Consider the following 57,671-nt stretch of genomic DNA (forward strand, 5'->3'; position numbering starts at 1 on the left):
GACAGTCATTGGAATGTCGCCATGGCCGGTAATGAAAATGATCGGAATATGTATGTTCAACCTCGCGAGCTCGGTCTGGAAGTCAAGACCGCTCAAGCCTGGCAGCCGGACATCAAGAACCAGACAGCTAATAACGTCCGGAATTGTGCTCTGCAGCATTTCGCGGGCCGATCCGAATGCAATGACGTCTAACCCTACCGATTGAAAAAGGTTCGTAAGCGAGCGACGCATTGAGATGTCATCCTCGACGACGAAGACGGTCGCCTTTGTCGAGGCCTCGGCATTGCTGCCTTCATCTGGCGCGCCAAATCGTGCAGTCACGAGACGGCCTCCTTATGCAGCGGTAAGGCAAACTGGAACGTGGCACCCGGTCCATTTTTGTGGACCATCGACAGTCGTCCTCCATGAGCTTCAACGATCGACCGGCAGATTGAAAGACCCATTCCAAGGCCAGTCGATTTGGTGGTGAAGAAAGGATCCAAGACGCGGTCCGCGTCGTTCTCGGCGATGCCCACGCCGCAATCCGTCACGGCAAGATGGATGTGCCCCACATCGTCCTTTGATGATTGAATCAGCAGTTCGCGTGTCCGGTCGGTAACTGCCTCCATGGCTTCGATTCCGTTCATCACGAGATTGATGATCACCTGTTGTAGCTGAATCCGATCGCCGAGGATCCTAGGTAGCCCTGCCGTCAACTCGGTTCGTAACGTCACTCGGTGGCTCACCAGCTCTCGTGTTACCAGCGCAATGACGTCCTTAACGACCTCGTTGATATCGAGCGGCACCATCTCAATCTCGCCCTTCTTCGCGAGCGCGCGAATACGACGGATCACCTCGCTTGCCCGGATTGCGTCTTCGATGATCCACTCCACCGAAGAGCGGGCGGCGGAAAGATTAGGCGCTTCCCGGCCCATCCAACCGAGGCACGCATCGGCGTTGCTGATAATAGCGGCGAGTGGCTGGTTTATTTCGTGGGCGATGGAGGTTGTCAGCTCTCCTAATGTCGTTACACGCGTCACATGCGCAAGCTCCGACTGTGCCCTTCGTAGTTCTTGTTCGGCTTGATCGGCGCGAATGGTAGCGGTGATGTCAGTGCTGACGCCACGGTAGCCGAGAAAATTGCCCTTTCCATCGAAAAAAGGCTTGCCACTCGTGCGGACGTAGATCGGAGAACCTGTCCGATTCACGGTGCGGTAGACGAGATCCCGAAACGGAAGATGGGCCTCCAATGTCGCCCGATGCTGCCGCCACTTCTCGGGTTCCTCTTCGACGTCGAACGCAATGTCCCAGCGAAGCAGGCCGATCAATCCTGTCGCCAAAATTCCCGCAGCGCTGGTGTGCTCGGATAAGCGAGTGACCTGATGATCCGGCCCGGTCTCCCAGAGCCAGTCGGAAGCCGTTTCGGCGTAGTCGCGAAAGCGCTGTTCGCTTTCGCGCAGCGCGGCAAGCGTGTTTTCCAGGCGTTCCCTAGCTGCGTGTTGCTCGGTCACATCCATATGTGTTCCGATCAGCTCGCTGACGTTGCCATCGCTGCCGACCACCACGTGCGCAACGGAGTGTATGCGTCTTATCCCGCCATCCGGTAGAAGGATACGAAAATCATATTCGAACCGCCGCTCCTTGTGTTCAATCGCCTGGCGCTGCACCTCCTGTAGCCGCGGCAAGTCGTCCGGATGGATGCGCGATCGAATGGTCTCGATCGACACCGGCTCTTGTGGGCGAAAGCCGAACAGACGATCGACCTCGGCGGACCGATATATGAAATCTAGACGGTAGACGTCCCAGGACCAGCTCCCCGTGTGACTGAGATGCTGGGCCTCGGCCAGATAGGCCTCGCTGCGGCGCAGCTGCTGTTCTGCTCGCCTCGCCGCCGTGATATCCGTAGCTGCTCCAACAAACTCGATGTCACCAGAGGCTGTTCTCGTCGCCCGTGCCTGGGCATGGATGTGCTTTACCGAGCCGTCCGGCAGCAGAAGCCGGTATTCGTGCTCGAAATCGCTCGGGTCTCGCATCGCGCGATCGATAATTTCTTTAACCGAAGCCCTATCATCTGGATGAGTGCGCTCAACGACGAGCTGCGGCCCCGGCGGCACTGTGTCAGGATCCAATTGGAAAATGCGAAATGTTTCCTTTGACCAGAAGGCCTCGCCCGTAGTGGGGTTCCAGCTGAAGCTGCCTGTGTGACTCAACTCCTGCGCCTGGGCTAAATGTGCTTCGCTCCGCTGCAGGGCGAGTTCGGTCCGCCTTCGCTCCGTGATATCTTCGCAGGCGATGAGGACAATGGGCTGCTCATCGCCCCAGAGCATGGCTTTGGCGTTTTCACGTACCCACAACACCGAGCCGTCCTTCCTGACTTTCCGGACGTCCCACGTGCGCGTTTGTCCGACATCCTCAAGGCACGTCCGAACGCATTCGCGAACGAAAGCGCGATCCTCCTCGAGAAATACGTCCAGCACTGATCGAGCGATCAGTTCAGCACGAGCATAGCCGAGTTGTGTCGCGCCGAGTGAATTGACGTTGAGGATAGTGCCGGCTTCATCGACCATGAAGTACATGGCGGGATTGTGCTCGAAGATGGCGCGCCACCGCTTTTCGCGATCCTCCAAATCGGCCGCACTCCGCTGAAGCTTGGCCGCAACGACACGCGCAGCCTCTCTTTCCTGGCGGAGCTTTCCGATCAGGTGCGCTCCCAGAATCGAGGCAATAAAGAATGCAACAACCACCGGCAGATCTTGGGGGTCATCGATACGCAGGCTGAACGCCGGCGGCGCAAAGTAGTAAGCGAGAGCAGCGATGGCTATGATGCAAAGCGCGGACGACGCAATGAAGCTGCCCATCAACGAAAACAGCAATACCACTAACAAATACGCGAACGCCGTCGCGGCGAAATGGGCGTGAAGGTACAAGCAAGCTAGTGTTACCACGGCCAGCGCTATGCTGCCGAACGTAAACTGAGGGGCTGAACGTTCTAAGCTGCTGATCGAGCTACGCATTCTGATACCGTCCGGCCTCTTTTCTCCGGCGGGGGAGCTATACCATTTTAGGCAAAAATAGGGCAATACTCAACACCAGGACCCGCTGGTGAGCGGTTCCGCTCGATTGCTTGTGGTGAACTGAGCACGCGCAGAGAAAAATTGCATCACAGACGTACGTATAGTTGTCCTAAACCTTTCAATATGGCGCGGTGAAAGCCTGCAATCGATGCTCAGGTGCCTGCTTTCCTCCGTTGCCGATAACTCCGGGCAGGCGCTCGAGGCTGCAGCCGAGGATAACCAGCCGCAGGAGGACAGCGGCTGCAGTTCAGTCAAGACGTTGAGCCGGAACAATCAGGGGCGCCTCGCCGAACCGGAAAGAACAAAGATAAGCTGCCGAACCACTCATCGCCGGTACGATCGGTCATGGGGGAGAAAGCGCAATGGTCATGTGCCGAGATACGAAGGCGAAGTTACGCGACTGCTTTGTATGTCCTGGGGCCTTCACGCCTCGGTGCGGAGGACTTGCCTCCGGGGCGCTGGCCGGAATCGAGCGCGCGTGCAGCGACGCCGAACCGACATTAGCCGTCTGCGACCCGCGACAGCTCTGTCAAGGTGCCATCTAATACGTGCTGATCACACACCATCTGATCTAATGCGACAACGCGGACCTCAACAAGGGATGATGAGTTGCGTCACAGGATCGCTACCACGTCGTTGGTCGGACGAGGCAAGCGCAGTGACCGCACACATGCGATTGTGCGGGGAGCAACAACTAGTTTGTCAGGCCGACCCGTTCTGTCGCAGTCCTGATATCTGGCGCGGCAGATGTCGCAGAACCGTTCAGATGGCCGGAAGCTTGACGGTGAAAGACGCGCTTGAAAATGACTGGTAAAAAGCCACGACTCTTTTGCTCGACGGGCATCTTTTCAGGGCGGCTGGCCCGGGGCGAGGTGGGCAAGGGCTGCGCACTGGCGATCGCGCGTGAAAGTTCCGGCTCGTCAAGTCGGCTGTCTCGATTCAAACTACGAGAAATGTCGATGGGCTTGCATTCAACGCGTCTTTGAATGGCGGCGGTCAGGATCCGGGACCTATCTCATCGTGTGTCGATAGTGGTGGAAACGTTGGGCTGGTTGAGCCGAGCTTGCAGCGTCGTGTGCTCGAGCTCGTCCTCCCACCAGGATACGAACACGGCGGCGATGCCATTGCCGGTGATGTTAGTAAGGGCGCGCACCTCGCTCATGAACTTGTCGATCGAAAATACGATTGCCATGCCCGGCACCAGCGCTGGGCTGACCACCGACAACGTCGCAGCGAGCGTGATGAAGCCCGCGCCGGTGACGCCGCTTGCTCCCTTGGACGTTAGCATTGCCACGAGCAGGATCGTGAGCTGCTGGCCAAAGGTGAGATCGACCCCGAGTGCCTGGGCAATGAACAATGTCGCAAGTGTCATATAGATATTGGTGCCGTCGAGGTTGAAGGAGTAGCCAGTTGGCACCACCAGGCCGACCACGGACTTGGAGCAGCCCAGCCGTTCGAGCTTCTCCATTAATTGCGGCAGCGCGCTTTCAGAGGACGATGTGCCGAGCACGATTAAAATTTCGTCCTTGATATAGAGAATGAACTTGAAGATTGAAAAGCCGACGAGGCGCGCGATCAAACCGAGCACCACCACGACAAATAACGCCGCCGTCGCGTAAAACAGCGCGATCAGACCGATCAAATTGCCGAGTGCTGCCGGCCCGAACTTGCCTATAGTGAAGGCCATGGCCGCGAAGGCGCCGATCGGAGCCGCTTTCATGATGATAGCGATCACGCCGAACACCGCGTGCGCGACGTCGTCAATCATGCCTCGCAGTCGCTCCCCACGGGTTCCTAACGCCATCAGTGCAAAGCCGAATAGAATCGCGAACAGGAGAACCTGCAGAACATCGCCGCGGGCGAAGGCGCCGACTACGGTATCCGGAATGATGTTGAGAAAGAAATCGACGGTCTTCGAGGCTTCCGCCTGCTTGACGTAATTGGCGACCGCCGCAGCATCCGGCTTGACCGCAAGGCCATGACCGATTTGGACCAGATTGCCCATAAGCAGGCCCAACACCAAGGCAAAACTGGAGACGATCTCGAAATAGACCAGCGCCTTGACGCCGACGCGCCCGACTTTCTTCGCATCCTGAATATGCGCAATACCAGATGTGACGGTGCAGAAAATAATCGGCGCGATCACCATCTTGATGAGCTTGATAAACCCGTCACCGAGCGCCTTGACCCAGTCGTTGGTCGCGACAGACGGCCATAGGCAACCGACCATGGCGCCAATCAAGATCGCGATCAGCACCTGCACGTAGAGAATCTTATACCAAGCTTGCGACGCGCGTGCGGGCGCCGCAGTTGCCATGGTGGTCATGACGCTTCCTTCCCGAATATACTCGAATGCGAACCGCCGCGTCATTGAGGGACGACAGCGTCATACGAGCCTCATCATTTTAGCCGTGTCCGATTGAAGACGGTTCCGAGAGCCGGCGCGTCGTTCCAAAGGCAGGCGTTTAGTTGCGTTATCCCTTCTCGTTAAGCAAGATATGCACCAGTTGCCCAAAGTGCGCCCGATTAAGCAGTCTCGGACAAACCGTCTGATTCCGGGCGGTATCGGTTTCGGTGCTCGGCCCCAGTTCGCAAGGTCGAAACAAAAAGTCGCAGCGAGACGCGCAACTTGATCGGCTGAGCGCATTAGCGGAGTCCCGTCTCGAGATGGAAGCCCGAGCGTGATCGATATGCGCCAACTGCTGATGGATGCAACAGTAGATGACATCGGTAAAATTGATAATTTGGATCGTACTCATCCACGAGATGGAAGCCTTTTAGGAGCTCGATTGCGTGGCAATATCTTGAATCGATGCACTGCCTTGTCGCTAACGGCAAAGCTCGTCGTGCCCGGGGCATTTGTCTCCAGCCTGTGCTAACGATGCGCATTAGGCAGGTTGGTCGAGATTCGGCCTTCGCTCTCGGCCCGCGCCTTTTGCCGCGTCGCAGAAGCTGCGTCACGATGATTACTCAGCTAGATCGTTCGCGTTGCTGCCAAAGGGCAGGCCTCCTACGATCCGTTTCATTGCCGGCCCAACGAGTACGGTGTTTGAGCTACCGAGAAACTACCTAGGCATCTCTGGCCGCATGAAATTCTGCCGTTCGGTTGCGCGACCGTGCCTGTCTGCTCGGCAACAGAGGTGCCAGAAATCTGACATAGCGTTAGTTCCGCGCCACAGCGACGTCGACGTCTATGCGAATGTCTCCCATTTTGCGCATAGCGCGCCGCCGTTCGCAAGCGGCACAGGAATTGCTGATTTTAAACGAGAAGGTGCCGCCGTCAGATGGATGGAAGCGGCCCTGTCACAGGAGTTGCCGATGAGACTTGCGACGCTGCTCTTGCTCGTGGAAACGACGCGCGTGAATGTGGCGGCCGCCATGAAGTGCGACGCGACTAAAAGGCGATCGGCGCCACATAGCTGGGCGAGCCGCACGTGCAGGCGATCACTGAACCCGTAAAACGACCTGCTTTCACCTTTGGGCTGACGCACATGGATGTCTTTTCGGCAGAGATTGCGCAATCTGTTGCGCTCACGATTGAGCTAGCCAGCGTAACGACCGTGATTCTCCTCGTGATTAGCGTGCCCCTCGCTTGGTGGCTAGCGCGCTCAAAGACTCTTTTGAGTGAGGCGGTGACGACGATGATCGCCCTGCCGCTGGTGCTGCCGCCGACGGCTCTGGGCTTTTGCTTACTCGTGTTGCTCGGCCCAGACGGACCGGGTGGCGTTCTCGCCTCTTTGTGGGGCGAGCGTACGCTCGCTTTTACTTTCGCGGGAATCGTGATCGGATCGGTCCTCTCGGCGCTGCCGTTGGTGGTGCAGCCGATCCGTAACGCCTTTGTTGGCATAGGAGATCGCCAGTTGGAAGCTACGGGGCACGTTTCGTCGCTGTACGCCTTTATTACCGTCAGGGGGCCGCTGGCGCGATTGGAGTTTGTTAAAGCCGCTGTGGTTGGCTTTTCTCATACGATCGGCACATTCGGCGTCGTGATGATGATCGGCGGCAACATTCCTGGGCGCACCAAGGTTTTGTCAGCCTACGTCGTAGAGTACGTCCAAGCATCGCGCTGGCGCGAGGCGAGTGTAGTTGCCGGCGGTATGGTGGTGTTCGCCTTTGCGGCAATTTTCACCTTAGCCCTCATCGACAGACACTGTGCCAGGAGAGGCACCGAACCGTCTTAGGTTAGCCGGCTGGACATATCCGATCGCGACCGAGCGGCAGTATTGCAAGCCGGTTCCATCAATCCTTGCGAGGCTACAATGAACAAGCTTGTTATGGCCGCGGGGCTGTTGGACTCGGCTTCAATTCAGTGCACTCCGCGCCTCTGCCCGGAGCGACCGCCCATGATGTCGGCGTTTCTCCGGAGCGCCTCGCCAAGCTCGACGAGTTCTCCGCTCACGAAATCGCGAGTAAACGCGTGCCGGGTGCGGTGGTTGCAGTCGTCAGCGACGACAAGCTGATTCATGACGAAGGCGCACAGGCAACTCGATCTTGCAAAAGAAAAGTCGATGCGGCTTCACGGGATGTGGTGATCCAGGAGCTCGAGCGGAGACAGAAATTGTTGATGGGTGAGCTTGTTCATCGCATCAAAAAAACTTCGCGGTCGTAATCGGGATGACGCGGCAAACGTAAGATCTGCTAATCAACTCAACTGCCCCGCGAGCTTCCATCCGAATGGTAGTGGAGGGCCTCCTCGCACCGTACCATTCGAACACCGAGCGATTAAGGTTGTCTGGTCCAGCAGTGGAGCTGGAGTCCAAGCAGGCTCTGTCCCTTCTGATGACGATCCACGAGCTCGCGACGAACGCGGTGAAGCATGGGGTCCTTTCCTGGGATGACGGCTATATCCTATCTTGGGCTTTCGACGGGAAGGAGTTCTGCTTCTCTTGGCGGGAAAGCGGCGGCCCAATCGTCACCGAGCCGACCAGGAGGGGTTCGGCATGATCGAGATACTTCTTGCGCACGACTTCGGAGGCGTTACCAAGTTGGCCTACGAAACATCTGGCCTCGAGTGGGGCGATGTGCTCTTCCGAGAGATGCTCCGACCAACGGCATGCTGACTGCGGAGGGTAGCCTTGACGTTGACCTTGGCGGTCCCATCCGGACCACATCGGCTGGAACCGACGAAACCCCGAACTCACGTCGAGCGCAATGTGAGACTTTGCCCAATTCTGGTAGTTTGACGCGGCACGAGGCGGCATTCTAATTCTCTCCATCGCAAATGGGGGGAGTCCTGCAATGACCGGCGGAAGCATAGGCTCGCAACCCGCGCCGGCGAGTGACGGGCCAAGAAAGCCTATGAGCCCGTCGGAGCGGCTCGACGCGATTGACGTGCTGCGGGGCGTGGCCCTGTTCGGCGTGCTCGCCATGAACATCGTGACCATATTTCGGATCTCCATCTTTGCGCTGTTCTTACCGAACGCGGAGCCGGCGGGGCCGCTCGACGGGGCCGTGGCGGCTGTGCTGACGGTTGTGGTCGAGTTGAAGGCGTTTTCGCTGTTCTCGCTGTTGTTCGGCGTCGGCCTTGCGATCCAATTCGAACGGCTTGCCGGCAATGCGCGGCGCATGATCTTGCTCGTGCGCAGGCTGCTTGTGTTGCTGGTTATTGGCCTGGTGCATCTCTATTTCATCTGGAACGGGGACATTCTCGTCGAATACGCGTTGGCGGGCTTCGTGGTCCTGCCCTTCCTCGGGGGCGCGCCGTGGCTCATGGCAGGTGCAGCCCTGCTGCTCCTGGGGCTCTACGTGACCATGCCGCTGTTACCGCCGATCGTGCCGCTGCCAGGTGCAGCCGAGATGGCCGCTCTTGCCACGGAGGCGACGCGTGTGTACGGCACGGGCGGATTTCTCGATGTGCTCGCGTTCCGGATCCGCGAGGTGCCGGCGATTTTTCCGCTGCACGTCATGGGCTTTCCGCGCACTGTCGCGCTGTTCCTCGTCGGCGCCCTCGCGTGGCGCAGCGGAGTTTTGCGTCGGGCCTCGGCGAACCGGCGCCTGCTGCTCGTCGTCGCAACCTTTGGCATTCTTCTCGGCGGCGGATTGAGTCTCGCGGCAGCACGACAAGAGCTCTTCGATTGGCCGTCGCTCGGTCGCGCGCGCTTTCCGGTGGAAGAGCTGGGGGTGGTCGTGTTGGCGCTGGGTTATGCCGCCGCAGTCATCGCCGCTGTGAACCTCCCGGGCGGGCGGAGAATACTAGGCTGGGCCGCGCCGCTTGGCCGCATGGCGTTCACCAACTATCTCGCGCAATCTGTGATCTGCGGCTGGATCTTCTACGGCTATGGTCTAGGCCAATTTGGTCGCCTCGGCGTGGCCGCGACACTGGCGATCGGTATTTTCGTGTATGTCGCGCAGGCGGTGTTCAGCGCTTGGTGGCTGCGCCGCTATCGGTTCGGTCCTGTCGAGTGGCTCTGGCGCTCGTGCATGTATGGGGTACCGCAGCCGATGCGAGCAACGGTCAATTTAGCCATCATGCGCGCAACCAAAGCGGTTTGATGCGGGGTCCCGAACCAAGCGAGTACTGCTGGTTTTGGCCCTTTGGCGACCTTGGGAGATGTCCGCTTTTCCGCCGGTTGGGGGGAACGGACATCAGGCGCCCAGTCGCTCAAGAGTACACGGCCTAGGCAGACACTGTTTACTACCCATCGACGTCGACTGAAAGTCGGCGCCGTCACCTGCTGTCTGCGTCAGCCGCTCGCGCCAGTGCTGCAACAACGAGATCGCCTCCCTATTACGAAGAAGCTCTTGCAGGCGTGTTTGGTGTCGCGACGCGCAAAGACCATCGCGCATTGCTATCGATCGGCTCGCTCGATGAACGCTCCTGTGATAGCTCTAAATGTTCAGGCTCTCTCCCCTGCAGCGTACGGCGAGCCGCTTGGGATCAAAGGCAGATAGGATCGATCACCCCTAAAAAGCGACGCCAGTGCGCGCATCGCGGGTCATATTGCGGCTTTTCTTCATCGCTCGACAGCTGCTTTGCCGGGCTGCTTGCGCAGTTGCGACTATGAGCGGGCTTTAATGCCCCATTGGTAAGGCGATCGGCAAGTCTGACGAAGACTGGAGGGCGGTCCGGTGCCTGTCAGCTACGCCAATTCTATTCAAGAATCGGCATGACGCGTGAGTGTCGCGGTCGTGCAAAAGCGAGCATGACGTAGTCGCCATGCAGTGATGAACTATATTGCTGCTCTGTAGAAGTGCTCACATGAACGTCCAAAACCGGACACCGTGTGCGTGAAGATCATTGGCGCAGCCTGTGGCTTGCTGGCTGCTTTCGACAGTCCGCAAATGCCGAAGCGGTGGCTTGGTATCTGTCACGTTGTTTCGCCTCCGTGGCTTGTTTCTTGCTGAACGTCAGTATTCGTTACGGCCGACGACAACTCACATGGAAGGCTCTATGGGTGGTCCAACGGAAACGTTCTACAGCGTGATCAGACGTCAAGGTATGACGCGTCGTAGCTTCCACAAATTCTGCAGTTTGACTGCTGCGAGCATGGGACTTAGTCCGCTCGCCGCAAGCAGTATTGCCAACGCCTTGGAGACCAAACCACGTGTGCCCGTCATCTGGCTGCACGGGCTCGAGTGTACCTGCTGCTCTGAAAGCTTTATCCGCTCGGCCCATCCCTTGATCAAGGACGCGCTGCTCTCGATGATTTCGCTCGACTATGACGATACGATCATGGCGGCGGCAGGACACCAGGCCGAAGCCATCCTGGAGGAAACTCGTGCCAAGTACAAGGGCAGGTATGTGCTCGCCGTCGAAGGCAATCCACCGCTGAATGAGGGTGGCATGTTCTGCATTGACGGCGGCAAGCCGTTCGTTGAAAAGCTCAGGTCCATGGCGGAAGAGGCCATGGCGATCATTGCTTGGGGCACGTGTGCGTCGTGGGGATGCGTGCAAGCGGCCAAGCCCAATCCGACTGGCGCGGCGCCGATCGATAAGGTGATCACCAACAAGCCAATCATCAAGGTGCCAGGGTGCCCGCCTATCGCAGAGGTCATGAGTGGCCTCGTGACTTTCATCACCACGTTCGGAAAGCTTCCGGAGCTCGATCGCCGAGGGTGTCCAAGTATGTTCTATTCCGAGCGCATTCACGACAAGTGCTATCGCCGTTCCCATTTCGACGCTGGCCAATTCGTCGAAGAGTGGGACGATAAGAACGCGCGGAAGGGCTATTGCCTGTACAAGATGGGCTGCAAGGGGCCAACCACCTACAATGCCTGTTCGGCCATTCGGTGGAACGGCGGCGTCTCATTTCCGATTCAGTCTGGGCACGGCTGCTTCGGCTGCTCCGAAGACGGCTTCTGGGATAAAGGGTCTTTTTACGACCGTCTCACAACGATCAAGCAGTTCGGCATCGAGGAGAACGCCGACCAGATCGGCATGGCCGCTGCCGGCGTAGTTGGGCTAACGGTCGCTGCCCATGCGGCGGTCACCGCCGTGAAGCGGTTGACCCACAAGTCGGATCGCGCAGCCCCAAAAGCAAACTAAGTTGAGGAGGGGGCGACGTTGGCCGTCCAGACACCGAATGGATTCAATCTCGATCGTTCAGGCAGGCGAATCGTCATTGACCCGCTGACGCGGATCGAAGGCCACCTGCGTGTCGAAGCCAATCTCGATTCGGACAATGTGATCCGCAATGCGGTCTCAAGCGGGACGATGTGGCGTGGCATCGAAGTCATCCTGCGCGGACGCGATCCGCGCGACGCCTGGGCGTTCACCGAGCGGATTTGCGGGGTCTGCACCGGCACCCATGCGCTCACCTCCGTGCGCGCGGTTGAAAATGCACTAGGAATTGCGATTCCGGAGAATGCCAATTCGATCCGCAACATCATGCAGCTGTGCCTGCTCGTGCATGATCACCTCGTACATTTCTATCACCTGCACGCGCTGGATTGGGTCGACGTGGTCTCCGCGCTCAAGGCCGATCCCAAGTCGACCTCGGCGCTCGCGCAGTCTATTTCGCCCTGGCCGCTGTCGTCCCCTGGCTACTTTAGGGATTTGCAGATCCGGCTCACCAAATTCTTCGGATCAGGGCAGCTCGGTCCGTTCAAGAATGGCTATTGGGGGCATCCGGCCTACAAGCTGCCACCGGAAGCGAACCTGATGGCTGTAGCGCATTATCTGGAAGCGCTGGACTTCCAGAAGGAGATCGTCAAGATCCAAGCTATCTATGGTGGCAAGAACCCGCATCCGAACTGGCTGGTCGGCGGCGTGCCCTGCCCGATCAACATCGGCGAAACTGGTGCGGTGGGTGCGATCAATATGGAGCGACTGAACATCGTCTCCTCGATCATCGACCGTTCGATCGAGTTTGTCGAGCAGGTCTACCTGCCCGACATTGCCGCGATCTGCTCCTTCTATAAGGACTGGCTCCATGGCGGCGGACTTTCGAGCAAGAGCGTGATGTCCTATGGCGACATTCCCGAAAACGCAAATGACTATTCCGCCAAAAGTTTCAAGCTGCCGCGCGGGGTCATTCTTGGTGGCAATCTGAATGAGATACTGCCGATCGACCATGGAGATCCCGAGCAGATCCAGGAATTCGTCGCGCATTCATGGTATAAATACCCCAGCGATTGCTGTGGACTGCATCCCTGGGACGGTATCACCGAGCCGCATTTTGAACTTGGGCCAAAACTCAGAGGCAGCAAGACAGATATCAAGGAACTCGACGAAGGCGGCAAGTATTCTTGGATCAAAGCGCCGCGCTGGCGCGGCCACGCCGTGGAGGTCGGGCCGTTGGCGCGATACATTATCGGTTATGCGCAAGGCAAAGCCGAGTTCAAGGAGCCGGCCGAGAGACTACTCAAGGGGCTTAATCTTCCGCTGACCGCGCTGTTCTCGACGCTTGGCCGTACTGCTGCGCGGGCGCTCGAATGCCAGTGGGCGGCGCATCAGATGCGTTATTTCCAGGATAAGCTGGTAATCCACATCAAGGCAGGCAATACGGCAACTGCCGATGTCAGCAGGTGGAAGCCGGAAAGCTGGCACAAGGAGGCCAAGGGCTACGGGTTCAGTGAGGCCCCGCGCGGTGCACTTGGGCACTGGATCAAGATCAAGGGCGCCAAGATCGACAATTATCAATGTGTTGTGCCGACGACGTGGAACGGATCTCCTCGCGATCCCAAGGGCAATGTTGGCGCTTTTGAAGCCTCCCTGATCGGCACCCCGGTGGCCGATCCGCAGCGGCCCCTGGAGATCTTGCGCACGATCCATTCCTTTGATCCGTGCTTAGCTTGCTCGACCCACGTGATGAGTCCCGACGGCCAGGAAATGGCTTCGGTCAATGTTCGCTAGCGACATGCTGGATAGAGCCCGGAAGCTCCTTGCCAGCGTCGATGCGGAACCCGCTGAACGGAGCATCGGCGCTGGCACTGCCTACGCGCCGGTGCGACTGTGGCATTGGCTTAATGCGGCGGCCATTCTTGTGCTGAGTTTAACCGGCTATGTCATTGGAACCGGTACACCCGCGATGTCGGGAGAGGCAAGCGGCAATTTCCTATTCGGCTATATCCGCTTTGCTCATTTCTCGACGGGATATGTGCTGAGTATCGGCTTTCTTTTGCGTATCTACTGGGCGTTGATCGGAAACGCGCATGCGATGCAGATCTTTTGGTTGCCGCTCTGGCGCAGGCGCTTTTGGCGCGAGGTGTACCACGAGATTCGCTGGTACGCGTTCCTTACAGTTGAGCCTGAGAGGCGGCTCGGGCACAACCGTCTTGCTCAGTCAGCAATGTTCTTCATGTTTACGCAGACGATGACGTTCATGGTCGTCACGGGCTTTGCACTTTATGGGCAAGGTGCCGGTACTGACAGCTGGCAGTACAATCTGTTTGGCTGGGTATTTTCAATTTGGCCGAACAGCCAGGACGTCCATACCGGGCATCATCTCGGCCTGTGGGTGATCGTGACTTTTGCGCTGGTCCACATCTACGCGGCGATCCGCGAAGACTCATGTAGCGCCGGAGCACCTCTTCTATGATATCGGGTTCGCGGATTTCGCGATTGACTGGGAAGCGGATGCATCCGGAAAACAAGAAAAGGATCCTGGTGCTCGGCATCGGCAATATCCTGTGGGCCGATGAGGGATTCGGCGTGCGAGTGGTCGAGGAGTTTCACCGCCGCTATGCGATCGATGACAACGTAACCGTCCTCGATGGCGGCACACAAGGGCTCTACCTCATCAGTTTTCTGGAGCAGGCCGATTGCCTGATCGTGTTCGATGCCATCGACTATGGATTTCTGCCCGGGCAGTTGAAGCTAGTGCGAGATGACGAAGTGCCAAAATTTACCTCCACCAGGAAGGTGAGCCTGCATCAGACCGGCTTTCAGGAGGTCTTGAGTGCGGTCGACCTGCTTGGCCGGCGCCCGCGAGAGCTCGCTCTCATCGGCTGTCAGCCGCTGGACCTAGAGCATTGGGGCGGTCCGCTGACCGTCCCTGTACGCGTTCAAATTGCGCCTGCGATTGAACTGGCTTGCAAACTCCTGGAGCAGTGGGACTCGCCGGCAAAGGCGCGGACCGCGCCGCTGCCTGCATCAGAACGGCTGTTAGCGAACAATATCGACCATGCAAACTATGAGATGGGGGCGCAGCCGATTTAGCGGCCCGCGACTGACCATGTGCCTTGGCTTGCCAATGACGATTGTCGAGATCGACGGCATCACGGCGCTGTGCGAGTATCGCAATGAACAGCGGCGCGTCTCGGTCGTGCTGCTCTCCGACGCCTCGGTCGGCGCCAAGGTGCTCGTTCATATCGACAGCGCGGTGCGGCTTTTAGACGAAAATGAAGCAAGGCTGATCTCGGATGCACTTGACGGGCTTGAGGCCAGCCTCAACGGCCAGGACTGCGATCGCTTCTTTGCGGACTTGATCGGTCATCAGCCGCAATTGCCGGAGCACCTGCGCTAGAAGTTCCGCTCGCCGGTTTTGCTCACAAATCGTATCCCAGTCGCACGTACCTTTGCCGCGAAATGTCAGGCGCTTCCATCCGCTGGCTCGAGTGCGAGTCGCGGCCAGACGGTGATTGGCATACGCCTTGCTAATACCCTGCTAGCAGAACCGAACATTATCAGGAAGGCGTGTGATGAAGTTGCAGCCGACGCAGCATGGTCTGGCGCGATCCGCTCCGCTCGACGTGGAGGGCGTCAGCGTCGATGCGCGCCTGGTCGCGAACCCTCCCGTGAGGGCGGCCGTAATGCCGCTGCGGGCCGCCGATCCTCCATATTTGCTCCGGATCATCCAAGTCGCACTCTTACTTCGTGAGATGGTCAAGACGCTTCGGCGGCGCAGGCAAGGTGCAGCGCCTGCGTGCGGTGTAGGTCGCGAACTGGTTGAGTGGCTCGGCCTGCGAGGCCCGCCGGCGCCGATCCTCTGCCAACGGCACGGTACACTCCTCCTGATCGGCGGGAGACCGCTCTGTTTCGTCGCGATCGATCGCATTTCCGTGCCGATGGCTCGGCCACACTCCGGCAGCGCTTATATCGGCAAGTGCATTGCCTCTCGATACGGCCAACGGAACATCGCATTATGAAAACAGCGATCCGCGTTGTATCCGACGTCGCCGACGGAGCGGCGAATGACCTTGCCACCGGCTCTGGAAGTCTCGATGTATTCTACAGCGGGTTAACGAGGGCGAGTGCGCTCGCCAAGCGCGCTTGGCGCGACGGCGACGAGCTTGCAAGGACCTATCCGAATGCCATCGCGCTATTATCAAATGCCGCCGCTGCCGTTGGCAGCCAGAAGAGCGGCGCTCGGACACAATTGTACGGACTCGCGAATCTCAGCGATCCCGAGCGCAAGCTGATAGGCGAAGTGCTCGGAGCAGGTGAGGTCGCTGGGGTGGTTGCGCTGCCAGATGGCTCTTTGGCGCAAATCCGTGAGTCCCTGCTTGCAGGAATTTGGCGCGTGCGCATCGGAAGCGAGCCGGCGCGCGAATATCTTGAGGTCGGAGCGATCCCGCAGATTGTCCGGCGCGCCGCAACTGACCTGACGTCCGCCGACCTTGCGATCGGCCCGGCGCCCGACGGCGCGATGAACGTGCAACCGGTGCTCGCCGAAATACGCGCGCGGGCCCGCGTCTGGCGCTTTGGCATGCGCGCGCATGTCATCAATCTCACCTTGCTCCCGATGAGCGTCATCGACCTGGCATTCCTGCAGCAAAGCCTGGGCACTGGTCCGGTCCAACTCATCTTCCGCGGCTACAGCACGTGCCGAGTGCAGGCGACCGGGATCAGGAACGTCTGGTCGGTGCAGTTCTTTAATTCTACGGACAATATCATCCTTGATACGCTGGAGGTCGGCGGCGTGCCGATTGTTGCGTTGGCTGCCGACGAGGATTTCCAGGACTCTGCCGCGCGCATACAGGAAATAATTGAGGCGTACTTCACATGAAGAACTTGGAGGACGTTCGCCGTCCGGTGGGATCCCGTAGACGGCGCCGGCGCAGCGACCGCCGGCATACGTCGCGCAGGATATTGGTGGGGTGCGCATGAGGTTCGCTGCCGGCAACAAAATCGACGTCACCGTATCGCTAGCTGCCGACGTAGTCGCCGCGATAGAGATCCTTCCGCGAGTCCGGCCACCGCTGGCACGGCTATTCGCTGGCAAACAAGCCTCGTCGCTGCTCAAGGTGCTGCCGCGGCTCTTCGCATTGTGTGCCGCTGCACAGCAAACTGCACTGCTGTCCGCCGTCGAGACGGCGCGCGACGAAGTGATCACTCGCACAACGAAACAGCGTCGTATTGCCCTTATCGTTATTGAGCGCATCGCGGATTTGCTACGGGGCCTGTTTGTCGGACATCTTGCGCAAGACATCGCCAGTGCGGCGGCAATCCGCTCCCTGATGCGGGAAATGACAGCGCTTCTCAGCAGCGCGCACTCACCCGGGGGCTCCGCTCAATGCGAAGCAACAGCGCGGATCCTGGCTGTGCTGAACGCGCTCGGCATATCGAATGAGGGGGGCGCGGTGAGGTCCGGTAGCCCATTGGCGCTTCGCATTGCAGCGCTCGATGAGATCGGCGTCAAGCCAATTCTGGCGGAGCACTCGTTCCTGTCCGTTGCTGACGACCTCAACATCATTAAGCGGCTGATCGTGGATGGCGCGAGGTTTTGCTATTGTCCGGATCTTGACGGCCATGTGCCCGAGACGGGTCCATTGGCGCGCCAAATGACGCGTGATCGGCTCTCGCCCAGCCCCTCCGGTGCGGCCGAGCGGCTGAGGGCCAGAATTGCTGAGAGCCTGCGGTTATGTGCCTGGCTCAAGGCCGGTGCTCAGATTGACTCGGCAGAGCTCGGGATTATCAAAAGATACAAGTTAGGGCCCGGCCGTGCGGCGGCCGCGGTCGAATGCGCCAGGGGGCGTCTCTACCACGCGGTCGAGCTCGATCCTCAAGGCCGGATATCCCGCTTCGAATTCCTTGCGCCGACGGAGTGGAACTTCCACCCGTGCGGACCGCTTGTCCGCAGCCTGCAGGGCGCGGTGCTGACGGCTGGACGACATCGGGATGCAGTCGATGCGGTGATTGCATCGCTCGATCCGTGCGTCGGGTTCACTCTCAATTTTCGCGAAGTTGGCGATGCATGAAATGGCGATTTGTCTCGGCATCATTCAAATCGTCGAGGAGGAGGTACGTCGGCGATCGTTCTCGCGGGTGCGCAGCGTCTGTCTAGAGATGGGAGCGCTGACCCATGCGGCGCCTGAAGCGCTCAGGTTCTGCTTTGCTGCCGTTGCAACGAGGACGGCCGCCGAGGGGGCGGTCCTTAATATCATCGAACTGCCAGGCGTTGCCTGGTGCATGAGCTGTTCGAAGAGCGTCGAGATTGCGCGACGCGGTGAATGCTGTCCTTGCTGCGGCAGCTATCAGTTGCAGGTAACCGCGGGCGAACAGATGCGCGTGAAAGAGTTGGAGATCGATTGATGTGTACCGTTTGCGGCTGCACCGAAGGGACGCCGTCCACCAACCGCGCCAAGGCGCATGATGTGGAGCGCCATGAGGGATACGATGTCCATATGCATGGCGATTGCGATCGCCATTGTGCCCGTCCGCATGACGGCCAAGGGCCGCAGCGTTCAAACCATGCTGGCGATAGTCATAGTTGCAATCCTCGCTCCGCCCATCACCAGGCTCATGGTGCGCAGACGCCTCTGAGCGGCGCCGGGCCGGCTGGCTTGAAGGTCGCGGGTATGAGCAGAGAGCGGGTCATTCAGATCGAGCGCGATATTCTTAGCAAGAATAATGGGATTGCGGCGCACAACCGCGCGCTCTTTCTCGCCAATGACCTGCTTGTATTTAATCTTTTATCCAGTCCCGGTGCAGGTAAAACGACGCTACTCGTCCGCGCGGCGTCTGAGCTCAAGCGCAGCCGGCCGGTTGGGGTTATCGAGGGCGACCAGCACACCTCGAACGACGCCGAACGCATTCGGGCCGCCGGCGTGCCAGCCATTCAAGTTAACACCGGCAAGGGTTGCCATCTCGACGCTGCGATGATTGGCGAGGCTTATCGCCGGTTGCCGCTGCTCACGTGTGGTATTCTCTTCATCGAGAACGTCGGTAATCTGATTTGTCCCGCAGCCTTCGATCTTGGCGAGGCCTGCAAGATCGTGCTGCTATCCATTACCGAAGGTGAAGACAAGCCGCTCAAATATCCCGATATGTTTGCAGCTTCTTCGCTCATGGTGATCAACAAGATTGATCTGGCCCCGCTGCTTGAGTTCGATTTCGGCAAAACGATCGAATACGCCAGACGAGTCAATCCAAACATCGAGGTGCTTTTAGTTTCGGCTCGTACGGGCGAGGGTCTTGGCGCGCTCTACGCCTGGATCGATAGACGCGCATGGCATCAAGGGCGCGCCGTAGAGGACATAAGGCGATGAGCGCCGCAACCACCTGCGACCGAACGCGGCTGCGCGTGCGCGTGACTGGGGCCGTGCAAGGGGTCGGCTTTCGTCCTTACGTCTATAGACTCGCCGTGCGCTACGGATTGGCGGGGTTTGTCATCAATGGCCCCAAGGGCGTTACGATCGAGGTCGAGGGCAACCGTGCGTCGGAGTTTGTAGCAACGTTGCCGCTCGAGGCACCTCCATTGGCGCGCATCGACCACATCTGCGTTCGGGAGACTACGGCGCTCGAGGCGAAAGAGTTTTCGATCGGCACGAGCGAAGCCGGCAAATTGTCAACCCAGATCGTCGCTGATGCTGCTGCCTGTCAGCAATGCCTCAGCGAGCTGTTCGATCCGGAAAGTCGGCATTACCTTTACCCCTTCATCAGTTGCTGCCATTGCGGCCCACGGTACACGATCGCCGAACGGCTTCCGTACGACCGCCGCAACACCGTGATGCGGGCTTTTAGGCTGTGCGCCGCCTGCGCGGCCGAATATGCCGATCCGGCGAGCCGCAGGTTTCATGCGGAGGCGATCGCGTGTCCGACATGCGGGCCTCGGCTCAGCCATGGGATCAGCGCCATTGCCGCGGCAATCGCGGGGGGACAAATCGTGGCGATCAAGGGGCTCGGAGGATATCAGCTTCTTTGCGACGCGCGTAACCAGGATGCCGTGCAGCGTTTGCGCAAGAGAAAGCAGCGCCTTCAGAAGCCGTTCGCGGTTATGATCGATTCCATAGAGCGCGTCAGCGACATCGCGGAGGCGAACGCGCTCGAGCTTGCGCTGCTCGAATCTGTAGCACGTCCCATCGTCCTTCTGTCTTCGTGTAACAATTTGGCGCCCGCCATAGCTCCTGGCTTATCACGCGTGGGTGTCATGCTGCCTGTAGCGCCGCTGCATCACCTCATCTTTCATGCGCTTCGCTCGGCCGGAGCATGTGGGCGGACCGGCCCGGTCATCGTCGCCACCAGTGCCAACCTTTGCGGCGAACCGCTCCTGATCGACAACGCGCAGGCGCTGCGGCGGCTCAAGGCGATCTCCGACCTTATCGTAACTCATGATCGCGATATAGTGACGCGTGCCGATGACTCCGTGGTGTCAGTGGTGGCTGGCCGGCCGCAATTCATTCGTCGTGCCCGTGGCTATGTTCCCGAACCGATCAGGCTTGCAAAGTCGGTGCCGTCCGTGCTCGCCGTCGGCGGCGCACTGAAATCGACCGTCACCATCACGCGGGACAACCAAGCGTTCGTCTCCCAGCATATTGGCGATCTGGACACGGCCGAAGGCATCCGCGCGTTCGAGGAGACGATCCGACACCTTACATCGAGCCTTGATGTAGAGCCTGTCGCCATGGCCCATGATCTGCATCCTGATATGGCTTCTACCCGGTTTGCGGAAGCCAGTGCCCGCGCGCTGGTCGCTGTCCAGCATCACCACGCACACGCTGCCGCAGTGATCGCCGAGCACGGTCATGCGGGACCTGCGCTTGCCCTTGTGCTGGATGGCCATGGCCGCGGCTCCGAGGGCGGTAACTGGGGTGGCGAGCTATTGTTGTGCGAAGGGGCGGGGTGCCGGCGCATCGGGCACTTAGCGCCCCTGCAAATGCCCGGTGGAGATCGTGCAGCCCGCGAGCCGTGGCGGATGGCCAGCGCAGTATTACACGGACTCGGTCGGGGTAACGAAATCGGGCTGCGCTTTGCGGCACAACGGCAGGCTGGATGTGTGTCGGCGTTGCTCGAACAGCCGGGCGGGGCCACCACGACCAGTGCGGGCCGGTTGTTCGACGCCGCAGCGGCGCTGCTGGGGATTGCGAGTTTGCAGAGCTATGAGAGCGAAGCGGCGATGAAGCTTGAGGCGCTGGTGCGGCGGACTGCGATTCTCGAAGCCGGCTGGACGATCGATGGTGGCGTGCTGTCGCTTCGCCCGCTGTTTGCGCGGTTGATTGCAGATGACGTTGACGCGGCGGGCGGAGCCGGCCTGTTTCATGGCACTTTCGCCGCCGCCTGCGTTGATTGGGTCGCGCGATCTGCGCGGACAACTGGCGTTAACACGGTCGTTCTGAGCGGTGGCTGCTTCCTGAACGCGGCGCTGGCGGATGAAATCCCGCGCGGTTGCAGCGCTGCCGGCCTTACCCCGCTCGTGCCACGGCGGGTGCCGCCCAATGATGGCGGTTTGAGCCTTGGCCAGGCCTGGATTGCCGCTCTGCAGATAGCTCAACAGTCGTCCGCCAGGGGAGGATCAGCCTGACTATGTGTCTTTCGGTTCCGGCAAAGATTACGAAAATTCTTCCCGACGACATGGCTATAGTGTCCATCGACGGCATCAGCCTGGAGATATCGATTGCTCTCGTCGAGGAGCTCGAGGTCGGCGATTGCGTCCTTGTCCATGTCGGCTATGCGCTGGCCAAGATCGATCCGACGGAAGCCGAGCGCTCGCTGGCGCTGCTGCAGGAGCTAGGCAGCGCAGGAGAACGCTGATCATGAAATATGCCGACGAATTTCGCAGCAAGGCCATCGCGCAGGGAATTGCGCGTGCCATTGGCGCCGAGGTTAGTTCGCAAAGAGCCTATCGATTCATGGAATTCTGCGGCGGGCACACTCATGCGATCTCCCGTTATGGCCTGGAGGATCTGCTGCCCGCGAACGTCCGCATGATCCACGGGCCCGGTTGTCCGGTTTGCGTTCTGCCCGCCAGTCGAATCGATATGGCGATCCGGCTTGTCGACCGACCAGAGGTCACTCTGTGCGTGTACGGCGACCTGATGCGCGCGCCTGGGTCGCAAGGACAGTCCCTGTTGCGAGCTAAAGCGCTCGGCGCCGACATTCGGATGGTCTACTCGACGCTCGACGCTATCCGTGTCGCCGAACAGTCACCGAGCCGCGAGGTGGTCTTCTTTGCCATCGGATTTGAGACCACGACGCCGCCGACGGCGGTGATGATCCGACTTGCCGAGAAGAAGCGGCTGAAGGGCCTCAGCGTGTTCTGCAACCACGTGCTTACGCCCTCTGCGATGCACAGCATTCTCGAGAACCCCAAAATTCGCGACACCGGCGGGGTTCCAATTGACGGCTTCATCGGGCCTGCACATGTCAGCACCATTATCGGTACGCAGCCTTACGAGCCCCTGGCAGAACAATTTGGCAAGCCTATCGTGATCGCAGGATTTGAACCGCTCGATGTGATGCAGGCGATCCTGATGCTGGTGCGGCAGGTGAACGAACATCGCTGCGAGGTGGAGAACCAATACAGTCGTGCGGTGACACGTGAAGGCAATCGGCGCGCCAAGCACGAGGTCTCGCAGATATTCGAACTGCGCGACCAGTTTGAATGGCGTGGGCTCGGACTCGTACCCAACAGCGGGCTGAAGCTGAAACGGGCTTACGCGCAATTTGACGCTGAGACGCGTTTTGCGATCCAAGACCAGCGTGTCGCAGACAATCCGGCGTGCGAGTGCTGCGCGATCCTGCGTGGCGCCAAGCGGCCGGTCGAGTGTAAGCTGTTTGGAACCGTCTGCACGCCGGAAACTCCCATAGGGTCCTGCATGGTATCATCGGAAGGCGCTTGTGCGGCGTATTGGACCTATGGCCGAGTTCGCCATGAACCGTTGAGGCGGACGTCATGAGCGCAAAGGGCTATCAGCGCAAGCTCGACCTTGAGAACGGACGGGTTGATCTTTCCCACGGATCCGGGGGCCGTGCCATGGCACAGCTGATCTCCGGCCTTTTTCACCAAGCCTTTGGTAATGAATGGCTCGCCCGCTGCAATGATCAGTCGGCGTTTGACGTTGCGGCAGGCAGAATGGTGATGACGACCGACGGCTATGTGGTCTCGCCGCTGTTCTTTCCCGGCGGCAATATCGGGTCACTGGCTGTGTACGGCACCATTAATGACGTCGCGATGTCCGGCGCGCGTCCTCTCTATCTGTCGGCCAGTTTTATCATCGAGGAGGGCTTCCCGTTTTCTGATCTGAAAGTGATCGCGGATTCGATGGGCTCGGCAGCGCGCAGTGCCGGCGTTCACATCATTACCGGAGACACCAAGGTTGTTGAGCGCGGCAAGGCGGATGGTGTGTTCATCTCTACAACCGGCATCGGGATTGTGGCCGATGGGCTCGATCTCTCCGCCGACAAGGCAAGGGTCGGGGACCGTGTGCTGGTGTCCGGTAGCCTCGGCGATCATGGGGTGGCGATCATGTCCAAACGTCAGAACCTCGCTTTTCAAACCGAGGTCGTGTCGGATTCCGCAGCGTTGCATAACCTCGTAGCGGTCATGGTTGCCGCCGGCGGTAGCGGAATTCGGGTGATGCGCGACCCCACGCGGGGTGGGCTTGCCGCGACCCTCAACGAGATTGCGCATCAATCCGAGCTCGGGTTCCGTCTGCACGAAGCATCCATTCCGGTGAAGCCGGCGGTTGCGGCTACCTGCGAACTTCTTGGACTCGATCCCATCCATGTCGCCAATGAAGGCAAGCTCGTTGCGATCGTCGCACCTGATTTGGCTGATGCCTTGCTTGCAGTCATGAAGGCGCACCCGCTCGGGTCCGACGCAGCTGATATTGGCGAAGCGGTGGCTGATAATCGGAAATTTGTGCAGATGGCGACCGGTTTCGGCGGTCGACGAATCGTCGACTGGTTGTGGGGCGAACAATTGCCTCGGATTTGTTGACACGCTGCACATCGTCCAGCTTTTGGAAACCAAGTGTGATCAATGGTCATGAGCCGTGACGCATCAACCATCACCCATTAGCTGTGGGAAACGATCCTTTATGGGCAATCTGCCCAACCGGCAGACTGCGACTTCGGTCTTTGGGCGTGCTGAATTTGGGTTGTTAGCTTTTCCACCAGCCGAGAACGCAATTCGAAACGATTCACCGCGATCGCGCATCGACGGTTGCTCAGCGAGCATGGTCACACCATCCGCTCGGCATCCGTGGGTTTGAAATCCTGCGAAGCTTGTCAAATATCGATGAATTTCTGCGCCGTTTTGACGGCTGCGTCGCAATATCGCTGCTCGCTTCCGATTAGAAGGGCGCTCCAGGCAGGGAGTTTTCAAATGAAGGTCGGAGTCCCCAAGGAAATCAAGGCGCACGAATATCGCGTGGGCCTTACCCCGGGTGCTGTCCGCGAATACGTGGCAGCGGGCCACCGCGTGATGATCGAGACCAATGCCGGCGCTGGCATTGGTGCAACCGACGACGATTATCGCATTGTTGGTGGAACGATTCTAACTTCCGCAGCTGAGGTATTCGCATCGAGCGAGATGATCGTAAAAGTTAAGGAACCTCAGCCGTCCGAGTGGTGTCAGCTGCGGGAAAATCAGATCTTGTTCACTTATCTGCATCTGGCCCCCGACCCGGATCAGGCCAAGGGCCTCCTGAAATCTGGATGCACTGCGATCGCCTACGAGACCGTAACTGATCCGCATGGCGGTCTTCCGCTGCTCGCGCCGATGAGCGAGGTCGCGGGTAGGCTTGCGATCGAAGCGGGGGGGAGCGCCCTGAAGCGGAGTGCAGGCGGACGAGGGCTGTTGATCGGTGGGGTGCCCGGTGTTCAGCCTGCCCGAATCGTGGTGATCGGAGGTGGCGTCGTTGGTGCGCACGCGGCGCGCATGGCGGTTGGTCTGGGCGCAGAGGTGACCATCATTGACCGTTCGATACTCCGGCTCCGCGAGTTGGACGAGCTATTCGAAGGACGCGCTCGCACCAGGTTTTCGACTATCGACTCTGTGGAGGAAGAGGTATTTGCGGCGGATGTGGTGATTGGTGCGGTGCTCGTTCCAGGTGCGAGCGCGCCGAAGCTGGTCCGCCGGAGCATGCTGAGCTCAATGCGTAAGAGGGCGGTGCTCGTGGACGTCGCTATCGATCAGGGCGGCTGCTTTGAGACATCGCACCCAACCACTCACGCTGATCCTACTTACGAAGTTGATGGCATCATTCATTATTGCGTGGCCAATATGCCCGGGGCCGTGCCGCTGACCTCAAGCCAGGCACTGAACAACGCGACGCTGCCGTTTGGTTTGGCTCTGGCCAACAAGGGCTTTTCCGCCGTGCTCGAAAATCCGCATTTGCGCGCAGGCCTCAACGTCCATCGGGGCCGGCTAACTTACGAAGCGGTGGCCGAAAGCCTCGGGCTGCCCTTCTCACCGATCGAACAGGCTGCGGCCTGATTCCAGAGGTCCTTATGGGGTTTCCTCCCTGACTTAGGCCACCCTTCGGGGTGGCCTTTTTTCGGCTCCATCGATCTGCTGACCCGCCCCGGCATTTATTACGAACGCGGAGCGAAGCGTCGGATCACGGACGAACGCTTGGGCTCAGTCGCCCGCACGATGCGAGACAATGTGCTTTCGCTCCATACAGCGTATATGAATGCCGGTTTGCTGGGTAATCAAAGGCAATTTGAGAACGCGTTCCGCGCGTCGCTGGGGACTCGCGATCACCGGAGCGGCTTTATCTGGCGCGATCGCCGCGACTCTCTCTGACTGGCTGTGGAGACGCTACCAGGGTCGCAGTATGCGAGGGTAGTTTATCGTGGTGCAGTCGCCGAAGCCGCCGCCGTCCCGGTGAGTGGAACCGTCAAGATGCAGCTCGGGGTCGACCTGACACGCCGGCGGAGAACTTTTTGAAGTCGCCCGGCGCATCCATCGTCGGCGCGGCACGGCGGCCTTAGGAAGGATCGGAGATCGTTCCCCTGAGGCGCGCAAACGTGGTTCACCTGGTCGCTGGCTGCCGTGAGATCGACCATGCGCAAACCACGGGATCGAGCTCAAGCTACTGTCATGCGCGTTGTAGGATTTGCGACACCGTGTCGAGGCGGTGACTTGTGTCCTCGAAAATAGCTCAGACAAAATCAAGTTAAACTGTCTGGCACAAGACTTGAAAGCAAGAAAATGTCCGCAACTTTCGCTCATGGAATCGCAGTGATGGCCTACAAGATAATCGCATCCCAGTGCACTGTCTGCGGTGCATGTGAGTTCGAATGTCCCAATGCCGCGATCAGGCTGAAAAACGATATATATGTGATCAATCCGACCCAGTGTACCCAATGTGAAGGGCACTTCGACGCGCCGCAATGCGCCGTCGTTTGCCCGGTGCCAGATACCTGCGTGCCCGCATAGGTGGAGTAGCCGATGAGAGGAGCTCCTGCGCGAAACATGATGAAGACGCTATCGACAGCCGCCGTCCGTCGGAGTCGTCTTCTGTTTTTCTCACTCGCTGGCGACGAGTTGCCGGCGACTTGCGCGGTCCGCTTGGATCGATTGCGGCGGAATCCTCGCCGGCGGGAGTTGTCGTTGCGCCAGAGGAGCGGGCAATGGTAGCCGTACAAGAGACGGTCGAGCGCGTGAAGCGCATCGACGTCGACCAGTATCGTTATGGGTTTGAGACCCTGATCGACTCCGAGAAGGCCCCCAAGGGGCTGTCGGAAGAGATCGTTAAATTCATCTCGCAGAAGAAGAACGAGCCCGCCTGGATGCTCCAGTGGCGGCTGGAGGCCTATCGGCGCTGGCTGACCATGACCGAGCCGACGTGGGCGCGTGTCGAATATCCCAAGATCGACTTCCAGGACATCTACTATTACGCGGCGCCGAAGCCGAAGAAGACGGTGACCTCGCTCGACGAGATCGATCCGGAGATCCTGAAGACCTACGAGAAGCTCGGCATCCCCTTGCGGGAAGTCGCCATGCTCGAAGGCGTCGAGCCCAAGGTGGGCGAGGAAGATCCCGCCCGCCGCAAGATCGCGGTCGACGCGGTCTTCGATTCGGTCTCGGTTGCGACCACGTTCAAGGCGGAGCTGAAGAAGGCCGGCGTGATCTTCATGCCGATCTCGGAGGCGATCCGCGAGCATCCCGAGCTGGTGCAGAAATATCTCGGCTCCGTGGTTCCGACCTCGGACAATTTCTACGCAACGCTGAACTCGGCGGTGTTCTCCGACGGCTCGTTCGTCTACGTGCCGCCGGGCGTGCGCTGCCCGATGGAGCTGTCGACCTATTTCCGCATCAACGAGCGCAACACCGGCCAGTTCGAGCGCACGCTGATCATCGCCGACAAGGGCTCCTACGTCTCCTATCTCGAGGGCTGCACTGCGCCGCAGCGCGACGAGAATCAGCTGCACGCCGCCGTGGTCGAGCTCGTCGCGCTTGATGACGCCGAGATCAAATATTCGACGGTGCAGAACTGGTATCCGGGCAATTCGGAAGGCAAGGGCGGCATCTACAACTTCGTCACCAAGCGTGGCGACTGCCGCGGTGATCGTTCCAAGATCTCCTGGACCCAGGTCGAAACCGGCTCGGCGATCACCTGGAAGTACCCGAGCTGCATCCTGCGTGGCGACAATTCGAGCGGCGAGTTCTACTCGATCGCGATCTCGAACGGCTTCCAGCAGGTCGATTCGGGCACCAAGATGATCCATCTCGGCAAGAACACGTCGAGCCGCATCATCTCCAAGGGCATCGCGGCGGGCAAGTCGCAGAACACCTATCGCGGTCTCGTCACCGCGCACCGGAAAGCGACCGGCGCGCGCAACTTCACCGCCTGCGATTCGCTGCTGATCGGCGACAAATGCGGCGCGCACACCGTGCCGTACATCGAGGCCAAGAACTCATCCGCGACATTCGAGCACGAGGCGACGACTTCGAAGATCTCCGAGGACCTGCTGTTCTACTGTGTTCAGCGCGGCCTTAGCCATGAAGAGGCGGTCGGCTTGGTCGTCAACGGCTTCGTCAAGCAAGTTCTACAAAAACTGCCGATGGAGTTCGCAGTGGAGGCCCAGAAGCTAATCTCGATCTCGCTCGACGGATCTGTCGGATAACCAAACCTCACGCGAGCCCCCTCGAATGCGGCCCGCCAGAGGACATTTCAGGGACAAGATCAGAATGGCGCTAGTCGAAATCCGAGATCTGCATGTTGGTGTCGAAGACCGCGAAATTATTCGCGGCCTCGATCTTAACGTCAATGCAGGTGAGGTGCACGCGATCATGGGGCCGAACGGCTCCGGCAAGTCGACGCTCTCGCATGTTATCGCCGGCAAGCCCGGTTATGACGTCACCGGCGGACAAGTCCTGCTTGGGGGCGAGAACCTCTTGAGGATGGAGCCAAATGAACGCGCCGCCAAGGGCGTGTTCCTGGCATTCCAGTATCCGGTCGAGATCCCCGGCGTCACCACAATGAACTTCCTCCGGGCGGCACTGAACGCCCAGCTCAAGGCGCGGGACCAACAGGAATTCTCCACCCCCGAATTCCTGAAAAGAGTTCGCGAGCTGGCCGGTTCGCTCAGCATTCGCCAGGACATGCTCAAGCGCGGCGTTAATGTCGGCTTCTCCGGCGGCGAGAAGAAGCGCAACGAAATTTTGCAGATGGCGTTGTTCGAGCCGAGTTTGTGCATCCTGGACGAGATCGATTCCGGCCTCGACATCGACGCGCTGCGTATCGTCGCCAGCGGCATCAATGCCTTGCATTCGCCGGAACGAGCGATGATCGTGATCACGCACTATCGGCGGCTTCTCGACCATATCGTGCCGGACGTTGTGCACGTGATGTCTAAAGGGCGGATCATGAAGAGCGGCGGCAAGGAACTCGCGCTGGAGCTCGAGGCTTTTGGCTACGGCCAATTCGAAGACGCGGCCTGACGGCTCTAGGGACTGCGATGAAGCAGGTTTTGCCCGAAGCCGACCCCAAACCCGGCAATGTTTTCGCTGCGGCGCGTGGACGGCTGCCTGGTGCAGGCCTTGTCCCCCAAATCCGGGCGAGCGCATTTGAGGTCTACGAACGTACCGGCCTTCCACATCGGGGCATGGAGGACTGGAAATACACAGATCTGCGCGCCCTGATCGGCGAGGTGCTGCCGCTCGCTCCGCGACCGGATGCGGAGGCGCTGGTGCGAGCAAAGGTGTCGGCCGAGCAAGTGTCTGCCGATCAGGCGGTCAAACTGGTTTTGGTGGATGGCATATTCGCGCCGGAGCTATCCGATCTCGGCAGGCTGGAAAATGAAGTGGTTGTGCGGTCGCTGCGAGAGGTTCTCGAGAATTCGGTCCCTGGCGACATGGCAGGTCTGGTGCTGTCGACGACGAGTGATTCCGCTATCTCGCTCAACGCCGCAATGGCGACAGATGGCCTGGTGATTACGGTCGCCGAGGGCAACGCAGTGAAGCGTCCAATTCAAATCGTTCACGTCGCAACCGGCGTGTCGGTGTCCACCTTTACACGTTCGTATCTACAGCTTGGTCAAGGAGCGCATGCGGCCATCGTTGAAAGTTTTGTCTCGGCTGAAGGCGCGAGCGGCTATCAAGCCAATGATGCGATAATCGCCCTGGTTGGTAACGAGGCGAGCCTTTCGTATATTCGCGTCGCAGCCGCTGCCTCTGACGCGGTGAATATCTCGTCGGCGATCGTCGCAGTCGGCGCCAGGGCTAAGCTCGACCTCTTCAACATGACCTGCAGTGGCTCCATCAGCCGCTATCAGGGATTCATCTCGCTGGCTGGCGAAGGAACCAAGGTCTCGGCGAATGGAGTTAATCTCATCAGGGGCGAGCTTCACGCCGACACAACGATGGTGGTCGACCACGCCGTGCCACATTGCACCAGTCAGGAGAAGTTCCGCGCGGTCATCGACGATCGCGGCCGCTCGGTATTTCAGGGCCGAATTGTCGTTCGTCCGGCTGCCCGGAAGACGGACGCTACCCTGACGACGCGAGCGTTGCTCCTATCCGACCAGGCCGAGGCCGACAGTAAGCCGGAGCTTGAAATCTTGGCTGACGACGTGACCTGCGGCCATGGAGCAACATCGGGTGCGCTGGACAACAGTCTCGTATTCTATCTGCGCGCTCGGGGGCTATCCGAGAAGGATGCGAAGTCGTTGCTGATTAAAGCGTTCATCGGCGAGTCGATTGAGGAGATCACTTCCGAGGATCTGCGCGATTTTGTGACAGCTCAAGCTGAACACTGGCTGCAGGCGGGGCAATGAGCGCACATCCCGCCGTGAGCAATGGCAGTTACGACGTCAACCGCCTACGTACGGACTTTCCTGCGCTCGCCATGATGGTGTACGGCAAGCCGCTTGTTTACCTCGATAACGCTGCATCCGCGCAAAAGCCCAACGCGGTGCTTGACCGTATGATGCAGGTTTACTCCAGCGAATACGCCAACGTTCATCGCGGCTTGCACTACCTCGCTAACGCGGCGACCGAGGCGTATGAGGGCGCCCGTACCAAGGTGGCGCGGTTTGTGAACGCGCGTTCAAACGAAGAGATCATCTTCACTCGGAGCGCCACGGAGGCAATCAATCTGGTCGCCCAGACCTTTGGCCGTGAACGCATTAACCCGGGTGATGAGATCGTTCTCTCGATTATGGAACACCACTCCAACATTGTGCCATGGCACCTCCTCAGGGAACGACTCGGTGCGGTGATCAAATGGACGCCAGTGGACGATGACGGAAACTTCTTGCTCGATGATTTTGAACGACTGCTGACCCCGCGCACCAACATGGTAGCAATCACACAAATGTCGAATGTGCTCGGCACGGTGTTGCCGGTGAAAGACGTGGTGAGGATCGCGCATGCTCGTGGTATCCCGGTGCTGGTCGACGGCTCGCAAGCTTGCGTCCATCTGAGCGCCGACGTCTGCGACATTGATTGCGATTTCTACGTCATGACGGGCCACAAACTCTATGGTCCGACTGGGATCGGTGTGCTTTACGGCAAGTCTGAGCATCTGGCATCGATGCCGCCGTTCAATGGCGGCGGGGAGATGATCCGCGAGGTCTCGCGTTCCGGCGTCATTTATGGTGATCCGCCGCACCGGTTCGAAGCGGGTACGCCGCCGATCGTCGAAGCCATCGGTTTAGGGGCGGCTATCGATTACATCAATTCAGTAGGCAAGGTGCAGATCCGCAGCCACGAGAGCGTACTGCTCGCTTACGCGCAGGAGAGGCTGGCGGAGATCGATTTCATACGCATGATCGGAACCCCGGCCAATAAGGGACCGATCATCTCCTTTGATATGGATGGTGCGCATGCGCATGATATTGCCACCGTCATCGACCGCGCCGGTGTAGCGGTGCGGGCGGGGACCCATTGTGCGATGCCGCTGCTCAAGCGGTTCGGCGTGCTGGCAACGTGCCGTGCGTCATTAGGACTTTACAATACACGTCAAGAGATCGATGTGCTCGTGCGTGCGCTTATCAAGGCGCGGCAGCTGTTCTCGTGATTCGGCGAGCCTACGCTGTCCAGGTTGCAAGGCAGCTCGCATTGAGGTCTGGGTAAGGTCATGCACCTCATCGCATCGCAGCAGGTAAGCACCTGTAGGTCGCAACAAGCATAGATAGCATTGGCAGGCCTTTGTCACCCAGCCGCCCTTGCGGTCGGTCTTCCTATGCGGCGCCTTCGGCGAGCGCGATCGCAGAGTACTGCGATCGCGGACGCGCTCGAGAATTGCGCGGGCAATTTTCGCGAATAGCCAGCCCTTGTTCCATTTCGAACAGAGCCAAACCAAGAGTTCTCTACCCAGAGCGGAATGTCGGGTTCGCAACAGCACCCCCCGCCAACGCACGAGGCGCGCTAAGCGATTTTGATTGCTATGTTTTTGGTGTTCACGAGGCGCTGGCATGCTGGTTGCAAAAGTCTTGCTCAAGAAGCCGCCCTCGCAACAGCTAACCTTTGAAGGACATCAGATGAGTCTCGCCACGACCCAGAGCATCGCAGAAATCAGGGCTCGCAACAAAGAGCTGATCGAGGAGGTGCTGAAGGTCTATCCGGAGAAAACCGCGAAACGGCGTGCCAAGCACCTCAACGTTCACCAAGCCGGCAAGTCAGATTGCGGGGTGAAGTCCAACATCAAATCCATACCTGGCGTGATGACGATCAGAGGCTGCGCCTATGCAGGGTCAAAGGGAGTGGTCTGGGGGCCGATCAAGGACATGGTCCATATCAGCCATGGCCCGGTAGGCTGCGGTCAATATTCGTGGGGCTCGCGACGCAATTATTACGTTGGCACGACAGGCATCGATAGCTTCGTGACCCTGCAGTTCACCTCCGATTTCCAGGAAAAGGATATCGTATTCGGTGGCGATAAAAAGCTGGTCAAAATTCTTGACGAAATCCAGGAGCTGTTTCCCCTCAACAACGGCATCACGATCCAATCGGAATGTCCGATCGGATTAATCGGTGACGATATCGAGGCCGTGTCGAGAGCGAAATCCAAGGAGTATGGCGGCAAGACCATCGTGCCGGTCCGTTGTGAGGGCTTTCGGGGCGTGTCGCAGTCACTAGGCCATCACATTGCCAACGACGCGGTGCGCGATTGGATCTTCGGCCAGCTCGACTCCGATGGCAAACCAAAGTTTGAGCCGACGCCGTACGATGTTGCCATCATCGGAGACTACAATATCGGCGGCGACGCCTGGTCATCGCGAATTCTGCTGGAGGAGATGGGCCTGAGGGTGATCGCGCAGTGGTCCGGCGACGGTTCACTGGCTGAACTCGAGGCAACGCCGAAGGCAAAACTTAACATTCTGCATTGCTACCGTTCCATGAACTACATCTCACGCCACATGGAAGAGAAGTTCGGTATCCCTTGGTGCGAGTACAACTTCTTCGGACCTTCAAAGATCGCAGAGTCGCTGCGCAAGATTGCGGGCTATTTCGACGACAAGATCAAGGAAGGCGCCGAGCGGGTGATTGAAAAGTATCAACCGCTGGTGAATGCTGTGATCGCAAAATATCGCCCGCGCCTCGAGGGCAAGACGGTGATGCTGTACGTCGGCGGGCTCCGTCCGCGTCATGTGATTGGCGCATACGAGGACCTCGGGATGGAAGTCATTGGTACCGGCTACGAGTTCGGTCACAACGACGACTATCAGCGCACAGCTCAGCACTACGTAAAGGACAGCACACTCATCTACGATGACATTAATGGCTATGAGTTCGAGCGCTTCGTCGAAAAGCTCCAGCCTGACCTCGTCGGCTCGGGCATCAAGGAAAAATACGTTTTTCAAAAGATGGGTGTGCCGTTCCGGCAGATGCATTCCTGGGACTATTCGGGCCCATATCACGGCTATGACGGCTTTGCCATCTTTGCGCGCGACATGGACATGGCCATCAACTCGCCGGTCTGGAAGAAAACGAAGGCCCCCTGGAAGGAAGCTTCGAGGGCCAAGCTCCTGGCTGCAGAATAAACCAACTCATCTCGGTCTGCGCGAAGGCCGGGGCGACACCAATCTCGATAGTGAAGGATTTCAACAATGGCGCAGAGTGCCGAACACGTGCTCGATCATCTCGAACTGTTCCGCGGTCCAGAATACCAGGAGATGCTGGCCAAGAAGAAGATATTCGAGAATCCGCGCGATCCCGCCGAGGTCGAACGCATCAAGGAATGGACGAAGACGGCCGAATATCGCGAAAAGAACTTTGCGCGGGAGGCGCTAGCGGTAAATCCGGCCAAGGCATGCCAGCCGCTTGGCGCCGTATTCGCCTCTGTTGGCTTTGAGGGCACGCTGCCCTTCGTCCACGGCTCGCAAGGCTGCGTTGCCTATTACCGCAGCCATCTGTCGCGGCACTTTAAGGAGCCTTCTTCCTGCGTCTCCTCGTCGATGACGGAAGACGCTGCCGTATTCGGCGGCCTGAACAACATGATCGACGGGCTCGCGAACAGCTACAACATGTACAAACCCAAGATGATTGCGGTCTCGACCACCTGCATGGCCGAGGTGATCGGCGATGACCTCAATGCCTTCATCAAAACGTCGAAAGAAAAGGGCTCGGTCCCGGCGGACTTCGACGTGCCATTCGCCCATACGCCGGCGTTCGTCGGCAGCCACGTCACCGGTTATGACAATGCGCTCAAGGGCATTCTGGAGCATTTTTGGGACGGTAAGGCCGGAACAGCGCCGAAGCTGGAGCGCAAGCAGAACGGGGCGATCAACATCATTGGCGGGTTCGATGGCTATACCGTCGGGAACCTTCGCGAAATCAAGCGCATCTTGGCGTTGATGGGCATCCAGCACACGATTCTCGCTGATAATTCTGAAGTCTTCGATACTCCGACAGACGGCGAATTCCGGATGTATGACGGAGGCACGACGCTGGAAGATGCGGCCAACGCGGTTCACGCCAAGGCGACAATCTCCATGCAGCAGTGGTGCACCGAAAAAACGCTGCCATTCGTGGCTGACCATGGGCAGGACATCGTATCCTTCAACTACCCGGTGGGCTTATCCGCAACGGATGACTTTATCGTGGCGCTGTCACGCATCAGCGGCAAGGAGATTCCCGAGCAGCTCGCGCGAGAACGTGGCCGCTTGGTCGACGCCATCGCTGACTCCAGCGCGCATATCCACGGCAAGAAGTTCGCGATCTATGGCGATCCGGATCTTTGCTATGGGCTGGCTGCGTTTCTGCTCGAACTCGGCGCCGAACCGACCCATGTGCTGTCCACGAACGGCAGCAAGGCATGGCACGAAAAAATGCAGATGCTGCTTGCAAGCTCGCCATTCGGGCAGGGCTGCCAAGCCTATCCGGGCCGGGACCTCTGGCACATGCGCTCACTCCTGTTCACCGAGCCAGTCGATTTTCTGATTGGCAACACCTATGGCAAGTATCTGGAGCGCGATACTGGAACGCCACTGATCCGCATCGGCTTTCCGGTTTTTGATCGGCATCACCATCACCGCTCCCCCCTATGGGGCTATCAGGGCGGCCTGAATGTGCTCGTGAAGATCCTGGACAAGGTCTTCGATGAGATGGACAAGAAGACAAACGTTCTTGGCAAAACTGACTATAGCTTCGACATCATTCGTTGATGAGCGATCGTGGCGCGTGCCATCGCCAATAGCTCGGCGATGGCACAAGCACACGACCGTTCACCATGCAAAGTTTGCGCTGAGAGGAAAAAGGGATGATATCACTAGCGGCCACGGTCCAGAATATTTTTGACGAGCCGGGCTGCGCCAAGAACGGGAGTAAGTCGGAGGCTGAACGCAAGAACGGCTGCACCAAACAACTGCAGCCGGGTAGCGCTGCCGGCGGCTGTGCGTTCGATGGCGCCAAGGTTGCGCTGCAGCCGTTCACCGATGTCGCTCACTTGGTGCATGGTTCGATCGCGTGCGAAGGCAACTCCTGGGACAATCGCGGCGCGGCGTCGTCAGGCTCGGATCTGTGGCGCACGGCCTTCACAACCGATTTGAGCGAAACCGATATTGTATTCGGAGGCGAGAAGCGGCTCTGCAAAGCGATCAAGGAGATCATCGACAAGTGCGATCCTCCCGCCATCTTCGTCTATCAAACGTGCATCCCTGCGATGATCGGCGACGACATCAACACAGTCTGTAAGGCAGCATCTCAACGGTTTGCAAAGCCAGTGATCCCGATCAATTCCCCGGGCTTCGTCGGCTCGAAGAACCTCGGTAACAAGCTCGCAGGCGAGGCGTTGCTCGACTATGTAATCGGGACGCAAGAGCCGGATTACAGTACGCCGTACGATATCAACCTGATCGGGGAATACAACGTTTCAGGAGAGCTCTGGCAAGTAAAGCCATTGCTAGACGAGCTTGGAGTACGGATTCTCTCCTGTATCTCCGGCGATGGCAAGTATCGGGAAGTCGCTTCATCTCATCGCGCGCGGGCGGCGATGTTGGTCTGCTCAAAGTCCATGATCAACGTCGCTCGCAAGATGGAGCAACGCTACGGGATCCCGTTCTTCGAGGGGTCGTTCTACGGTATTCAAGATTCAAGCGAATCGCTGCGTCAGATCGCACGCTTATTGGTTGAACGCGGCGCGCCGACAGATCTGCTCGGACGCACTGAAGCGGTGATCGCGCGCGAGGAAGCGCGAGCCTGGGCTGCAATAGAGCCGTACAAGCCTCGGTTCGAAGGCAAGAAGGCCTTGTTGATTACCGGCGGCGTCAAGTCATGGTCGGTCGTTGCGGCACTCCAGGAAGCAGGGCTTGAGTTAGTCGGAACCAGCGTCAAAAAATCAACCAGGAAAGACAAGGACCGCATCAAGGAGCTCGTGGGGCAGGATGCGTACATGATTGAGGACATGACGCCGCGCGAAATGTATAAGATGTTGAAGGACGCAAAAGCGGACATCATGCTATCGGGCGGCAAGTCGCAGTTCGTCGCGCTGAAAGCGGCGATGCCCTGGCTCGACATCAACCAGGAGCGTTGCCACGCCTATATGGGCTATGTCGGAATGGTCAAGCTGGTGGAGGAGATCGACAAATCGCTCTCCAGTCCGATGTGGGAGCAGCTTCGTCGACCGGCACCGTGGCAGGCATTAGCCAAGGCGATGGAGCAGATGCAGTCGCCGGCGGCAGCGATCGCCTGCGATCCGGCGCTCGGAGAAACCGCGCGCCGCGCGAGGAAGATCTGCGTCTGTAACACGGTCGATCTGGGCACGATTGAGGATGCAATCTACGCGCACGGCCTGAGGAGCGTCGCAGCGGTGAGAGAGCATACCAATGCGGCCGGTGGCTGCTGCCAGAGACGCATCGAAGGTATCTTAGTGTCCGAGCCATCTGCCATGCGACAGGCCGCGGAATAGGGAGGGGTCATGGCCATCGTCACGGCGCCGACGAAAGCCTGCGCTGTCAACCCGCTGAAGATGAGTCAGCCGATCGGTGGCGCATTCGCCTTCATGGGGCTGCGCGGGGCGATGCCGCTTCTGCACGGCTCCCAGGGATGCACATCCTTCGGGCTCACGCTCTTCGTCCGGCATTTCAAAGAGGCAGTACCGTTGCAGACCACGGCGATGAGCGAGGTCGCGACCGTACTCGGCGGTTATGAGAATCTCGAGCAGGCGATACTGAACATCTACAACCGTACCAAGCCAAGGATCATCGGTATCTGCTCGACCGGTGTCACCGAGACCAATGGCGACGATGTGGATGCCTACCTCAAGCTAATCCGCAAAAAGCATCCGCAACTCGCAAAGTTGCCACTGGTGTATGTCTCGACGCCTGATTTCAAGGGCGCGTTCCAGGACGGGTGGGAGAAGGCTGTGGCACGCATTGTGGAGGTGCTGGTGGAAGGGCCCAGCGCCAATGGCCTGCGGGACCCATTGAAAGTGAATGTTCTGCCAGGATGTCACCTGACGCCCGGCGACATTGATGAACTCCGCGCCATAGTGGAGGATTTCGGCTTGTGCCCGTCCTTCCTCCCTGACCTGGCGGGATCGCTCGATGGGCATATCCCCGATGAGTATACGCCAACGACCATCGGCGGCATCGGCGTCGACGAAATTGCGAGCATGGGGCGCGCCGGATGGACGATTGCAATCGGGGCGCAGATGCAGCGTGCGGCAGAGGTCATGCAGGTCAAAACCGGCGTGCCTTTTCGTGTCTTCGAGCGGCTGTGTGGTCTCTGTCCGAACGACGAATTCATGACCTTCCTGAGCGAGATCAGCGGCCGCCCCATACCCTTGAAATATCGGCGCCAGCGCGGTCAGCTCGCCGATGCAATGCTGGACGCACACTTCCATATTGGCGGTCGCAAAGTTGCTATCGGCGCTGAGCCAGATCTTCTGTTCGATCTGTCCGGCATGCTGCACGACATGGGCGCGCAGGTGACAGCGGTCGTGACGACCACTCAGTCGGAGGTGATCGAGCGGATCAAGACCAAGGAGGTACTCATTGGCGACCTCGAGGATCTGGAAGGACTTGCCAAAACACACCATTGCGACCTGCTGATCACGCATTCGCATGGCAGGCAAGCGGCGGCTCGGCTGAAATTGCCGTTCTATCGCACGGGTTTTCCGATGTTCGATCGGCTTGGTGCGGGACACCAACTATCCGTGGGCTATCGTGGTACCCGCAATCGGATCTTCGAAATCGCCAACCTCGTGATCGCGCACCGCGAGGAAAACGATCAGCCTACGCCCGATAGATGGCGGACTGCGTCCGGACTGCCACGTTGCTCGGGCGATCGCAGCTCCACCGGCGCGGCTGGGGAGGCGTTTGGATGAAGGTTGCGTTTGCCACTCAGGACCTGAGACGAGTCGATGCCCATTTTGGTTGGGCAAAGAATATCGCAATCTACGATGTCACACCTGGCGGGCACGTGTTTCTCAAAGCGATTGAGTTTGAGGGCGATCTTAAGGAAGACGGCAACGACGACAAGTTGGCGCCGAAGATCGAGGCGATCAAGGATTGCGCAATCCTTTACGTCGCCGCCATTGGTGGTGCCGGGGCTGCGCGAGTGGTGGCCAACAAGATCCATCCTATCAAGGTGGACAAACCAGAAAGCATTCTGGTGTTGCTCGAAAAACTTGAGCGAGTACTGAAGGGCACGCCACCTCCATGGCTACGCAAGGCCATGGCAAAGGACCGACGGCGTACGTTCGAGTTCGACGAATGAGATGATATGACCGCAAAAATAGAGCAACAGGGCAGCGTCGTCGACGGGCCGTTCCTTAAGGAGTTGATCAAGATTTGGCGTGCTCAGGATACCAACGGAGCCTGGGAGGCGAAGAGCGATCTCGACCTGCTCGAACCATATATCTTGGACAAGAAGAAACGGCGCGAATTGCCGATTATCGGTGATCCTGATCCTGATACGATGTGGCGGCTCAAGCTATTCTTCGATGCGGTCGCGCTCTCGATCGAGAGGGAGACCGGCGTGATGATCCAGCCGATTCTGGATCTGCATCATGAAGGCTTCGGCCGCATGGTGCTCATCTCAGGCCGGCTGATTGCCGTGAACAAGCAGCTGCGCGATGTGCATCGCTTTGGATTCGATAATTTCGTAAAGCTCGCGCAGGAGGGCGACAAATATGTCAGCGATGGAATCGACCTGATTCGGAAATTCCCGGACGTGGCAAACTATTGGGGATACTCATGAGCGATCGTGAAACACTGAAGGCGGAACTAAGGAAGGTATCCGCCAAGGCGATACAGGCCAAGATGAATTTGCACGACCTTTCGGAAGAATTACCCATCAACTGGACCTCGATCATGGTGGTGGCGCAGAAGGCGTACGATGCCTATGCCGAACTTGAGCGCAAGGGCCTCGACTTGAAGGCGCTTGAAAAGACTTAAAGGGGCAAGGCATGACGTTTCAAACACGAGATGGACGCGACTGGACGCCACAATACCTGATCTCGATCGATGCCAAAAAGTGCATCGGCTGTGGCCGCTGTTTCAAGGTGTGCGGCCGAGATGTCATGATGTTGAAAGGAATCAGTGAGGATGGCGAATTTGTCAACCTCGATGACGACGACGATGAGATCGAAAAGAAGGTCATGGTTCTGAATGATCAAGGTGCCTGCATTGGCTGCGGTGCATGCGCCAGGGTTTGCCCCGCCAACTGCCAGACTCACGCGTCAGCCGCACCTGCAGCGGCGTGAGCGAACACACTCGTCCTCTCGCGGCAGGCGAGATATAGGTGAGGAAAGGTGCAATTTTGATCAGGTGAAAGCATAGTGAGGACGGCGCGAAAGGATCTCGATTGAACATCGAATAGCAAGATCGAGCGAGCTAAAGCACAAGCCTCGGTGATGGTTGGGGCCGGCTATGTTATGCCGATACAACAGCCGTTGCTCACAAGCCACTCCTCAAGGCGAGCCGCGCCTCCCGCGGCGCTAAGTAGATCGAAGTGCCTGTCATTATGGAGTCCGAACAGTATAGTTCAAGGCAGGTAGCCACTACGTTGGGCGATTTGAGCCGAGGGGATGCTGTGCATGCCTGCTTGCGATCAGGAGAAGCTTACGTGTCTGCCTCGCCGCCGATCGTGGACAATGATGTCTGCCTAGATGGTCGAATCTGAGAACGTGAAGTGCCGGGAACACCTTAGTTGGTCTTTTTGCCCACGTCCGGTGCCGGGCGACATTCATTGCCGAGTATACAGTCGTTGCAACAGAGCATCGAGAGCACATCGCAAATCAGACATGGAACACTTGGCGCGCAGGTCTCTAATTGTCGTTGCGCGGGTACCTGGTCGGGCCCGGTACCCATCTGCTGATAGGAACCTGCGAGTCATTATCGTTAGACGTAGGTCTCTTTGACGGATCGGCAGCCGGCGATCTTGCGTGCGATTCTACCCACAGATCGCGGCTTGTCGCAGCGACATTGTAACTCACGCGCAGCGTGCGTCGCGTAGTCACGCCGAAGCGCAAAGTGTTCTGGTCAGGTTGTGGTCGGCTAGGAATCCGATCCTAGCCGCAGAGCTTGCACGGCACGAGCTCAGTTGCGTGCAACTTCGCCGAGAGGAGAGCGCTCTCATGTATGGCAGAAGCGTTGGCTCATCCAGCCAGTTTACAACCGGTAACCAAACTGACGATTCGTCAGCAGCGGAAGATAGTCCCCAGTTTGCGGAAACAGTTGCAGGAATGGAGTGAGGTGGGTCGTCATCCGAACCAGCGGCGTCATACTCTCGTTTCCGAACCGCCCATTAGAGAGATCGACCGAGACTCCTTTTTGCGCGGAGTTGAGAGATTCTTGCGCAATGATATCAGGCACATCGCCGAGAATCCAGAAGAGTACTCGGACTTCGTCTCCCAGAAGGCTGAGCGCGTAGCAACGGTTGCTGGAAGTTACGCCAACACGTACGACGATCCAAATGAACCAGCACGATTTTACAGCTACCGGTTGGGCGACGAAATTGTCGGGCTTCTAAGAGCAGGAGGCCCGGCTCGGATTAAAGGAGACCATTTTCAGCAGCAGTTTGGACGCAACGATATCACGTCCGTCGTCGATCTTAGGTGACTCATCCGCTTGTCGAGAACGCTGGTGATATCTTGCTCGAACATCAACTGCGAGAGGATGGGGACCATCCGCTGATCTTGTCGCGGCCGGCCCTAGCGGGCATGGAACCTCGTCTGGCGGACATGGGTTTTGTTCCCGTGGGTCGTAACCACTGGGTGCTTGATCCTCACCAGCGCCCCGAGGTCTGGGCGAAGAACGAGAACGATGAGTGGCAGCGGATAGGCAAGCCTACGAAGTATCCTTCCAAAGATGGGGGCAGTGATGTCGGTCCTCAGACAAACTACGAAACGGATTCGTCGGACGATGACCCTTCAATTTACTTGGAGCGCGCTCTTAGGGGGATGCACATGGAGTAAATCTGCTGCAATAGCAGCAGTGGGCCTGAAATGACGGACATTTGACCCGTTCTATGCCGGTCTCAAGGGTCTTGCTTCAAAGGGGGCGCACGCTCGCTACGTCGCCCCCGCCGAAACGTCCGTTCAACCTTTCTTCAAAGGCGCTTACGAAGCTGCGGTGGGATGCGATCCGAGTGGGCGTACCGGGGGACCTACGGAGTGGCCATCAACGAGCAGCAACGACCAGCCTTCGCAGGCAGCTCTCCAGCAAATGGTGCAGAGGGCCTGGACCCGAAAGCTGCGGCTGTACGGCCTTCATGGAAACGGCATCAAGGCCCAAAATGTCGAACTGATTGGTCTGAATTATGCGTCGGGTAATTGGGTGAGCCAGCAATGGCGGGCTTGCGCGTTGGATTGCCTCAGACGCTATCAGCCCGGCACTTGTACGGTTCTTGCAGGTTGATTGCACAGCGACAATGAAAATCGTCTTGCGATGAATGGGCGATAAATGACGCCAAGTATCTACGCGATCTGCAAGTTTAACGACATCCCGAGCCGCCAGGCCATGGGATTCCATCTTATGGTCGTCGATGACCACGGCAATAACCGGCCGTGGTCTATCATTGTGGTGCGCTGGGGCAAAAGGGTGCTTGGCTACGTCAATAGATGTCCGCACAACGGCGTCAATTTGGACTGGCAGCGGAACGAATTCCTCGATCCATACGGTACCCGGCTGATGTGCGGCAAGCATGGTTCGACCTTCGAACTCGGCACCGGCCGGTGCGTCGAAGGTTCATGTCAAGGTAGGGTACTCACGCCGATCGCGTTGGCAGTTCTGGACGGTGATATCTGCGTTGTTGGCGTGCATCTTGTCGAAGACGATGCATCGACCAACAACTGAAGTTAGCGCTCAGACCGGCCGGTTCTCGTTGCGGTTTTTCACGGGCTCCATCCTCTTTAGCCCCTCGTCGTACGAGATCTCCTCATAGGATAGGTCGAGATCCTTTGCGGCATCGAGGAGGTAATCAAGCTTGCCCCCCGAATCGAGTTTCTTGATGTCGTCCTTGTTGAGCCCGACCAGGTCCATCATCTCCTTCCAAACCGTGGATTCATCGCACGGTAGGACGTGGAAGCTAATATCACCGAACTTGACCCGGTACTTCGCCAGTAAATCAATGTTGTTGCAAAACATGAAATAGCTGCCAGTTGGGCTTAAGGAGCCGTCAAGGACGGTCGCGACGTCAGCAAGATAGGCGAAGGAATGCAGGTAGCCGGCCAGCACCGGAATAGTGCGTTCGCCGTCCTGCGCGATCGTCAACACCTGCTCAATCGAGTAGTCTGGCGGCCGTTTCTCGTCCGCGACCTGCGCCTGGAATTTTAGTGCCACATCGCCGCGAAAGCCGAACCGGCCCGGCTTGGTAGTCCCGCCTTTGAGTACGGCATTGAGCAGGCGGCCCTCCTTCTCAAATCTGCCGAGTGCGGTGTTCTCGATTGCAGTCATTAAACTCTTCCTCGATCTAAACTCTTCACCGGCGCCTTGGCCGGTGCGAGAAGCGATGCAAATTGCTTGCCGTCGCATGTGTAGTAGCGGCCTTCGCAGTAGCTTAGAAGAAAACGCGTCAGTGGCTGCTATCGCCTCAAGGAGCCTTGTCGGGAACCCGACACCGGTTTGAACGCCAACAGGCGCGATCCTAAAAAGTGAGCATCATCAAGCGTCTGCGCGCTGGCACGTGACTTGCCCTTAGCAGCCAGATCCAAGCTGATGAGGGAAAGCCGTGATCAACCTGACGGATAGCGCAGTGAACGCAATCAAGAGCGCGATTTCATCGTCGACGCACCCGACCGGCGGTCTGCGCGTCATGATCGAAGCGGGCGGCTGCAATGGATTCAAATACAAGATCGGTCTGGTCGAAGAACCGAAGCCTGACGACACCGTGATTGAATGCGACGGGCTGAAGGTGTTCGTCGATAACAAGAGCCGTGAGCATCTGATCGGGACGACCATCGATTTCGTGATGGCACTGGAGAGTTCTGGCTTTACGTTTCACAACCCGAACGCCACCGCGAACTGCTCATGCGGAAAATCGTTCAGCTGATAAGGAGGACATCGAAGCATGCCCGCCGAACCGGAACAACTGAGGCAATCGCCGCCCATTACGGCAGACCGAGAGCGTCGCCTCCGCGGCGCCATCGAAGCAATCGGACCCGATCTGCAACGCGGTGGAGGTGACTGTCACCTGATCGAGATGGATGGCAGCAGGATCATGGTCAGGCTGTCCGCTGCCCGCACGTTGCGTAAGCTTTCGAGCGTTACGCTGAAAGGCATTCAGGCGCGCGGCTTGTTGATAAACTCGGCGAATTGGTCCGACTGGTCCCCGTCCCGGCTGCAGGCGAGGTAGCGGATTGAGCGAAAATCGAATGCTGATTTACCTCGATAACAATGCAACGACTCGGACCGATCCATCCGTCGTGCAAGCCATGTTGCCGTTCTTCACCGAGCAATTCGGAAATGCTTCGTCCACGCATGCCTCTGGCAGCGAGGTCGCAGTCGCTGTGAGGCAGGCCCGGCGTAGCTTGCGTATCCTGCTAGGGAACGCATGCGATCATGAGATCGTTTTTACCTCGGGAGGGACCGAGGCCAATAATGCCGCGATCCTCTCTGCGCTTGCGACATACGAAGACCGCGACGAAATCGTCACGACCTCGGTAGAGCACTCCGCCGTTCTTGCGCTAACCGATCAATTGGCGACAAGAGGAGTCAAGACGCACATCGTACCCGTAGATTCCCGCGGCCGGCTCGACATCGAGGCGTTTCGCGGCGCACTCGGGCCACGCACAGCGATTGCCTCGGTTATGTGGGCCAACAACGAGACCGGAACGATGTTTCCGGTGGAGTGTCTGGCCGGGTTGGCCCGCGAGGCGGGTGCACTGTTTCACACTGATGCGGTCCAGGCCATCGGTAAGGTGTGCGTGAACCTGAAGGACAGTGCGATCGACATGCTGTCGCTATCCGGGCACAAACTGCACGGCCCCAAGGGGATCGGCGCGCTATATTTGCGCAAAGGGACAAAATTCCGGCCGCTGATCTGCGGCGGATCACAGGAACGAGGGCGCCGAGGCGGGACTGAGAATATTCCCGGCATTGTTGGCCTGGGGAAAGCCGCCGAGCTTGCGGCGGAGCGGCTTGACCCCGAACGCGATCGCATTGGCGCTTTGCGTGACCGTCTTGAGCACGGAATCTTGAAGAATGGCGGGTGCGTTGTGCTCGGCGACACCGGCAATCGGTTGGCGAACACGGCCAATATTGCCTTCGACCATCTCGAAGGCGAAGCCATCGCACACCATCTCGATCGGGCGGGCATCGCTGTGTCGCTCGGATCAGCCTGCAACTCCGGCTCCATTCAGCCATCGCATGTTCTGCGTGCCATGCAGGTGCCGCAGTGGCGGATGCACGGCGCGGTGCGCTTTTCTCTGTCGCGTGAAACCTCCGTCGCGGAGGTCGATGAGGTCGTGTGCGCAGTGTCGGACATCGTGGCTCGCCTGCGTGCCACCTCCCCCGTCGCAGTCAGGGAGTAGACCTCGTGAAAATTATGATCCGCCGGTCTCCGGACGCGGGCCTGTCGATCTACGTGCCAAAAAAGGATCTCGAAGAGCCGATCGTTGAATGCGAGTACGAGACGCTATGGGGCGGCTGGATCAAAGTGGCTAATGGTTGGGTGCTGGATTTGCCTGAGATGCCGAGCGGCACAGGGTTACCGGTCACAATTAACGCCAAAAAACGGGGCGAAAACGGGGACGATCCGTGAAGGCGGCCCTACAGATCGGCTTTGTCGATGCTGCCGATGCAAGGCGATGCTCGTGGACATCGCTGCCGGGCTGAGGGCCGCGAGCGTCATTCCCTATCGCTGTCCTGGCCTCGCCGAATTGTGCAGATCCGATATGCCGACCACGCCAGAGGCGTTGGCCAGCTTCTTCGCGAGCAAGGTTACACCGCCGCGGCGGGCTAGGGGCAATGCGTGGGCCTCGGCTCAGCATATCGAGATCAGAAAACACCGGTGCGCCGTGACGGCATTGATGATGCAGGCCTTCGCTCGGCCAGTCGAGCCGACACGGTTGCACCACCATCTTGCGTCCCTGTCCCTGTCCGTCATAGTCGACGTTGGTATAATGCCGCCATGCGCGCGGCGCTGGGTGAGCGCGATGGATGGGGCGAAGTGCAGGGTATCACCCGCATCGGCATTGGCGACAATCGCTGGTATCGCTTTTACGATTCACTCGGCCAAGAGGTCGACAGTGCCGTGGCCGGCAGCTGGGCGACGGTGTTGTACAAGCCGCATGGCAGCGTGCAGCCGGCCAACAACTTTCTTATCTCCAACGCTGACTATGTCGAGGCGTTGACCGAAATCGACATTCAGACACCCCGGACATCATCAAGGAAAGGCGAACCGGACAGACCTTTCTCTTCATCGGCTGTCGCTTCAAAGACCAGCTCTTGCGCAGCTATGCCCGGCAGATCATCAAGCGCTGGGCCGACGACCACTATGAGATCGTTGATCCGGACGCGCTCTCTCGCAACGAGGTCCGCTTTTTACTCGAGCAAGGCCTTACACCGCTTGCGATTGGGCTCCCTTGCGCGGTTGAGATACTGATCACCCATTAGCGTCCTTGTGAAGCCCGAATCCGGCAGCTCGTATCGACTTATTTGCGAGAGCCGCAACGCGAGAAGAACGGGTTCAGATGGAGCCGGGTTCCGGCGAGCTCAGCACGAGAATGAATGCGCAAGCCATGGTGCGCTGCGTGAGAATGACGACGTATCTGTCGCACTGACAACAAGCGCATCATTGCATGTTCTTACATGAGCCAGCGCCCATCGTTTCCGCTAACCCGTTGGCGTATGACTGCAATTTCATCGTCTCCGCCATGGCATGCAAGTTGCTACCCAGCTTCTTGAGGCTCGCTCACGGATGGTCCTGGGAGGCCGATGATGCCTGCAGGGAAAGCTGAAAATGAACGTGGTCGTCGGACGCGGAAAATATGTCAAAGCTGCAGTGGATGGCGGCAAGATGAAGCCCCCCGCCGAGCATAAGAGCTGCCGCACTTCGGCCAACACCGGGCAGGCGAGCTGCGGCTCGCAGGCAGGGCAAGGCGATCTGCCGATCGAAATCTGGGAAAAGGTCAAGAACCATCCCTGCTACAGCGAAGAAGCGCATCATCATTACGCCCGCATGCATGTCGCGGTCGCGCCTGCCTGCAACATCCAGTGCAACTACTGCAACCGAAAATACGACTGCGCCAATGAATCGCGTCCGGGTGTGGTGAGCGAGAAGCTCACGCCCGAGCAGGCGGTAAGAAAAGTGCTCGCGGTCGCGACCGCCATTCCGCAGATGACGGTTCTTGGCATCGCTGGTCCCGGCGACCCCCTGGCCAATCCAGCAAAGACGTTCAAGACCTTCGAGCTGGTCGCCAAGGCGGCTCCGGATATCAAGCTCTGTTTGTCAACCAACGGACTGGCTCTGCCCGATCATATTGATACCATCGCCAGGTCCAAAATTGACCACGTCACCATCACCATCAACATGGTCGATCCCGAAATCGGCGCCAACATCTATCCATGGATCTTCTTCAACCACAAGCGCTACACCGGCATGGACGCGGCCAGGATACTCACCGATCGCCAGCTGCAAGGCCTTGAGATGCTTAGCGAACGGGGCATCCTGTGCAAAGTCAACTCGGTGATGATTCCAAACATCAACGACCGCCACTTGGTCGAGGTCAACAAGGCGGTGAAGTCGCGCGGTGCCTTCCTTCACAATATCATGCCGCTGATCTCCGCGCCCGAGCACGGCACGGTATTTGGCCTCAACGGTCAGCGCGGACCGACCGCGTGGGAATTGAAGGCGCTGCAAGATGCTTGTGAAGGGGAGATAAAAATGATGCGGCATTGCCGCCAGTGCCGCGCCGATGCGGTCGGTCTACTCGGGGAGGATCGCAGCGCTGAGTTCACTACCAATCAGCTCATGAAAATGGACGTCCAATATGACTTAGAGATGCGCAAGGCATATCAGAGCAGGGTAGAGCGTGAGCGTGCCGCCAAAGTCGCGGCCGGCCAAAAGGAGCTTGCCGAATGTGCCGGAGAGATGAGCGCGATCACTCTTCTAGTGGCCGTCGCAACCAAGGGCTCGGGGTTGATCAACGAGCACTTTGGGCATGCAAAGGAATTCCAGGTTTACGAACTTTCTATATCCGGCGCCAAATTCGTCGGCCACCGCCGCGTGGACGTTTACTGCCAGGGCGGTTATGGCGAGGAGGACAGGCTTTCCGCCATCATGGGGGGCATCCATGACTGCCATGCGGTCTTCGTGTCCAAGATCGGCGGCTGCCCGAAAAGCAAACTGATCAAGGCGGGGATCGAGCCGGTCGATCAATACGCACATGAGTTCATTGAGAAGTCGGCGATCGCCTGGTTCAAATCCTATCTGGACAAGGTGAAACGCGGGGAGATCCAGCACGTGCAGCGCGGCGACGCCGCGATCCGGCAAGGATCTCTCATCTCTGCAGCGTAAAGGGGGCTACGTGCCATTCAAGATTGTCGCCTCGCAGTGTACGAGCTGCTCAGCCTGCGAACCCTTATGCCCGAACGATGCCATCTCGGAGAAGGGAGGGAGCTTCGTCATTGAAGCGGTGAAATGCACTGAATGTGTTGGCCATTTCGACGAGCCGCAATGTGTCGCCGCCTGTCCGGTCGACAATACCTGCGTGGTTGACACATCCTTGCCGCGTTACCAGGCGCCAGCTTAAAGCGTGAGGCCCATGAATGGCATGCCAAGAGCTGGTTCAGAAAGCGTTATTAGCTACGTGCTGCGCGTTGGCGGCGGCGCAGGCGCCGATGTTCGGTCCTCCATCCCGGACGAGGACTGCGCTGGATTGCCGTGCGTTCGTGCTGTAGCTGCTCGGCAGCACGGCCCTGGCGGGCATTTCATTCCGCGCGGTGGTGCAAAGGCGGTTTGCGCTGCCGAGAGCGGCCTTCTCGGCAGCGCTGCCATGGTCGATGTGACTGACGATGCCGCGCGATGATGAAGTGAGGCAGGGTCGCCTGCGGTAGGCGCGGCGGCTCCCCGCATCTCCAAAGAAGCGATGCATGAGGAGCGATACATGAACAGCATCGTTCGCGACAGCGACGTCGTCGAGCTCACCGAGCCGCCTGTCTTCAGCTTTGGCCAAAAGGTGCGAGCCAATCGCACCATCCGCAATGATGGCACCTATCGCGGCAAGGAGATTGGCGACGTTTTAGTCAAGAAGGGAGAGGTGGGTTACGTCGTATCGATCGGCACGTTCGTGCAGCAATTCTACATCTATGGCGTCGAATATCTGGAAAGCGGCTACCGAGTTGGCATGAAGCGCAGGGAACTGGAGCCGGTGGACACCTACGAAGAGGTCGATGATATGCCGTTGCCGGAGGAGTCATGACGCAGCGTGGCTTTCCGAACAATCGCGTGGTGAGCGGGCCAAGACCGCAGTCGACCTTGTCAACGACCACTCATTCCCGATACGGAGCCCGAAGGAATCTTGCTCGTCGCCGGAGCGGCCGGAGAGATCATCAATGTCGCGATCCATACCGAGGCGAACGTGCCGATCTACGTTGTCGCCTTTGGTAAGCGGGGCTTGAGGAAGAAATCACAGTGCTTTGGATGGAGGCTTTCGCCATGAATGCTGCGCTGATGAGAAAGGTAAAGGCCGGGCTGGTGCCTCACCCCAACGAGCTCGATCGCAAACGGATCGAGCGCGGCTTGAGCTCACGCAGGCGCTATCTCTACGTCTCGCCGAACGTGACGCCGGTGAGGGGCGGCTACCTCGTCGAGAGTCCATGTTGCTCGCGCAACATCACGGAGGATGGCGCTCTCATCGATGTCGCGCTGATTCTTTATGATACCGTGAGCGGGGTCTGGAAGCTGTTTCGCAAGAACCACGCGCGAGGAATCTGGGAATTTTACAGCCTTTGCCATCGATTGACTTCTGCAATCGACGAATTGAATGCGGATCCTGAGCGTCTGTTTTGGCAATGAACCCCACCTTTTAGGAGAAGAGGAGCCGCGATGGCGCTCACCGCGGAGGAAGTGATCGAAATTGAGGGGCTGCTTGCAGCCGAGGGCGCCGAGATGGGTCTGTTTGTCGAGCTGCGCCGCCGCTTTCCGCAACTTGCTTGGGTGCGCTGTGATGCGTCGGATGTGGCGGATCAGCCCTTCAGGCAGTTTCCGCGTTTCGACCTTCATCTGATCGATGGATCTGATCACTGCGTGCAGATTACGCCCGATCCGACGCGCGCGACCGGCATCGTATTGGCTAAAAGGAATGTTGGGCGGTGAGCACTGCACTCGCAGAGTATCGGCTTTATGGCGCAGACACTGTGGAGGAGAATACATCATTCATTCCACTGTCCGATCCCGATATCACCTTTGGTCGCAAATATGCTATTGCGGTCTCGAGTGGTACCATAGGGCTCCTCCTTGCGCTGAGGGCGCTCGGCATAGGCCCTGGGCACGAGGTTATCGCCTCGCCCTACTCCTTTCGTGAGATCGCGCATGCCATCAGTCTCGCAGGCGCACGAGCGGTATTTGCAGATATCGATTATTGGTCGGGAGCATTAGTCCCAGCGAAGGCCGAAGAGCGCATCACGGCCAACACGCGGGCAATTGTCGCCGGCAATCCCAACGGTCACCCAGCGCGATGGTCCGAGCTGCGCGCGGTTGCGCAGCGCCATCAGCTGCTGCTTTTGGAGGATTCCACCGAGGCGATCGGATCGAGCTACGAGAGTGAGCTCGTCGGCCGGTTTGGCGACATCGCGGTGTTCGACTTTGGTCAGCCGGTGGCCCTAACCTGTGGCGAAGGCGCAATGGTGGTGACCGACGATATCGACATCGCGCTCGGCTTGGGTCGCCATCGCGCCCATCGCCTGGACGAGCGCTCTTCCGTTGTTGTCGGTCGCACGGCACCTTATCAGGCCGGCATGAGCGATCTCACGGCTGCCTTGGGTCTAGCGCAGCTCAAGCGTCTCAATGAAATCATGGAGCGGCGTCGATTCGTCGAGCAGCTCTATAACGCGCATATGCAATCATTTGAGGGCATCAAGCCACCTTATGTTGGCCCCGATGTGACCGAGGTGAACTGGTTGCTTTATCTCGTTCATCTGGGGACGCGCTTCACGCGATCGGGGCGCGACGCCATTATCGATGATCTGCGCGCCACGCAGGTTGAATGCGTCGCCTATAGCCAACGGCTGGACTTGCAACGCCACTACTTTGACTTTGGCTATCGGCGTGGCGATTTCCTGGTCGCGGAAAAAGTAGCAGATCGCGCTGTTGCGCTTCCGTTTCACACCCATCTGACGAACAAGCAGATCGAGTTTATCGTCGAGACCATGAAAGATGCGTCAATAAACGTGGGAGCGGGTGCCGCGATTTACTAAGATGATCGTCATCCACGACACGGAACAACGAGGGTTGAGTTGCGATGAGCGTGGTAGGTCTCATCGCAAGAGATGAGCAACGGACCCAGGATCGTCGTTTGTGGCAGCGTTGTCGGATACATCGTGCCCCACATGCTGGGAGCGCGCCGCATGCCGCTGGAGGCATGCACCCGACTTAAGGCCGCAAGATGAATGCTCCTAGCGAGCGCGAAGAAGACCTGCTCGATAGCAGAGAAGGCGGCGCGTCCAAGGCGCGGCTTCAGAGCCTATGCGCCAAGGTGCCAAAAACCAAGCGCATCAAAGTCGAGAGTCTCAGTGTCCGCTCAGGATCTTTAGAGTTACCAAAACAGGGGATCGGTATGAACTCGCAACAAGTCATCATCCACGTCCGCTTCGCTCCTAACGGAAGGGTGATCCAAATCAGCGAGCGTCCGGCGAAGCTCACGCCGAACCAGTGGTTTGACGTCCTCAACACCCGTGCCGGCTCGGCCTATCGAGCGCTCGCGCGTGGCCGGGGCATTTTTCAGCTGAGCCGGACTGCGATCGAAGCCTTCAAGCAGGAAACTGCGAGGCCAGGATGAGCGAACCTATAATCGGCAACCTGATGAGCGGTTGTCAGATCGATGTTTTTGTCGTCTGTCCGGCCGATGCCATCGAGCGAAGTGGGGCCATGAGCTTTAGCCTGTCACGGATTGATGATAGTGGCGAGAGCCGGCCGCTTCGGATTATTGTGGTGCGCACCTTCGGCAATGACTATTTTGGTTACGTGAATCGTTGTCCGCATGAGAGCGTCTGGCTGAACATCGGCTCCGGTACGTTCTTCTCGGCGGACCGCTCCTTTCTTAGATGCGGCCGGCACGGAGCGAGATTCGAGATCGACACTGGGATGTGCATCGACGGCCCCTGTGATGGACAATCGCTTGAGCCGGTAGCGCTCGCCGTGATCGAAGGTGACGTTTGCCTGTGCGGGGTCAAGCTGCTGGAGGACGATCGGTTTGCCGACCCCTTCGGGGACAGCGACGAGACCATGGATATCACGATCCATCCGGACTAACGGGCCTATCGCTTTGTTGTGATCAAGCTCCCTGAGGCGCTTTGCCCTCAAATGAGGCCATTGTACTCATGAGCGTTGGTAGACGCGTGTCACAGCTTTTGGTTGGGTGAGACAAAACGGGGCACCTCGTCGGATTGCGACCTTGCACCCCGCGATCTCCGCAGCACCAACAAGCTGCTCTTGCGCTGGCTCGTCAAATGAGTCGGCAGGCGGGACATGCTTCCTATCGCTGTCGATATGTTTGAGGGGAAATGCCCCCGGCGGCTGGAAGTTCGCCGAGGGCATCGTCTGGGCTTGGAGAATGGCGGGACCCAGACTGACAGGATCGTTTGGGGGATGAGGAACGACGATCCTGTGTCAGAAGGCCGGCCGGTGCAGCTGGCGTTGTTGCCTGCGCTGCAACTGCCATGCCAAACCTTGGTTCGTGCGACGCTCTTCGAATGGCGTCACCATCGTCAGTCCCTGCCTCGTTGAGCTCTCGCGACAGGCGCTATCTGTTGAGCAAACGATAGATGGGCAGCGGCGCGACGCAGCGTCCAGCTTCAGGGCGAAAAAGATGCTGTGGGCTCGCGCCAGTCAATGCGGCCAGCCGATCGCCCATGGCAGAACACGGCGCTCGATTCGCCGCACGATCTTCGAGCTCCTCGCTAGGCGGCTCGAGGGTCATGAAGTTCGCTGCTCATTCCAAGATTTGATAGCGCAAGGGGTGGGCAAAATAACCGAGCTTCTCGGTTATTCTGCGTGCGAATTGCAGAAGGTTGAAGCGGGAGGTCAAACGCTATGCGAGGTTGTCGTGTCCGAAACAGAACCGAACGACATTGTCGCGACCTTCGCAATAATTGTAAGTCGCGCAAAGCAAGAGATCGTTGCAGAAACGAACGTTGCGCATCTGGTGTGCAACTTGCTTTGGAGAAGTTGGATGGTGAGCAAGTGATGCGGGAGCAGAAAGATCGAGATGAGCAGAAGAGGTTGGGATCTTCAGCGACGACGATCACTATGGCGCGCACTCATTTTGCCTGCCTTGGCAAGCGCGAATTGGAATCATTTGCATCAATTGCTCGAGTGGCGTTCAATCGTAAGAGATTGTGGGTTGCGATGTGCTCGCATCTTGTCTCTTCTCAGATGAAGCACGTTGATCACAGGATAGGCGCATGAACACAGAAACCGAATTCGAGCTTCCTCAACTTTATAGGCATCATGTCTTTGCCTGCAACACGCAGCGTCCGCCCACTCATCCGCACGGCAGCTGTGGCGCCTCCGGCGCGCAAACCCTGTGGGATCGAATGGCCAAGGCGATCGAGGCGGAAGGCCTCAACGATATTGGCTTCACGATGGCAGGCTGCCTTGGCTTTTGTAACTCTGGTCCCTTGATGGTCGTCTATCCCGATGGCGTGTGGTATCGCGCGACCACGCCTGAGGATGTTGACGAAATTGTAAACTCCCACCTCAAGCAGGGAAAACGTGTCGACCGCCTTGTGATGGTGTTAAAGCGAAGCTAGACGCCTCGATTAGCGGCCACTTGCCCGGGGTAGCGAGCATCGACGGCTTGTCCGGCAATGAGCTGGCCGCTCGGAGGTCAGATCGTCTGAGATTGAGCGTAGCTATCGCGCCCCGGATGAGAACAGCAAGTCATTGACGTTTCCGCGCGTGCCGCCTTTCTTCTCCGGCCCAATCGGCAAATGGCGCCTTTGCAACGCGCGCATTCTGGGTCGATCTGTTTTTGTACGCTCACCCCATGCCGCGCGATCCGTAGCTCAGAGCAAGATCTTTGCTGCAAATGGCTCCGGCGTTTCGCGAAACGACGCGCCCTTGACGCGTCATCTCGCTCTGCTTGCACTGCGGTGAGGTTAGGGGACGCGCTGGATGAGCTCGCCGCGTCCGGGTTGATCAAGCGGATTCCTCTTTCTGGTCCTGTTCTAGCGTCAGAACTTGTAAGTGACGCCGCCGCTGACGAGCCATGGATCGATGTTGGCTCGCCCGGTGACGGGAATCGAATTGTTTACGGTCGCGGAGTACTCCGGCCGCAGCCATAGCTTCTTCACGTCAAAGTTGAGGCCCCAGTTACGATCAAGCATGTAATCGAAGCCGAATTGGACCGCCGCGCCGAATTGGTTGCTGATGCGCAAATCCGTAACGGCAAGACCGCCGAGCGACGTATTGGCTGCCGATTGGTTGAAGAATGCGGTGTAGTTGATGCCCGCGCCGATATAGGGCTTGAGCGCGCCGAGATCGGTGAAGTGATATTGCAGGGTCAATGTTGGCGGCAACAGCCAGGCTTTGCCGATATCGAGGCCAGTGAGCGCGCCATTGCCGCTGATGTGATGGCTGGTCACGCCAAGAATGAGTTCGGCGGCAACGTTTCGCGTGAAGAAGTAGGTGATGTCGAGCTCGGGTATGGCTTGATCGCTGATCGAAAGCCCAGAGATTGGTGAGGACAGCGAGGGCGCCCCGGCGACGCTGACTGAGGTGCCTGCGGTATCCGGTAAAACGCCAAGCACGCGCAGGCGGATCATCCATGGATTGAAGGGTTCGATCTGGGGCGCTTTATAGTAGATCGGCGCCCGGGCCAGATCTGCACCCCGTACCGGGATGCTGGCCAACGAGGTTGCTAGCGCGAGGAGTGATGCCCTCGTCAGAACTCTCCTTGTTCTCATCGAATTCTCCATTCCAAAAAATCGCGCGAAGAGCCGCGCGAGATCTCTGTCACACAAGGCTAATGGCGGAGATTTGATGCCGATCAAAATGGAGCGAGCAGAGCGCAATTATGCCGCTGAGTTGCATAAGGATCACGGCCGCGAAGCGTCGAGATCTGTTCTGATCGTTATTCAATTCAAGAGAGCCGGGTCTCTTTAAGAAGCCGCAGAAAGCCGAGAGTGGGAAGCGTCATCTTTGGCCTGTTTGGCGCCCTGGGGGAGGCTTCTTCGTTTCCTCAGGTCTGCGGACAACGCGTGGGATTTGCTTCGTGCAAGCATCCCTCGAGATCGTCTTGCGTCTTGCGGCCAAGCAGTGACAGCGCGGACTCATGATCGAGCCCGGCAAATCGTGCCCCGCCTATGTCGATCAGCGGTCGTCGTGTCAGGAGCGGATCGCCCACCATCAATGCGAGTGCGCTTGCCGCGTCGATAGTATCGGATTGACTTGGCCTGACCTGATACGTGCCGCAGCTCGGTTCAACCAGGAGCCGACGGGAATATGGCCGAAGAACCTACGTAATTTCTCCACATCCGATGGCTCCTTCAGGATGTCTTGGGCTATCACGTCGGGGCCGGCGGACTTCAGCGCTTGAATCTGGTGCGCGTTGGTGGCGCAGCCGGGCTTCCGATAGAAGATGATTGTCGCCACGACAAATATGTAGGCGCGCTGGAGCTGAACGATTGGCAAGCCGCGGCTGCTTCGGGAGCCCGTTCAATTTCTTGCCGGCATCTCCAAAGTCAGCGCACCAAGCGCCGTACCATGTATGCAACCTCGCCGCTGGTGCGCCAGGTTTCGGGCCCGACCGGCATATTCACCATCGTGAGATCAGAGCAACTTCCGTTCCCAACTGAAGGCATCGGAACAGGCGCGCCAAATCGGTGTTTTCGCGGTGATGGTTGTAGTCGTTGTTAGTTTTCTGACAGCCGCGCAGATCCTGTTAGATCCTAAACAGCCAGGACCTTGCTCACCAGCTAGTTGGTTTTCGGAAACGTAATCAGAAGGTTAAGGAGCGCGGTCAAGCGTTGGCACGGCGGTTGCTAATAAGCGGCAGCAACACTGAGTGAGGGCTGAGTGCACGCCGACGCGTAAGACGAGCGATGTGCTCCTTCCCTTGAACCCGTGTGCCCCCGTTTCTGAGAGAGAAACAAGCTCGCGCGCAGGAAGCGCGCAACTTTGGCAAATCGGTTGATGGAGAGCAACATGTCTTCACTGAGACAAATCGCATTCTACGGGAAGGGCGGCATCGGCAAGTCGACCACTTCGCAGAACACGCTGGCGGCGTTGGCTGAGATGGGTCAGAAAATCCTGATTGTAGGGTGCGACCCGAAAGCGGACTCGACCCGCCTGATTTTGCACGCCAAGGCGCAAGACACGATTTTGAGCCTTGCAGCGAGTGCCGGCAGCGTGGAGGACCTCGAGCTCGAGGACGTAATGAAGGTCGGCTACAAGGACATTCGCTGCGTGGAGTCTGGTGGTCCTGAGCCGGGTGTCGGCTGCGCCGGCCGCGGCGTCATTACCTCGATCAATTTCCTGGAGGAGAACGGTGCCTACGAAAACATTGACTATGTCTCATACGACGTGCTCGGCGACGTCGTTTGCGGTGGCTTTGCGATGCCGATCCGTGAGAACAAGGCGCAGGAAATCTATATCGTGATGTCCGGTGAAATGATGGCTATGTATGCCGCGAACAATATTTCCAAGGGAATCCTGAAATACGCAAACTCTGGCGGTGTGCGGCTGGGCGGTCTGATCTGCAATGAGCGGCAGACCGACAAGGAGCTGGAGCTGGCGGAAGCGTTGGCCAAGAAGCTAGGCACTCAGCTGATCTACTTCGTGCCGCGCGACAACGTGGTGCAGCATGCCGAGTTACGCCGCATGACGGTGCTCGAGTATGCACCCGATTCCAAGCAGGCCGATCACTATCGCAATCTTGCGAGCAAGGTTCACAAAAATGGCGGCAAAGGCATCATCCCGACTCCAATCTCCATGGACGAGCTCGAGGACATGCTGATGGAGCATGGCATTATGAAGCCCGTGGACGAATCCATCATCGGCAAGACCGCCGCCGAACTCGCGGCCTCGTAAAGGTCGCAAGTCGCGGCCTTGCGAAGGCGCGCGACGAATGCCGGTCTCCCTCACCGCCCATCCCGGGAGGCCGGCATTCTGACGATCGACCCTGATCAAAACCAGGATGCGGCAGCGCAAGCCAGACCATTGTGGAAACTCGCAAAATTATGTCCGAAGCGCACTTCCTTCCGCTGACGGCTGATTGTGCCGTTGATGCCAACAGTCAGATGCACAGGGGAATTGCAACCTACCGCCTACTCACCGGTGTGGCTCCTGCAGATGCCGATGTTGCCATTGACAGCAATTTCGATTGCCATGTCCTAGCATCTATCTTGGCGGCTGCCACAATTGATGGTGGCTCCCTTCCCGAGAAGGCCGGCCTGTCCGGCCTTGAACTGGCGGCCTTGCTGGAGCAGTACTTTCCCTCGCTTGAGATCAATATCGCGGAGCAGCTCTCGGTTTTCAGGTGCGAAGGGGACGAGGAGATCGCAATGCTGCGCGATCTCTTGCTCAAGCAACGCTCGACGGAACGGGATATTGACCGCTGGCTGGCTGCCATGATAGCGCGGCGCGCCATTGAGCCAGGCCATCTGTGGGAAGCTCTCGGCTTGCGCAATCGCGGCGAACTCTCCCGGCTGCTGAGCCGCCATTTCGCGCCGCTCGCCGCGCGCAATGTCAACAATATGCGCTGGAAGCGCTTCTTCTACCGCATGCTTTGCGAGAATGAAGGCCTCGTGATGTGCACGACACCCGTGTGCAACCAATGTGACGACTTCAACATCTGCTTCGGCGAAGAAAGCGGTGAGAGCCGGATGACCGAGCGCCGGCGCGATTTTCTGTTGCAGGCGGCTCGGCCGGTCGTTGCCGGCGATTCGCCATCTGAGCTGCCACAAGGGTCCGCGATCGCACCATCATCGGAGAAAGCCTCGCAGGATTGGTAAGCCGCGCGGAAGGTTGAGGGCGCGGCTGACGCCGTTTCGAGCGAGCGACCATGTGTCCAAGGCGGCGGCGGGCTCAAGTGCTCCGCAACAATTCTCACATCCCGGCATGCCGCAACTGCATTAAAGGTCGAACTTGGCGGGGCAATAGGCAAGGCGTCCGCTTCATGAGCCTGTCGCATTTACGACAATCCATTTGCTGAAGCTTAGGTAGGTCAAACAATGAGGAGCTCTCGCGTGATTGCCGCTAGCACCGCCGTAAAATCGTCTTGGTCCGACCAAGTGCGCGCCAAGCCCACCGTGCTCAACGACACGACATTACGCGACGGCGAGCAGGCACCTGGCGTTGCGTTCACCACAGAGGAAAAGCTAGCGATCGCGCAGGCGCTGGCGCGGGCCGGAGTCACGGAGATCGAGGCGGGAACGCCGGCGATGGGCAACGAGGAGATCTCCGCCATTCGCGCCATTGTCGAAGCAGATCTTCCGCTGACCACCATAGGCTGGTG

At 58.6% G+C, this 57,671-nt stretch carries 55 protein-coding genes and 1 pseudogene (1 of these 56 running past the window's edge); 50 read left to right on the plus strand and 6 right to left on the minus strand.

The features are described 5' to 3' along the window. From XI06_RS21700 to dctA, 3 genes are all read right to left on the minus strand, one after another. Nucleotides 1–321, minus strand: a 321-nt coding sequence (locus XI06_RS21700; RefSeq protein ID WP_271606420.1) for a response regulator, incomplete at its 3' end; no start/stop codon positions are given. Beyond that, the gene (locus XI06_RS21705; protein WP_271606421.1) at nucleotides 318–2,993 is read right to left on the minus strand and encodes a PAS domain S-box protein; all 2,676 of its coding nucleotides are present in this window, start codon (nucleotides 2,991–2,993) and stop codon (nucleotides 318–320) included. The genes XI06_RS21700 and XI06_RS21705, both read right to left, overlap by 4 nt. Nucleotides 2,994–4,068: 1,075 nt before the next feature. Continuing rightward, a complete protein-coding gene (dctA, locus tag XI06_RS21710; protein ID WP_271606422.1) occupies nucleotides 4,069–5,379 on the minus strand; it encodes a C4-dicarboxylate transporter DctA in 1,311 nt (436 codons plus the stop codon). Nucleotides 5,380–6,544: 1,165 nt separating this feature from the next. Here dctA and XI06_RS21715 point away from each other — a divergent pair. The 8 genes and pseudogenes from XI06_RS21715 to XI06_RS21750 all read left to right on the plus strand — a co-directional run bounded on the left by XI06_RS21715 (nucleotide 6,545) and on the right by XI06_RS21750 (nucleotide 14,959). After that, the gene (locus XI06_RS21715; RefSeq protein ID WP_271606513.1) at nucleotides 6,545–7,234 is read left to right on the plus strand and encodes a molybdate ABC transporter permease subunit; all 690 of its coding nucleotides are present in this window, start codon (nucleotides 6,545–6,547) and stop codon (nucleotides 7,232–7,234) included. A 65-nt stretch (nucleotides 7,235–7,299) separates the two neighbouring features. Next, entirely contained in the window at nucleotides 7,300–7,662 is a 363-nt protein-coding gene (locus tag XI06_RS21720; RefSeq protein ID WP_271606423.1) for a hypothetical protein, read from the plus strand. Nucleotides 7,663–8,351: 689 nt separating this feature from the next. Then, nucleotides 8,352–9,545, plus strand: a complete 1,194-nt coding sequence (locus tag XI06_RS21725; protein WP_271606424.1) for a DUF418 domain-containing protein — start codon at nucleotides 8,352–8,354, stop codon at nucleotides 9,543–9,545. A gap of 898 nt (nucleotides 9,546–10,443) precedes the next feature. Beyond that, complete coding sequence (locus tag XI06_RS21730) at nucleotides 10,444–11,538, plus strand: hydrogenase small subunit (protein ID WP_271606425.1); 1,095 nt, start codon at nucleotides 10,444–10,446, stop codon at nucleotides 11,536–11,538. A gap of 18 nt (nucleotides 11,539–11,556) precedes the next feature. Continuing rightward, nucleotides 11,557–13,347, plus strand: a complete 1,791-nt coding sequence (locus XI06_RS21735; protein WP_271606426.1) for a nickel-dependent hydrogenase large subunit — start codon at nucleotides 11,557–11,559, stop codon at nucleotides 13,345–13,347. Nucleotides 13,348–13,351: 4 nt separating this feature from the next. Continuing rightward, nucleotides 13,352–14,046: pseudogene (gene cybH, locus XI06_RS21740) on the plus strand (Ni/Fe-hydrogenase, b-type cytochrome subunit); the annotation flags it as partial. A 24-nt stretch (nucleotides 14,047–14,070) separates the two neighbouring features. Then, entirely contained in the window at nucleotides 14,071–14,652 is a 582-nt protein-coding gene (locus tag XI06_RS21745) for a HyaD/HybD family hydrogenase maturation endopeptidase (RefSeq protein ID WP_271606427.1), read from the plus strand. Nucleotides 14,653–14,668: 16 nt separating this feature from the next. Next, on the plus strand, nucleotides 14,669–14,959 hold the full coding sequence (locus tag XI06_RS21750; RefSeq protein WP_271606428.1) for a HypC/HybG/HupF family hydrogenase formation chaperone: 291 nt from the start codon (nucleotides 14,669–14,671) through the stop codon (nucleotides 14,957–14,959). Nucleotides 14,960–15,302: 343 nt separating this feature from the next. Here the strand turns inward: XI06_RS21750 and XI06_RS21755 are convergent, their stop codons facing one another. Beyond that, on the minus strand, nucleotides 15,303–15,434 hold the full coding sequence (locus tag XI06_RS21755; protein ID WP_271606429.1) for a hypothetical protein: 132 nt from the start codon (nucleotides 15,432–15,434) through the stop codon (nucleotides 15,303–15,305). A gap of 143 nt (nucleotides 15,435–15,577) precedes the next feature. Between XI06_RS21755 and XI06_RS21760 the strand changes: the two genes are divergently transcribed. The 24 genes from XI06_RS21760 (at nucleotide 15,578) to XI06_RS21875 (ending at nucleotide 41,850) form a co-directional block, all read left to right on the plus strand. Then, complete coding sequence (locus XI06_RS21760) at nucleotides 15,578–16,441, plus strand: hydrogenase expression/formation protein (protein WP_271606430.1); 864 nt, start codon at nucleotides 15,578–15,580, stop codon at nucleotides 16,439–16,441. Nucleotides 16,442–16,538: 97 nt separating this feature from the next. Further along, entirely contained in the window at nucleotides 16,539–17,633 is a 1,095-nt protein-coding gene (locus XI06_RS21765; RefSeq protein ID WP_271606431.1) for a hypothetical protein, read from the plus strand. Continuing rightward, a complete protein-coding gene (locus XI06_RS21770) occupies nucleotides 17,626–17,967 on the plus strand; it encodes a hydrogenase maturation nickel metallochaperone HypA/HybF (protein ID WP_271606432.1) in 342 nt (113 codons plus the stop codon). The genes XI06_RS21765 and XI06_RS21770 overlap by 8 nt, the downstream gene beginning before the upstream one ends. Then, the gene (gene hypB / locus XI06_RS21775) at nucleotides 17,967–18,923 is read left to right on the plus strand and encodes a hydrogenase nickel incorporation protein HypB (protein ID WP_271606514.1); all 957 of its coding nucleotides are present in this window, start codon (nucleotides 17,967–17,969) and stop codon (nucleotides 18,921–18,923) included. The genes XI06_RS21770 and hypB overlap by 1 nt, the downstream gene beginning before the upstream one ends. Then, complete coding sequence (gene hypF, locus XI06_RS21780) at nucleotides 18,920–21,175, plus strand: carbamoyltransferase HypF (RefSeq protein ID WP_271606433.1); 2,256 nt, start codon at nucleotides 18,920–18,922, stop codon at nucleotides 21,173–21,175. Before hypB ends, hypF begins: the two co-directional genes overlap by 4 nt. Nucleotides 21,176–21,225: 50 nt before the next feature. After that, nucleotides 21,226–21,405 carry a HypC/HybG/HupF family hydrogenase formation chaperone gene (locus XI06_RS21785; RefSeq protein WP_333909136.1) on the plus strand — a complete coding sequence of 60 codons (180 nt, stop codon included), beginning with the start codon at nucleotides 21,226–21,228 and terminating at the stop codon, nucleotides 21,403–21,405. A gap of 2 nt (nucleotides 21,406–21,407) precedes the next feature. Beyond that, complete coding sequence (hypD, locus tag XI06_RS21790) at nucleotides 21,408–22,550, plus strand: hydrogenase formation protein HypD (protein ID WP_271606435.1); 1,143 nt, start codon at nucleotides 21,408–21,410, stop codon at nucleotides 22,548–22,550. Further along, a complete protein-coding gene (gene hypE / locus XI06_RS21795) occupies nucleotides 22,547–23,593 on the plus strand; it encodes a hydrogenase expression/formation protein HypE (protein WP_271606436.1) in 1,047 nt (348 codons plus the stop codon). Before hypD ends, hypE begins: the two co-directional genes overlap by 4 nt. Before the next feature lie 387 nt (nucleotides 23,594–23,980). Next, on the plus strand, nucleotides 23,981–25,093 hold the full coding sequence (ald, locus tag XI06_RS21800) for an alanine dehydrogenase (RefSeq protein ID WP_271606437.1): 1,113 nt from the start codon (nucleotides 23,981–23,983) through the stop codon (nucleotides 25,091–25,093). Nucleotides 25,094–25,846: 753 nt separating this feature from the next. Beyond that, a complete protein-coding gene (locus XI06_RS21805) occupies nucleotides 25,847–26,041 on the plus strand; it encodes a 4Fe-4S binding protein (RefSeq protein ID WP_271606438.1) in 195 nt (64 codons plus the stop codon). 194 nt (nucleotides 26,042–26,235) lie between these two features. Next, on the plus strand, nucleotides 26,236–27,732 hold the full coding sequence (sufB, locus tag XI06_RS21810; RefSeq protein WP_271606439.1) for a Fe-S cluster assembly protein SufB: 1,497 nt from the start codon (nucleotides 26,236–26,238) through the stop codon (nucleotides 27,730–27,732). A 64-nt stretch (nucleotides 27,733–27,796) separates the two neighbouring features. Continuing rightward, nucleotides 27,797–28,549 (plus strand): Fe-S cluster assembly ATPase SufC, encoded by a 753-nt coding sequence (gene sufC, locus XI06_RS21815; protein WP_271606440.1) that lies wholly within the window; start codon nucleotides 27,797–27,799, stop codon nucleotides 28,547–28,549. A 17-nt stretch (nucleotides 28,550–28,566) separates the two neighbouring features. Then, nucleotides 28,567–29,883 carry a Fe-S cluster assembly protein SufD gene (sufD, locus tag XI06_RS21820; RefSeq protein WP_271606441.1) on the plus strand — a complete coding sequence of 439 codons (1,317 nt, stop codon included), beginning with the start codon at nucleotides 28,567–28,569 and terminating at the stop codon, nucleotides 29,881–29,883. Next, nucleotides 29,880–31,127, plus strand: coding sequence for a cysteine desulfurase (locus XI06_RS21825; RefSeq protein WP_271606442.1), 1,248 nt, complete (start codon nucleotides 29,880–29,882; stop codon nucleotides 31,125–31,127). The genes sufD and XI06_RS21825 overlap by 4 nt, the downstream gene beginning before the upstream one ends. A gap of 463 nt (nucleotides 31,128–31,590) precedes the next feature. Then, nucleotides 31,591–33,093 (plus strand): nitrogenase molybdenum-iron protein alpha chain, encoded by a 1,503-nt coding sequence (nifD, locus tag XI06_RS21830; RefSeq protein WP_271606515.1) that lies wholly within the window; start codon nucleotides 31,591–31,593, stop codon nucleotides 33,091–33,093. A 66-nt stretch (nucleotides 33,094–33,159) separates the two neighbouring features. Then, the gene (nifK, locus tag XI06_RS21835; RefSeq protein WP_271606443.1) at nucleotides 33,160–34,716 is read left to right on the plus strand and encodes a nitrogenase molybdenum-iron protein subunit beta; all 1,557 of its coding nucleotides are present in this window, start codon (nucleotides 33,160–33,162) and stop codon (nucleotides 34,714–34,716) included. 95 nt (nucleotides 34,717–34,811) lie between these two features. Continuing rightward, entirely contained in the window at nucleotides 34,812–36,458 is a 1,647-nt protein-coding gene (nifE, locus tag XI06_RS21840) for a nitrogenase iron-molybdenum cofactor biosynthesis protein NifE (RefSeq protein WP_271606444.1), read from the plus strand. A gap of 9 nt (nucleotides 36,459–36,467) precedes the next feature. Then, a complete protein-coding gene (gene nifN / locus XI06_RS21845) occupies nucleotides 36,468–37,877 on the plus strand; it encodes a nitrogenase iron-molybdenum cofactor biosynthesis protein NifN (RefSeq protein WP_271606445.1) in 1,410 nt (469 codons plus the stop codon). Continuing rightward, nucleotides 37,874–38,269 (plus strand): nitrogen fixation protein NifX, encoded by a 396-nt coding sequence (gene nifX / locus XI06_RS21850; protein ID WP_271606446.1) that lies wholly within the window; start codon nucleotides 37,874–37,876, stop codon nucleotides 38,267–38,269. The genes nifN and nifX overlap by 4 nt, the downstream gene beginning before the upstream one ends. Before the next feature lie 6 nt (nucleotides 38,270–38,275). Then, nucleotides 38,276–38,752, plus strand: coding sequence for a NifX-associated nitrogen fixation protein (locus XI06_RS21855; protein ID WP_271606447.1), 477 nt, complete (start codon nucleotides 38,276–38,278; stop codon nucleotides 38,750–38,752). Beyond that, nucleotides 38,749–38,949, plus strand: coding sequence for a CCE_0567 family metalloprotein (locus XI06_RS21860; RefSeq protein ID WP_271606448.1), 201 nt, complete (start codon nucleotides 38,749–38,751; stop codon nucleotides 38,947–38,949). Before XI06_RS21855 ends, XI06_RS21860 begins: the two co-directional genes overlap by 4 nt. An 11-nt stretch (nucleotides 38,950–38,960) precedes the next feature. Next, nucleotides 38,961–39,257, plus strand: coding sequence for a ferredoxin III, nif-specific (gene fdxB, locus XI06_RS21865; protein ID WP_271606449.1), 297 nt, complete (start codon nucleotides 38,961–38,963; stop codon nucleotides 39,255–39,257). 877 nt (nucleotides 39,258–40,134) lie between these two features. Continuing rightward, nucleotides 40,135–40,614 (plus strand): hypothetical protein, encoded by a 480-nt coding sequence (locus XI06_RS21870; RefSeq protein ID WP_271606450.1) that lies wholly within the window; start codon nucleotides 40,135–40,137, stop codon nucleotides 40,612–40,614. An 843-nt stretch (nucleotides 40,615–41,457) separates the two neighbouring features. Then, nucleotides 41,458–41,850 (plus strand): Rieske (2Fe-2S) protein, encoded by a 393-nt coding sequence (locus tag XI06_RS21875; protein ID WP_271606451.1) that lies wholly within the window; start codon nucleotides 41,458–41,460, stop codon nucleotides 41,848–41,850. A gap of 9 nt (nucleotides 41,851–41,859) precedes the next feature. On the opposite strand, the gene XI06_RS21880 is transcribed toward XI06_RS21875, so the two are convergent. Beyond that, entirely contained in the window at nucleotides 41,860–42,450 is a 591-nt protein-coding gene (locus XI06_RS21880; protein ID WP_271606452.1) for a hypothetical protein, read from the minus strand. A 274-nt stretch (nucleotides 42,451–42,724) separates the two neighbouring features. Between XI06_RS21880 and XI06_RS21885 the strand changes: the two genes are divergently transcribed. From XI06_RS21885 to XI06_RS21965, 15 genes are all read left to right on the plus strand, one after another. Next, complete coding sequence (locus XI06_RS21885; RefSeq protein WP_271606453.1) at nucleotides 42,725–43,045, plus strand: HesB/IscA family protein; 321 nt, start codon at nucleotides 42,725–42,727, stop codon at nucleotides 43,043–43,045. Between the two features lie 18 nt (nucleotides 43,046–43,063). Continuing rightward, a complete protein-coding gene (locus XI06_RS21890; RefSeq protein ID WP_271606454.1) occupies nucleotides 43,064–43,348 on the plus strand; it encodes a NifU family protein in 285 nt (94 codons plus the stop codon). Nucleotides 43,349–43,352: 4 nt separating this feature from the next. Further along, nucleotides 43,353–44,525, plus strand: a complete 1,173-nt coding sequence (nifS, locus tag XI06_RS21895) for a cysteine desulfurase NifS (RefSeq protein WP_271606455.1) — start codon at nucleotides 43,353–43,355, stop codon at nucleotides 44,523–44,525. 5 nt (nucleotides 44,526–44,530) lie between these two features. Beyond that, on the plus strand, nucleotides 44,531–44,755 hold the full coding sequence (gene nifT / locus XI06_RS21900; RefSeq protein WP_271606456.1) for a putative nitrogen fixation protein NifT: 225 nt from the start codon (nucleotides 44,531–44,533) through the stop codon (nucleotides 44,753–44,755). 659 nt (nucleotides 44,756–45,414) lie between these two features. Further along, a complete protein-coding gene (locus XI06_RS21910) occupies nucleotides 45,415–45,609 on the plus strand; it encodes a hypothetical protein (RefSeq protein WP_271606516.1) in 195 nt (64 codons plus the stop codon). A gap of 346 nt (nucleotides 45,610–45,955) precedes the next feature. Further along, a complete protein-coding gene (nifB, locus tag XI06_RS21915) occupies nucleotides 45,956–47,512 on the plus strand; it encodes a nitrogenase cofactor biosynthesis protein NifB (RefSeq protein ID WP_271606457.1) in 1,557 nt (518 codons plus the stop codon). Between the two features lie 10 nt (nucleotides 47,513–47,522). Then, nucleotides 47,523–47,747 (plus strand): 4Fe-4S binding protein, encoded by a 225-nt coding sequence (locus XI06_RS21920; RefSeq protein ID WP_271606458.1) that lies wholly within the window; start codon nucleotides 47,523–47,525, stop codon nucleotides 47,745–47,747. A 354-nt stretch (nucleotides 47,748–48,101) separates the two neighbouring features. Beyond that, nucleotides 48,102–48,416 (plus strand): nitrogen fixation protein NifZ, encoded by a 315-nt coding sequence (locus XI06_RS21925; RefSeq protein ID WP_271606459.1) that lies wholly within the window; start codon nucleotides 48,102–48,104, stop codon nucleotides 48,414–48,416. Between the two features lie 236 nt (nucleotides 48,417–48,652). Continuing rightward, on the plus strand, nucleotides 48,653–49,012 hold the full coding sequence (locus XI06_RS21935; protein ID WP_271606517.1) for a DUF3024 domain-containing protein: 360 nt from the start codon (nucleotides 48,653–48,655) through the stop codon (nucleotides 49,010–49,012). 30 nt (nucleotides 49,013–49,042) lie between these two features. After that, on the plus strand, nucleotides 49,043–49,312 hold the full coding sequence (locus XI06_RS21940) for a hypothetical protein (RefSeq protein ID WP_271606460.1): 270 nt from the start codon (nucleotides 49,043–49,045) through the stop codon (nucleotides 49,310–49,312). 41 nt (nucleotides 49,313–49,353) lie between these two features. After that, complete coding sequence (locus XI06_RS21945) at nucleotides 49,354–50,412, plus strand: DegT/DnrJ/EryC1/StrS family aminotransferase (protein WP_271606518.1); 1,059 nt, start codon at nucleotides 49,354–49,356, stop codon at nucleotides 50,410–50,412. Nucleotides 50,413–50,600: 188 nt separating this feature from the next. Next, nucleotides 50,601–50,993 (plus strand): hypothetical protein, encoded by a 393-nt coding sequence (locus XI06_RS43935; RefSeq protein WP_442868378.1) that lies wholly within the window; start codon nucleotides 50,601–50,603, stop codon nucleotides 50,991–50,993. Continuing rightward, a complete protein-coding gene (locus tag XI06_RS21955; RefSeq protein WP_442869466.1) occupies nucleotides 50,990–51,466 on the plus strand; it encodes a Rieske (2Fe-2S) protein in 477 nt (158 codons plus the stop codon). Before XI06_RS43935 ends, XI06_RS21955 begins: the two co-directional genes overlap by 4 nt. 556 nt (nucleotides 51,467–52,022) lie before the next feature. Beyond that, nucleotides 52,023–52,400, plus strand: a complete 378-nt coding sequence (locus XI06_RS21960) for a hypothetical protein (RefSeq protein ID WP_271606461.1) — start codon at nucleotides 52,023–52,025, stop codon at nucleotides 52,398–52,400. Nucleotides 52,401–52,617: 217 nt separating this feature from the next. Next, nucleotides 52,618–52,965: a (2Fe-2S) ferredoxin domain-containing protein gene (locus tag XI06_RS21965; protein ID WP_271606462.1), complete on the plus strand. Its 348-nt coding sequence runs from the start codon at nucleotides 52,618–52,620 to the stop codon at nucleotides 52,963–52,965. A gap of 423 nt (nucleotides 52,966–53,388) precedes the next feature. Here the strand turns inward: XI06_RS21965 and XI06_RS21970 are convergent, their stop codons facing one another. After that, nucleotides 53,389–54,132, minus strand: coding sequence for an OmpW/AlkL family protein (locus tag XI06_RS21970; RefSeq protein WP_271606463.1), 744 nt, complete (start codon nucleotides 54,130–54,132; stop codon nucleotides 53,389–53,391). A gap of 1,228 nt (nucleotides 54,133–55,360) precedes the next feature. On the opposite strand from XI06_RS21970, the gene nifH reads away from it, so the two are divergent. The 3 genes from nifH to nifV form a co-directional block, all read left to right on the plus strand. After that, nucleotides 55,361–56,245: a nitrogenase iron protein gene (gene nifH, locus XI06_RS21980; protein WP_271606521.1), complete on the plus strand. Its 885-nt coding sequence runs from the start codon at nucleotides 55,361–55,363 to the stop codon at nucleotides 56,243–56,245. 149 nt (nucleotides 56,246–56,394) lie between these two features. After that, on the plus strand, nucleotides 56,395–57,168 hold the full coding sequence (locus XI06_RS21985; protein WP_271606464.1) for a nitrogen fixation protein NifQ: 774 nt from the start codon (nucleotides 56,395–56,397) through the stop codon (nucleotides 57,166–57,168). A gap of 234 nt (nucleotides 57,169–57,402) precedes the next feature. Continuing rightward, nucleotides 57,403–57,671 carry the start of a homocitrate synthase gene (gene nifV / locus XI06_RS21990; protein ID WP_271606465.1) on the plus strand. It continues 922 nt past the right edge of the window, so the window shows 269 of its 1,191 coding nt (coding positions 1–269); it begins with the start codon at nucleotides 57,403–57,405; the stop codon falls past the right edge of the window.

Origin of the sequence: Bradyrhizobium sp. CCBAU 11434, assembly GCF_028128895.1 — a bacterium.
GTDB classification, from domain to species: domain Bacteria; phylum Pseudomonadota; class Alphaproteobacteria; order Rhizobiales; family Xanthobacteraceae; genus Bradyrhizobium; species Bradyrhizobium zhengyangense.

Excerpts from the sequence above, each read along its gene's own strand:
- XI06_RS21765 (WP_271606431.1), top strand. The coding sequence starts at position 16,539 with ATGAGGTTCGCTGCCGGCAACAAAATCGACGTCACCGTATCGCTAGCT.
- sufB (WP_271606439.1), top strand. The coding sequence starts at position 26,236 with ATGGTAGCCGTACAAGAGACGGTCGAGCGCGTGAAGCGCATCGACGTC.
- XI06_RS43935 (WP_442868378.1), top strand. The coding sequence starts at position 50,601 with ATGAATGCTCCTAGCGAGCGCGAAGAAGACCTGCTCGATAGCAGAGAA.
- XI06_RS21760 (WP_271606430.1), top strand. The coding sequence starts at position 15,578 with ATGAAAACAGCGATCCGCGTTGTATCCGACGTCGCCGACGGAGCGGCG.
- XI06_RS21960 (WP_271606461.1), top strand. The coding sequence starts at position 52,023 with ATGCTGTGGGCTCGCGCCAGTCAATGCGGCCAGCCGATCGCCCATGGC.
- sufC (WP_271606440.1), top strand. The coding sequence starts at position 27,797 with ATGGCGCTAGTCGAAATCCGAGATCTGCATGTTGGTGTCGAAGACCGC.
- XI06_RS21890 (WP_271606454.1), top strand. The coding sequence starts at position 43,064 with ATGCCCGCCGAACCGGAACAACTGAGGCAATCGCCGCCCATTACGGCA.
- XI06_RS21860 (WP_271606448.1), top strand. The coding sequence starts at position 38,749 with ATGAGCGATCGTGAAACACTGAAGGCGGAACTAAGGAAGGTATCCGCC.
- XI06_RS21985 (WP_271606464.1), top strand. The coding sequence starts at position 56,395 with ATGTCCGAAGCGCACTTCCTTCCGCTGACGGCTGATTGTGCCGTTGAT.
- XI06_RS21970 (WP_271606463.1), bottom strand. The coding sequence starts at position 54,132 with ATGGAGAATTCGATGAGAACAAGGAGAGTTCTGACGAGGGCATCACTC.
- nifH (WP_271606521.1), top strand. The coding sequence starts at position 55,361 with ATGTCTTCACTGAGACAAATCGCATTCTACGGGAAGGGCGGCATCGGC.
- XI06_RS21940 (WP_271606460.1), top strand. The coding sequence starts at position 49,043 with ATGGCGCTCACCGCGGAGGAAGTGATCGAAATTGAGGGGCTGCTTGCA.
- nifX (WP_271606446.1), top strand. The coding sequence starts at position 37,874 with ATGAAGGTTGCGTTTGCCACTCAGGACCTGAGACGAGTCGATGCCCAT.
- hypF (WP_271606433.1), top strand. The coding sequence starts at position 18,920 with ATGAGCGCCGCAACCACCTGCGACCGAACGCGGCTGCGCGTGCGCGTG.
- XI06_RS21770 (WP_271606432.1), top strand. The coding sequence starts at position 17,626 with ATGCATGAAATGGCGATTTGTCTCGGCATCATTCAAATCGTCGAGGAG.
- XI06_RS21855 (WP_271606447.1), top strand. The coding sequence starts at position 38,276 with ATGACCGCAAAAATAGAGCAACAGGGCAGCGTCGTCGACGGGCCGTTC.
- XI06_RS21870 (WP_271606450.1), top strand. The coding sequence starts at position 40,135 with ATGGCAGAAGCGTTGGCTCATCCAGCCAGTTTACAACCGGTAACCAAA.
- XI06_RS21880 (WP_271606452.1), bottom strand. The coding sequence starts at position 42,450 with ATGACTGCAATCGAGAACACCGCACTCGGCAGATTTGAGAAGGAGGGC.
- XI06_RS21965 (WP_271606462.1), top strand. The coding sequence starts at position 52,618 with ATGAACACAGAAACCGAATTCGAGCTTCCTCAACTTTATAGGCATCAT.
- nifD (WP_271606515.1), top strand. The coding sequence starts at position 31,591 with ATGAGTCTCGCCACGACCCAGAGCATCGCAGAAATCAGGGCTCGCAAC.
- XI06_RS21805 (WP_271606438.1), top strand. The coding sequence starts at position 25,847 with ATGGCCTACAAGATAATCGCATCCCAGTGCACTGTCTGCGGTGCATGT.
- XI06_RS21725 (WP_271606424.1), top strand. The coding sequence starts at position 8,352 with ATGAGCCCGTCGGAGCGGCTCGACGCGATTGACGTGCTGCGGGGCGTG.
- XI06_RS21715 (WP_271606513.1), top strand. The coding sequence starts at position 6,545 with ATGGATGTCTTTTCGGCAGAGATTGCGCAATCTGTTGCGCTCACGATT.
- XI06_RS21955 (WP_442869466.1), top strand. The coding sequence starts at position 50,990 with ATGAGCGAACCTATAATCGGCAACCTGATGAGCGGTTGTCAGATCGAT.
- XI06_RS21730 (WP_271606425.1), top strand. The coding sequence starts at position 10,444 with ATGGGTGGTCCAACGGAAACGTTCTACAGCGTGATCAGACGTCAAGGT.
- XI06_RS21875 (WP_271606451.1), top strand. The coding sequence starts at position 41,458 with ATGACGCCAAGTATCTACGCGATCTGCAAGTTTAACGACATCCCGAGC.
- nifB (WP_271606457.1), top strand. The coding sequence starts at position 45,956 with ATGAACGTGGTCGTCGGACGCGGAAAATATGTCAAAGCTGCAGTGGAT.
- ald (WP_271606437.1), top strand. The coding sequence starts at position 23,981 with ATGAAGGTCGGAGTCCCCAAGGAAATCAAGGCGCACGAATATCGCGTG.
- XI06_RS21750 (WP_271606428.1), top strand. The coding sequence starts at position 14,669 with ATGTGCCTTGGCTTGCCAATGACGATTGTCGAGATCGACGGCATCACG.
- hypD (WP_271606435.1), top strand. The coding sequence starts at position 21,408 with ATGAAATATGCCGACGAATTTCGCAGCAAGGCCATCGCGCAGGGAATT.
- nifN (WP_271606445.1), top strand. The coding sequence starts at position 36,468 with ATGGCCATCGTCACGGCGCCGACGAAAGCCTGCGCTGTCAACCCGCTG.
- nifK (WP_271606443.1), top strand. The coding sequence starts at position 33,160 with ATGGCGCAGAGTGCCGAACACGTGCTCGATCATCTCGAACTGTTCCGC.
- XI06_RS21825 (WP_271606442.1), top strand. The coding sequence starts at position 29,880 with ATGAGCGCACATCCCGCCGTGAGCAATGGCAGTTACGACGTCAACCGC.
- hypB (WP_271606514.1), top strand. The coding sequence starts at position 17,967 with ATGTGTACCGTTTGCGGCTGCACCGAAGGGACGCCGTCCACCAACCGC.
- XI06_RS21705 (WP_271606421.1), bottom strand. The coding sequence starts at position 2,993 with ATGCGTAGCTCGATCAGCAGCTTAGAACGTTCAGCCCCTCAGTTTACG.
- XI06_RS21785 (WP_333909136.1), top strand. The coding sequence starts at position 21,226 with ATGGCTATAGTGTCCATCGACGGCATCAGCCTGGAGATATCGATTGCT.
- sufD (WP_271606441.1), top strand. The coding sequence starts at position 28,567 with ATGAAGCAGGTTTTGCCCGAAGCCGACCCCAAACCCGGCAATGTTTTC.
- dctA (WP_271606422.1), bottom strand. The coding sequence starts at position 5,379 with ATGACCACCATGGCAACTGCGGCGCCCGCACGCGCGTCGCAAGCTTGG.
- XI06_RS21925 (WP_271606459.1), top strand. The coding sequence starts at position 48,102 with ATGAACAGCATCGTTCGCGACAGCGACGTCGTCGAGCTCACCGAGCCG.
- XI06_RS21935 (WP_271606517.1), top strand. The coding sequence starts at position 48,653 with ATGAATGCTGCGCTGATGAGAAAGGTAAAGGCCGGGCTGGTGCCTCAC.
- XI06_RS21745 (WP_271606427.1), top strand. The coding sequence starts at position 14,071 with ATGCATCCGGAAAACAAGAAAAGGATCCTGGTGCTCGGCATCGGCAAT.
- fdxB (WP_271606449.1), top strand. The coding sequence starts at position 38,961 with ATGACGTTTCAAACACGAGATGGACGCGACTGGACGCCACAATACCTG.
- hypE (WP_271606436.1), top strand. The coding sequence starts at position 22,547 with ATGAGCGCAAAGGGCTATCAGCGCAAGCTCGACCTTGAGAACGGACGG.
- nifE (WP_271606444.1), top strand. The coding sequence starts at position 34,812 with ATGATATCACTAGCGGCCACGGTCCAGAATATTTTTGACGAGCCGGGC.